Source organism: Brevundimonas sp. SS2672 (assembly GCF_059579685.1).
This window is the reverse complement of sequence record NZ_CM184201.1, coordinates 113,611-167,775: the sequence shown is the minus strand read 5'-3', so window position 1 is coordinate 167,775 and position 54,165 is coordinate 113,611. Positions and strand designations below refer to the sequence as shown.

At 69.4% G+C, this 54,165-nt stretch carries 58 protein-coding genes and 2 tRNA genes (2 of these 60 cut by a window edge); 35 read left to right on the top strand and 25 right to left on the bottom strand.

Annotated elements, in window-relative coordinates; all coding sequences use genetic code 11:
- The 4 genes from AC52GN_RS00815 to AC52GN_RS00800 form a co-directional block, all read left to right on the top strand.
- On the top strand, positions 1-172 hold the final stretch of the coding sequence (locus tag AC52GN_RS00815) for an NYN domain-containing protein (protein WP_343831707.1). Its footprint begins 569 nt before the window's first position; 172 of the gene's 741 nt are visible here — the last part of the coding sequence; the start codon falls outside the window, past its left edge; it ends in the stop codon at positions 170-172.
- Between the two features lie 90 nt (positions 173-262).
- A complete protein-coding gene (locus AC52GN_RS00810; protein WP_343831706.1) occupies positions 263-598 on the top strand; it encodes a hypothetical protein in 336 nt (111 codons plus the stop codon).
- Positions 599-743: 145 nt separating this feature from the next.
- Positions 744-2,642 carry a cobaltochelatase subunit CobT gene (cobT, locus tag AC52GN_RS00805; protein WP_346486231.1) on the top strand — a complete coding sequence of 633 codons (1,899 nt, stop codon included), beginning with the start codon at positions 744-746 and terminating at the stop codon, positions 2,640-2,642.
- On the top strand, positions 2,639-3,607 hold the full coding sequence (locus AC52GN_RS00800; RefSeq protein WP_496527872.1) for an esterase-like activity of phytase family protein: 969 nt from the start codon (positions 2,639-2,641) through the stop codon (positions 3,605-3,607). Before cobT ends, AC52GN_RS00800 begins: the two co-directional genes overlap by 4 nt.
- Positions 3,608-3,774: 167 nt before the next feature.
- Here AC52GN_RS00800 and AC52GN_RS00795 read toward each other — a convergent pair whose 3' ends face one another.
- From AC52GN_RS00795 to AC52GN_RS00785, 3 genes are read right to left on the bottom strand one after another with little or no spacing between them, the layout of a single operon-like run.
- Entirely contained in the window at positions 3,775-4,365 is a 591-nt protein-coding gene (locus AC52GN_RS00795) for a demethoxyubiquinone hydroxylase family protein (RefSeq protein WP_496527871.1), read from the bottom strand.
- A gap of 12 nt (positions 4,366-4,377) precedes the next feature.
- On the bottom strand, positions 4,378-4,917 hold the full coding sequence (locus AC52GN_RS00790; protein WP_338577819.1) for a disulfide bond formation protein B: 540 nt from the start codon (positions 4,915-4,917) through the stop codon (positions 4,378-4,380).
- Positions 4,918-4,972: 55 nt separating this feature from the next.
- Positions 4,973-5,554, bottom strand: coding sequence for a YqaA family protein (locus AC52GN_RS00785; protein WP_346486234.1), 582 nt, complete (start codon positions 5,552-5,554; stop codon positions 4,973-4,975).
- Between the two features lie 223 nt (positions 5,555-5,777).
- Here AC52GN_RS00785 and hppD point away from each other — a divergent pair, with 223 nt between their 5' ends.
- The 14 genes from hppD (at position 5,778) to AC52GN_RS00715 (ending at position 20,098) form a co-directional block, all read left to right on the top strand.
- A complete protein-coding gene (gene hppD, locus AC52GN_RS00780) occupies positions 5,778-6,863 on the top strand; it encodes a 4-hydroxyphenylpyruvate dioxygenase (protein WP_346486235.1) in 1,086 nt (361 codons plus the stop codon).
- Entirely contained in the window at positions 6,864-7,049 is a 186-nt protein-coding gene (locus tag AC52GN_RS00775) for a hypothetical protein (RefSeq protein WP_496527870.1), read from the top strand.
- Positions 7,050-7,153: 104 nt separating this feature from the next.
- A complete protein-coding gene (locus AC52GN_RS00770) occupies positions 7,154-8,254 on the top strand; it encodes an isoaspartyl peptidase/L-asparaginase family protein (protein WP_496527869.1) in 1,101 nt (366 codons plus the stop codon).
- Positions 8,251-8,724 (top strand): methyltransferase family protein, encoded by a 474-nt coding sequence (locus AC52GN_RS00765; protein ID WP_496527868.1) that lies wholly within the window; start codon positions 8,251-8,253, stop codon positions 8,722-8,724. The genes AC52GN_RS00770 and AC52GN_RS00765 overlap by 4 nt, the downstream gene beginning before the upstream one ends.
- A complete protein-coding gene (locus tag AC52GN_RS00760) occupies positions 8,715-9,002 on the top strand; it encodes a hypothetical protein (protein WP_291778756.1) in 288 nt (95 codons plus the stop codon). The genes AC52GN_RS00765 and AC52GN_RS00760 overlap by 10 nt, the downstream gene beginning before the upstream one ends.
- Before the next feature lie 75 nt (positions 9,003-9,077).
- Positions 9,078-10,085, top strand: a complete 1,008-nt coding sequence (locus AC52GN_RS00755) for a fumarylacetoacetate hydrolase family protein (RefSeq protein ID WP_496527867.1) — start codon at positions 9,078-9,080, stop codon at positions 10,083-10,085.
- 89 nt (positions 10,086-10,174) lie between these two features.
- A tRNA-Leu gene (locus AC52GN_RS00750) sits at positions 10,175-10,259 on the top strand.
- Positions 10,260-10,400: 141 nt separating this feature from the next.
- The gene (locus tag AC52GN_RS00745; RefSeq protein WP_291778747.1) at positions 10,401-10,961 is read left to right on the top strand and encodes a TetR/AcrR family transcriptional regulator; all 561 of its coding nucleotides are present in this window, start codon (positions 10,401-10,403) and stop codon (positions 10,959-10,961) included.
- Complete coding sequence (locus AC52GN_RS00740) at positions 10,958-12,658, top strand: efflux MFS transporter permease (protein ID WP_496527866.1); 1,701 nt, start codon at positions 10,958-10,960, stop codon at positions 12,656-12,658. Before AC52GN_RS00745 ends, AC52GN_RS00740 begins: the two co-directional genes overlap by 4 nt.
- Before the next feature lie 13 nt (positions 12,659-12,671).
- Complete coding sequence (locus AC52GN_RS00735; RefSeq protein ID WP_346486245.1) at positions 12,672-13,766, top strand: HlyD family secretion protein; 1,095 nt, start codon at positions 12,672-12,674, stop codon at positions 13,764-13,766.
- A 156-nt stretch (positions 13,767-13,922) separates the two neighbouring features.
- A complete protein-coding gene (locus AC52GN_RS00730) occupies positions 13,923-15,182 on the top strand; it encodes a multidrug effflux MFS transporter (protein ID WP_346486246.1) in 1,260 nt (419 codons plus the stop codon).
- Between the two features lie 51 nt (positions 15,183-15,233).
- Positions 15,234-17,198, top strand: a complete 1,965-nt coding sequence (locus AC52GN_RS00725) for a M1 family metallopeptidase (RefSeq protein ID WP_496527865.1) — start codon at positions 15,234-15,236, stop codon at positions 17,196-17,198.
- Between the two features lie 130 nt (positions 17,199-17,328).
- Positions 17,329-18,996: an amidohydrolase gene (locus AC52GN_RS00720; protein WP_496527864.1), complete on the top strand. Its 1,668-nt coding sequence runs from the start codon at positions 17,329-17,331 to the stop codon at positions 18,994-18,996.
- A gap of 130 nt (positions 18,997-19,126) precedes the next feature.
- A complete protein-coding gene (locus tag AC52GN_RS00715) occupies positions 19,127-20,098 on the top strand; it encodes a complex I NDUFA9 subunit family protein (protein WP_496527863.1) in 972 nt (323 codons plus the stop codon).
- Between the two features lie 207 nt (positions 20,099-20,305).
- On the opposite strand, the gene AC52GN_RS00710 is transcribed toward AC52GN_RS00715, so the two are convergent.
- On the bottom strand, positions 20,306-21,112 hold the full coding sequence (locus AC52GN_RS00710; RefSeq protein ID WP_496527862.1) for an undecaprenyl-diphosphate phosphatase: 807 nt from the start codon (positions 21,110-21,112) through the stop codon (positions 20,306-20,308).
- A gap of 127 nt (positions 21,113-21,239) precedes the next feature.
- Between AC52GN_RS00710 and AC52GN_RS00705 the strand changes: the two genes are divergently transcribed.
- The 3 genes from AC52GN_RS00705 to queG all read left to right on the top strand — a co-directional run bounded on the left by AC52GN_RS00705 (position 21,240) and on the right by queG (position 24,110).
- A complete protein-coding gene (locus AC52GN_RS00705; protein WP_496527861.1) occupies positions 21,240-22,220 on the top strand; it encodes a cation diffusion facilitator family transporter in 981 nt (326 codons plus the stop codon).
- Positions 22,221-22,282: 62 nt separating this feature from the next.
- Entirely contained in the window at positions 22,283-22,969 is a 687-nt protein-coding gene (gene fzlA / locus AC52GN_RS00700) for an FtsZ-binding protein FzlA (protein ID WP_312219418.1), read from the top strand.
- Positions 22,970-22,994: 25 nt separating this feature from the next.
- Positions 22,995-24,110 (top strand): tRNA epoxyqueuosine(34) reductase QueG, encoded by a 1,116-nt coding sequence (gene queG / locus AC52GN_RS00695; RefSeq protein WP_496527860.1) that lies wholly within the window; start codon positions 22,995-22,997, stop codon positions 24,108-24,110.
- A gap of 156 nt (positions 24,111-24,266) precedes the next feature.
- On the opposite strand, the gene AC52GN_RS00690 is transcribed toward queG, so the two are convergent.
- Positions 24,267-24,809, bottom strand: a complete 543-nt coding sequence (locus tag AC52GN_RS00690) for an FKBP-type peptidyl-prolyl cis-trans isomerase (RefSeq protein ID WP_496527859.1) — start codon at positions 24,807-24,809, stop codon at positions 24,267-24,269.
- Positions 24,790-25,992, bottom strand: coding sequence for a threonine ammonia-lyase (locus tag AC52GN_RS00685; RefSeq protein ID WP_291778712.1), 1,203 nt, complete (start codon positions 25,990-25,992; stop codon positions 24,790-24,792). Before AC52GN_RS00685 ends, AC52GN_RS00690 begins: the two co-directional genes overlap by 20 nt.
- A gap of 149 nt (positions 25,993-26,141) precedes the next feature.
- Here AC52GN_RS00685 and AC52GN_RS00680 point away from each other — a divergent pair, with 149 nt between their 5' ends.
- Both AC52GN_RS00680 and AC52GN_RS00675 read left to right on the top strand, forming a co-directional pair.
- Positions 26,142-26,672: a hypothetical protein gene (locus AC52GN_RS00680; protein WP_496527858.1), complete on the top strand. Its 531-nt coding sequence runs from the start codon at positions 26,142-26,144 to the stop codon at positions 26,670-26,672.
- 173 nt (positions 26,673-26,845) lie between these two features.
- The gene (locus AC52GN_RS00675) at positions 26,846-27,118 is read left to right on the top strand and encodes a hypothetical protein (RefSeq protein WP_312219428.1); all 273 of its coding nucleotides are present in this window, start codon (positions 26,846-26,848) and stop codon (positions 27,116-27,118) included.
- A 10-nt stretch (positions 27,119-27,128) separates the two neighbouring features.
- Here the strand turns inward: AC52GN_RS00675 and AC52GN_RS00670 are convergent, their stop codons facing one another.
- Together AC52GN_RS00670 and AC52GN_RS00665 are read right to left on the bottom strand one after the other, a co-directional pair.
- Positions 27,129-27,725: a helix-turn-helix transcriptional regulator gene (locus tag AC52GN_RS00670; RefSeq protein ID WP_496527857.1), complete on the bottom strand. Its 597-nt coding sequence runs from the start codon at positions 27,723-27,725 to the stop codon at positions 27,129-27,131.
- Between the two features lie 364 nt (positions 27,726-28,089).
- Positions 28,090-29,358 (bottom strand): dicarboxylate/amino acid:cation symporter, encoded by a 1,269-nt coding sequence (locus AC52GN_RS00665; RefSeq protein ID WP_291778700.1) that lies wholly within the window; start codon positions 29,356-29,358, stop codon positions 28,090-28,092.
- 399 nt (positions 29,359-29,757) lie between these two features.
- Between AC52GN_RS00665 and AC52GN_RS00660 the strand changes: the two genes are divergently transcribed.
- The 3 genes from AC52GN_RS00660 to AC52GN_RS00650 are packed head-to-tail and all read left to right on the top strand — an operon-like array spanning position 29,758 to position 33,433.
- Positions 29,758-32,541 (top strand): M14 family metallopeptidase, encoded by a 2,784-nt coding sequence (locus AC52GN_RS00660; protein ID WP_496527856.1) that lies wholly within the window; start codon positions 29,758-29,760, stop codon positions 32,539-32,541.
- A complete protein-coding gene (locus AC52GN_RS00655) occupies positions 32,541-32,834 on the top strand; it encodes a putative hemolysin (RefSeq protein WP_496527855.1) in 294 nt (97 codons plus the stop codon). The genes AC52GN_RS00660 and AC52GN_RS00655 overlap by 1 nt, the downstream gene beginning before the upstream one ends.
- Positions 32,831-33,433: a glutathione S-transferase N-terminal domain-containing protein gene (locus tag AC52GN_RS00650; protein ID WP_496527854.1), complete on the top strand. Its 603-nt coding sequence runs from the start codon at positions 32,831-32,833 to the stop codon at positions 33,431-33,433. The genes AC52GN_RS00655 and AC52GN_RS00650 overlap by 4 nt, the downstream gene beginning before the upstream one ends.
- Before the next feature lie 7 nt (positions 33,434-33,440).
- On the opposite strand, the gene AC52GN_RS00645 is transcribed toward AC52GN_RS00650, so the two are convergent.
- Positions 33,441-34,220 carry a sulfite exporter TauE/SafE family protein gene (locus AC52GN_RS00645; RefSeq protein ID WP_312219436.1) on the bottom strand — a complete coding sequence of 260 codons (780 nt, stop codon included), beginning with the start codon at positions 34,218-34,220 and terminating at the stop codon, positions 33,441-33,443.
- Between the two features lie 78 nt (positions 34,221-34,298).
- The gene (locus AC52GN_RS00640; RefSeq protein WP_312219437.1) at positions 34,299-34,916 is read right to left on the bottom strand and encodes a response regulator; all 618 of its coding nucleotides are present in this window, start codon (positions 34,914-34,916) and stop codon (positions 34,299-34,301) included.
- Between the two features lie 198 nt (positions 34,917-35,114).
- Between AC52GN_RS00640 and prfA the strand changes: the two genes are divergently transcribed.
- The 6 genes from prfA to AC52GN_RS00610 all read left to right on the top strand — a co-directional run bounded on the left by prfA (position 35,115) and on the right by AC52GN_RS00610 (position 39,363).
- On the top strand, positions 35,115-36,182 hold the full coding sequence (gene prfA, locus AC52GN_RS00635) for a peptide chain release factor 1 (protein ID WP_291778685.1): 1,068 nt from the start codon (positions 35,115-35,117) through the stop codon (positions 36,180-36,182).
- A 72-nt stretch (positions 36,183-36,254) separates the two neighbouring features.
- Complete coding sequence (locus AC52GN_RS00630) at positions 36,255-37,469, top strand: DNA recombination protein RmuC (RefSeq protein WP_496527853.1); 1,215 nt, start codon at positions 36,255-36,257, stop codon at positions 37,467-37,469.
- Positions 37,470-37,553: 84 nt separating this feature from the next.
- Complete coding sequence (locus AC52GN_RS00625; RefSeq protein WP_496527852.1) at positions 37,554-37,991, top strand: hypothetical protein; 438 nt, start codon at positions 37,554-37,556, stop codon at positions 37,989-37,991.
- A gap of 10 nt (positions 37,992-38,001) precedes the next feature.
- Complete coding sequence (locus AC52GN_RS00620) at positions 38,002-38,199, top strand: helix-turn-helix transcriptional regulator (protein ID WP_291778678.1); 198 nt, start codon at positions 38,002-38,004, stop codon at positions 38,197-38,199.
- 37 nt (positions 38,200-38,236) lie between these two features.
- Entirely contained in the window at positions 38,237-39,190 is a 954-nt protein-coding gene (locus tag AC52GN_RS00615) for a TraB/GumN family protein (RefSeq protein WP_346486271.1), read from the top strand.
- 98 nt (positions 39,191-39,288) lie between these two features.
- Positions 39,289-39,363 (top strand) — tRNA-Gly (locus AC52GN_RS00610).
- A gap of 30 nt (positions 39,364-39,393) precedes the next feature.
- On the opposite strand, the gene ispG is transcribed toward AC52GN_RS00610, so the two are convergent.
- From ispG to AC52GN_RS00590, 4 genes are all read right to left on the bottom strand, one after another.
- On the bottom strand, positions 39,394-40,527 hold the full coding sequence (ispG, locus tag AC52GN_RS00605) for a flavodoxin-dependent (E)-4-hydroxy-3-methylbut-2-enyl-diphosphate synthase (protein WP_496527851.1): 1,134 nt from the start codon (positions 40,525-40,527) through the stop codon (positions 39,394-39,396).
- A gap of 79 nt (positions 40,528-40,606) precedes the next feature.
- Complete coding sequence (locus tag AC52GN_RS00600; protein ID WP_496527850.1) at positions 40,607-41,740, bottom strand: helix-turn-helix domain-containing protein; 1,134 nt, start codon at positions 41,738-41,740, stop codon at positions 40,607-40,609.
- Between the two features lie 98 nt (positions 41,741-41,838).
- The gene (gene ptsP / locus AC52GN_RS00595; RefSeq protein ID WP_291778665.1) at positions 41,839-44,118 is read right to left on the bottom strand and encodes a phosphoenolpyruvate--protein phosphotransferase; all 2,280 of its coding nucleotides are present in this window, start codon (positions 44,116-44,118) and stop codon (positions 41,839-41,841) included.
- Positions 44,119-44,181: 63 nt separating this feature from the next.
- Positions 44,182-45,471, bottom strand: a complete 1,290-nt coding sequence (locus tag AC52GN_RS00590; protein ID WP_291778662.1) for an aspartate kinase — start codon at positions 45,469-45,471, stop codon at positions 44,182-44,184.
- A gap of 56 nt (positions 45,472-45,527) precedes the next feature.
- Between AC52GN_RS00590 and ubiG the strand changes: the two genes are divergently transcribed.
- The gene (gene ubiG, locus AC52GN_RS00585; RefSeq protein WP_496527849.1) at positions 45,528-46,346 is read left to right on the top strand and encodes a bifunctional 2-polyprenyl-6-hydroxyphenol methylase/3-demethylubiquinol 3-O-methyltransferase UbiG; all 819 of its coding nucleotides are present in this window, start codon (positions 45,528-45,530) and stop codon (positions 46,344-46,346) included.
- On the top strand, positions 46,343-46,888 hold the full coding sequence (locus AC52GN_RS00580) for an AAA family ATPase (RefSeq protein WP_496527848.1): 546 nt from the start codon (positions 46,343-46,345) through the stop codon (positions 46,886-46,888). Before ubiG ends, AC52GN_RS00580 begins: the two co-directional genes overlap by 4 nt.
- On the opposite strand, the gene AC52GN_RS00575 is transcribed toward AC52GN_RS00580, so the two are convergent.
- The 7 genes from AC52GN_RS00575 to AC52GN_RS00545 are packed head-to-tail and all read right to left on the bottom strand — an operon-like array spanning position 46,875 to position 51,063.
- The gene (locus AC52GN_RS00575; protein ID WP_338577745.1) at positions 46,875-47,408 is read right to left on the bottom strand and encodes a GNAT family N-acetyltransferase; all 534 of its coding nucleotides are present in this window, start codon (positions 47,406-47,408) and stop codon (positions 46,875-46,877) included. The two genes, AC52GN_RS00580 and AC52GN_RS00575, sit on opposite strands and share 14 nt — an antisense overlap.
- On the bottom strand, positions 47,363-47,830 hold the full coding sequence (locus AC52GN_RS00570; RefSeq protein ID WP_496527847.1) for a DUF6265 family protein: 468 nt from the start codon (positions 47,828-47,830) through the stop codon (positions 47,363-47,365). Before AC52GN_RS00570 ends, AC52GN_RS00575 begins: the two co-directional genes overlap by 46 nt.
- A gap of 44 nt (positions 47,831-47,874) precedes the next feature.
- Positions 47,875-48,741, bottom strand: coding sequence for an AraC family transcriptional regulator (locus AC52GN_RS00565; RefSeq protein ID WP_496527846.1), 867 nt, complete (start codon positions 48,739-48,741; stop codon positions 47,875-47,877).
- Positions 48,693-49,127, bottom strand: a complete 435-nt coding sequence (locus tag AC52GN_RS00560; RefSeq protein WP_496527845.1) for a DUF1178 family protein — start codon at positions 49,125-49,127, stop codon at positions 48,693-48,695. The genes AC52GN_RS00565 and AC52GN_RS00560 overlap by 49 nt, the downstream gene beginning before the upstream one ends.
- A complete protein-coding gene (locus tag AC52GN_RS00555) occupies positions 49,124-49,963 on the bottom strand; it encodes a carbon-nitrogen hydrolase family protein (RefSeq protein WP_496527844.1) in 840 nt (279 codons plus the stop codon). The genes AC52GN_RS00560 and AC52GN_RS00555 overlap by 4 nt, the downstream gene beginning before the upstream one ends.
- The gene (gene grxC, locus AC52GN_RS00550; protein WP_338577742.1) at positions 49,964-50,221 is read right to left on the bottom strand and encodes a glutaredoxin 3; all 258 of its coding nucleotides are present in this window, start codon (positions 50,219-50,221) and stop codon (positions 49,964-49,966) included. It lies immediately after the preceding gene.
- Between the two features lie 35 nt (positions 50,222-50,256).
- Positions 50,257-51,063, bottom strand: a complete 807-nt coding sequence (locus AC52GN_RS00545) for a ComFC family protein (RefSeq protein ID WP_496527843.1) — start codon at positions 51,061-51,063, stop codon at positions 50,257-50,259.
- Here AC52GN_RS00545 and AC52GN_RS00540 point away from each other — a divergent pair.
- Complete coding sequence (locus AC52GN_RS00540; protein WP_496527842.1) at positions 51,062-51,958, top strand: methyltransferase domain-containing protein; 897 nt, start codon at positions 51,062-51,064, stop codon at positions 51,956-51,958. The two genes, AC52GN_RS00545 and AC52GN_RS00540, sit on opposite strands and share 2 nt — an antisense overlap.
- Before the next feature lie 3 nt (positions 51,959-51,961).
- Here the strand turns inward: AC52GN_RS00540 and AC52GN_RS00535 are convergent, their stop codons facing one another.
- The 4 genes in view from AC52GN_RS00535 to AC52GN_RS00520 are tightly spaced (at most 27 nt apart) and all read right to left on the bottom strand, a layout consistent with a single transcriptional unit that may run on beyond the window.
- Entirely contained in the window at positions 51,962-52,144 is a 183-nt protein-coding gene (locus AC52GN_RS00535) for a Flp family type IVb pilin (protein ID WP_291778631.1), read from the bottom strand.
- Positions 52,145-52,171: 27 nt separating this feature from the next.
- Complete coding sequence (locus AC52GN_RS00530) at positions 52,172-52,588, bottom strand: (deoxy)nucleoside triphosphate pyrophosphohydrolase (RefSeq protein WP_087139129.1); 417 nt, start codon at positions 52,586-52,588, stop codon at positions 52,172-52,174.
- Positions 52,585-53,964 carry a bifunctional glutamate N-acetyltransferase/amino-acid acetyltransferase ArgJ gene (argJ, locus tag AC52GN_RS00525; RefSeq protein WP_496527841.1) on the bottom strand — a complete coding sequence of 460 codons (1,380 nt, stop codon included), beginning with the start codon at positions 53,962-53,964 and terminating at the stop codon, positions 52,585-52,587. Before argJ ends, AC52GN_RS00530 begins: the two co-directional genes overlap by 4 nt.
- Positions 53,961-54,165: the final stretch of a peptidylprolyl isomerase gene (locus AC52GN_RS00520; protein ID WP_496527840.1), read on the bottom strand. 722 nt of this gene lie beyond the right edge of the window; the window shows 205 of its 927 coding nt (coding positions 723-927); its start codon lies off the right edge, out of view; its stop codon occupies positions 53,961-53,963. Before AC52GN_RS00520 ends, argJ begins: the two co-directional genes overlap by 4 nt.

Genomic DNA, 54,165 nt, shown 5'->3' with positions numbered 1-54,165 from the left:
CGGCTGGGTCAACATCGGCGGCGTGGCCAACCGCCTGCGCAACACCTACCCCGACTTCGACCAGCGCACCTACGGCCACGCCAAGCTGTCCGAACTGGTCCGCGCCACAGGCCGCTTCGACGTCGAGGTCGGCCCCGGCGGCGTCATGCGGGTACGGCTCAAGCCCCGTTGATCACAAGCGGAGCCTTTGAAAGAACAACGTTGTAACTTCATTCGATTGCCCGCATGGTGACAGTCTGATGTTCCCCATGGAGTTTTCGCCATGCTGATCTCGACCCTCGCCCTACTGGTTCTCAGCGGCGCGCCGATGCAGAACGACGATGCAGAGGCCGCCGAACGTCGCGCCCCCATCACCGCCAGTTCGCCCACACGCGCCATTTCGGCGCGGCCGCCGTCGGTCACGAACGGTCCGACGCGAACGGTCTGCGACTGGGAGCGCGCCATGGGCAGCGTCATCCAGCAACGCGTCTGCCGCAAGGTGCCCGTCAACAGCAGCCAACGCGAACGCATGTCGACGGATATGTTGCGCGAAATGCAGGGGTCGCGCTGGGGCGAACGGCCCGCAGACCGCTCTCCCGGCGGACGGCCGGTGGGCTGACACGCCAACCGAAAGGCGCCCGTGTTCAGGGAGCTTCTGGCGCGGATGGAGCGCTCGGCCAGGCGATAAGGTTTCCACCCCGGAATCGCCGTGCTGGGACGCCTCGTCCTCTTCCCCCCGGCGCAGCATGGTCTATGTGTGACCCATGGCCGCTGCAGAGACCCCCGTCGAGACGTTCAAACGCGCCCTGTCGCACGCGGCGAGGGCGCTGGCCGAACAGGCTGAGCTGGAAGTGCATTTCGGCAGCGACGGTCCGCGACTGTCGAACGGCGTGCTGACCCTGCCCCACCCGCCGCGCGACCCGGCCGCGCCGGAGAGCGCCGCCCTTCGCGGCCAGGCGGACCGGCTGGCGCTGCGTCTGGCCAACCATGACCCGGCGCTGGACGCCAAGTTGCGCCCGGTCGACATGAATGCGGCCGAGGTCTTCGACGCCGTTGAACAGGCCCGCGTCGAGGCCGTCGGCGCGCGCGAGCTGAAAGGCGTGCGGCGCAACCTCGACTCCGCCCTGGTCACCCGGCTGGAGAAGTCCGGCGCCCTGCGCGCCGAGGCGGCTCAGGTGCCGGTGGCCGAGGCGGCCGCCCTGTTGCTGCGCGAGAGGATGACGGGCGAGCCGGCCCCCGACGGCGCCAAGACTATGCTGGACCGGGTCCGCGCCGAACTGGAGGCCAAGGCCGGCGCCGAGCTGGACGCCCTGGCCGCCCTGGGCGACGACCAGGCGGCCTTCGGCGCGCGCATGAAGGATCTGCTGCGCGCGCTGGACCTGGACCCCGGCGACGCCGACGGCGGCGACTCGCCCGAGGAGGACGGCGAGGATGACGCCGACAAGCCCGATCAGGACGAGGCCGATCCGGACGAGCAGGAAGAACAGGACGGCGGCGACGGCGGCGAGTCCCTGGACGGCACGGCCGACGACCAGTCCGCCGAGGACGAACGTCAGGCCCGCCCCGACGGCACGCCCGGCGAACCGGACGGAGAGGGCCAGGAAGACGCCCCGGAATTGAGCGAGGGGGATCGCCCCAACCATCAGCAGACCCAGGACGATGGCCGGGCGGTCGAAGTCTATCACGCCTTCACCACCGCCTATGACGAGATCATCGACGCGGCCGAACTGTGCGATCCGATGGAGCTGGACCGGCTGCGCGCCCTGCTGGACGCCCAGTTGTCGACCCTGGGCAGCGTCGTCTCACGCCTGGCCAACAAGCTGCAGCGGCGCCTGCTGGCGCAACAGAACCGCAGCTGGATGTTCGACCTCGAGGAAGGGATGCTGGACACGGCGCGCCTGACCCGCGTCATCACCGACCCGACCAGCCCCCTGTCGTTCAAGATGGAGAGCGAAAGCCCCTTCCGCGACACGGTCGTGACCCTGTTGCTGGACAACTCGGGCTCGATGCGCGGGCGGCCGATCATGGTGGCGGCGGTCTGCGCCGACATCCTGGCGCGGACGCTGGAGCGGTGCGGGGTCAAGGTCGAGATCCTGGGCTTCACTACCCGCGCCTGGAAGGGCGGGCAGAGCCGCGAGGCGTGGATCAGCGCGGGCAAGCCCGCCAATCCCGGCCGCCTGAACGACCTGCGCCACATCATCTACAAGAGCGCCGATGCGCCCTGGCGCCGGGCCAAGAAGAACCTGGGCCTGATGATGCGCGAGGGCCTGCTGAAGGAGAACATTGACGGCGAGGCGCTGGAGTGGGCGCATGACCGTCTGCTGGCCCGGCCCGAGGCGCGGCAGATCATGATGGTCATCTCGGACGGATCTCCGGTCGACGACTCGACCCAGTCGGCCAACGCCGCCCTCTATCTGGACAAGCACCTGCGCCAGGTGATCGAGAAGATCGAGACGCGCAGCCCGGTCGAGCTGCTGGCCATCGGCATCGGCCACGACGTAACCCGCTGGTATCGCCGCGCCCTGACCATCGTCGACGTGGAACAACTGGCGGGCGCCATGACCGAGAAGCTGGCCGAACTGTTCGAGGCCGAGCCCAAGACCGTCAGCGGCCAAAGACTCGGCGGCCAGGGCGGGCGCGTTCCGCACAAGCGCGCGGCGTGAATCGTCGCCTCTATGTCGCCGCCCTGATCTCCCTCGCCCTGGCCGCCTGCGCCGGGGCGGCGGTCTCATCTCATCCCTGGACGCCCGAAGCGACAGCCGTCGGCTGGGCGCCGGCGGGCGGGTCGACGCGGCAGGTCGGCCTGGGTTGGCCGGGCGGCGCCAAACTGGCGGAGGGCGTGCGCTATGCGGGCGGAGTGCAGTTGATCGCGGCGCCCGCCTCCAGCCTGCATGGTCTGTCGGATCTCAAGCTGACGGGCGACGGCGGGTTCGTGGCCGTGTCGGATTCCGGCGATCTGGTGCGCGGACGGCTGGAGCTGGATGCGGACGGCAAGCTGACGGGGCTGCACGATCTGCGGGTGCGGCGGCTGACCACGGCCGACGGCGAGCCGATCGTCGACAAGGTCGCGGGCGACGCCGAGGGGCTGGCCCTGACCGAAGAGGGCGAGGTGCTGATCAGCTTCGAGCGCGAGCACCGCATCTGGAGCTACGGCCCGCTGGACGGCCTGCACGCCCGCCCCGAAGCGCAGGCGCATCCGGCGGCGAACTTTCCCCCGAATGAAGGCATGGAGGGCCTGGCGACGGCGCCCGGCGGCTGGCGTGTCGGCGGCGAGGACGGCGGCGTGTGGGACTGTTCGCCGGGAGGCTGCCGCACCGTGGTCGAGCCGACGCCGCCCGCCGACAGCTGGCGGCTGACCGGGCTGGAGCGCGATCCCGGCGGCGACGGCTGGTTCGCGGTGCAGCGGTCATGGCGTCCGCCGTTCGACGTGCGCGCGCGGGTGCGCCGCATGGACGCGGACGGCGCGCTGGGACCGGTGCTGGTCGAGCTGAAGCTGCCGGGCCTGACGGATAATTTCGAAGGGATCGCCGCCGAGACTAAGGGCGAAGGCGTGCGCCTCTACATCCTGTCCGACGACAACGCCAATCCGGCGCAGAAGACGCTGATGCTGGCGTTTGACGTCAAGTGACCCTTCTCCCTCCCCTTTATGGGGAGGGTGGCTGAGCCTGAAAGGCGAAGCCGGGTGGGGACGGCCGAGCCATTCAAGCGCCGCGTCCTGATAACCAAGCCCTCCCCACCCGGTCGCTGCGCGACCACCCTCCCCATAAAGGGGGGAGAGGCGTTGAGCTCTTGGACTTAGATCCGTTCGCTGATCTTGATGGCGGCCTTGCAGCCGACCTTGATGACGCTGGACAGCAGGCGGTAGGCGGGGGCCTCGCGGCTGCCGTGCTCGATGGCGTGGTCGTGGTGGGCCAGTTCCTCTTCGCGGAACTTCGTCAGTTCGGCGGCCAGGTCGGGATCGCGATCGCGGATCTCCTCGATCTGGTCGGCGTAGTGTTTCTCGATGACGCTCTCGACCGCCTCGGTGCAGGCGTGTGCCGCCTTTTCCGAAATCAGGGCCGTCCCGGCGCCGAGCGCCGTGGCCGCCAGCTTCCACAGCGGGATCATGGCCGTGGGGCGCACCCGGTTCTCGTTCAGCAGAGCCTCGAACCGCGCCAGGTGGACGGCTTCATGCCCTTCCATCTCGGTCAGGTCGGCGGCGATGACGTCCTTGCCCTTGCGGCCTTCCAGCACCGCGCGCTGGGCGCGGTAGATGTGGACGGCGGCGAACTCGCCCGCGTGGTCGACGCGCAGCATCTCGGCCAGGCGGGCCTTGTCCTGCCCCACGCCGGGGCGAGCCAGGGGAATGCGGCGGGCGGCGGAAACGGTTGCGGCGGCTTCGGTCATGACGCTTCGATCCTAGCTCCTCGGCGCGCGGGCGTCCTTGGGACGTTTCGCCGCCAGCAGGCTGAAGATAGCCAGCGCCAGGGAGATCACAAAGTTCCAGCCCGCCATCGACAGGCCGGCGAAGCTCCACGGAATGTCGCCGCAGGAGACGAAGCCCGCGCTTCCCCCCGTGCCGTCGACCAGGGCCGTCAGCGCCGACAGGTCGATGGTGGTGCTCGGCGCGGCCATGCAGGTGGCCGGCAGGGCCCACCACTTCAGCTCGCCCCCGGCGTGATAGCCCGCCGTGATCGCCCCTGTCAGGAAGACCGCCGCCAGCAGGAAGGAGGCGATGCGCGGCGTGCCCCGGCTGGCCCGGCTGAACAGGGCCCAGAAGGTGGCCGCTCCGGCGATGGCGACGGCGGCCCAGTAGACCTCGCGCTGCTTCAGGCACAGGTTGCAGGGCGCCATGCCGCCGAACCGCTCGAACGCATGGGCCGCACCCAGCATGGCCAAGGCGGCGGCCAAGGCGAAGGCCGTCCACCAGCGGGTCAGCAATTTGTAGATCGCGCTCATATGCGCCTCACAGGAACCAGGCGCCTCTCATAAACCGGGCCGAGACCGGCGTCGATCAGTGTCCGATCAGCTTGACCATAAAGAAGGCGCCGACCAGCAGGACCAGGAACAGGACGGTGAACAGGGCCAGCCGCTTCTCGACGATCGCCAGCATGGGCGGCCCCCAGCGCTTGAGCACGAAGGCCACCAGGAAGAAACGGGCGCCGCGCGTCACGACGCACAGGGCGATGAACAGCGCCAGATTGAACTGGAAGATGCCCGAGGCGATGGTGATCAGCTTGAAGGGGATGGGGGTCAGTCCCTTGATCAGGATGACCCAGGCGCCGTGCTGCTGGAACAGGGCCTTGGACGCCTCGAACGCATCAGCCTTGCCCAGCCAGGCCAGCATCTGCAGGCCGACCGGCTCCAGGAAATAGCCGATGGCGTAGCCCGCTATCCCGCCCAGCACCGAGGCGACGGTGCAGACCATGGCGTAGAAATAGGCGCGCTCCGGCTTGGCCAGCACCATGGGCGCCAGCATGACATCGGGCGGAATCGGAAAGAAGGAGCTTTCGGCGAAGGACACCACGGCCAGCGATCGGGTCGCGTGACGATGGCGGGCCAGGGAAAAGACCCAGTCATAGAGCTTGCGAAGCATTCAGGCGTCCCGGTCGAGGCCCCCGCCTCTCGTCTCCCGCCCGATAGCAGGCCGCATCGGCGGGGGCGAGAGGCGAAGGGCGGCTGCGACACTGGAACGTGCGCCGTTTCACTCCAGAGCCGCCTTGCGCGCCATGCCGCCCCGCCAGTAGGTTCCGCCCCAATCAGCGGCCGCGCCATGACGGCCCCGGCCGCGCCAAACCATAAGAGAGAGGAGACGCGTCATGCAGGACGCCGCCAAACTCGACCAGGAAAACCCCCTCGGCGTCGACGGCTTCGAGTTCGTCGAATTCACCGGCCCCGAGCCCGAAGCGATGATTTCACGTCTGGAGCTGATGGGCTTCACCCCGACCCATGTGAATCCCGCCAACGACGTGGTCCGCCTGAAGCAGGGCGACATCACCATGCTGGTTCACCGCAAACCGGCCGGACAGGCGGCGGACTTCGCCGGGGATCACGGCCCCTCGGCCAACGGCATGGCCTTCCGCGTCGCTGACGCCAAGGCGGCTTACGAAGGCGCGCTGGCGCGCGGCGCCCGCGCCGCCGAGGGCGTGCACGGCGGGGCGCTGGCGAACGACTACCCCTATGTGCTGCAGGGCATCGGCGGCAGCCTGCTCTATGTCATCGACCAGTACGGCGAGACCGGCTCCCTCTATGACGCCTGGGACGAGATCGAGGGCTGGGAAGAGGCCGAACGCAAGAACAGCGTCGGTCTGGAGATTCTGGATCACCTGACCCACAACGTCCGGCGCGGCGAGATGCGCACATGGTCGGGCTTCTACAACTCGGTGTTCAACTTCGAGGAACAGAAGTATTTCGACATCAAGGGCAAGGCGACGGGCCTGTTCTCTCAGGCGATGATCGCGCCCGACCGCGCCATCCGCATCCCGCTGAACGAGAGCCAGGACGAGAACTCCCAGATCGAGGAATTCATCCGTCGCTACAACGGCGAAGGCATCCAGCACATCGCCCTGACCACCGAGAACATCTTCGAGACGGTCGAGGCGATGCGCGAGCGCGGCGTCGACTTCCAAGACACCATCGAGACCTATTTCGAACTGATCGACAAACGCCTGCCGGGCCATGGCGAGGACGTGGAGCGGATGCGCAAGAACCGCATCCTGATCGACGGTTCGGACGAGGAAGGCCTGCTGCTGCAGATCTTCACCCAGGACACCTTCGGTCCGATCTTCTTCGAGATCATCCAGCGCAAGGGCAATGAAGGCTTCGGCAACGGCAACTTCCAGGCCCTGTTCGATTCGATCGAGCTGGACCAGATCCGTCGCGGCGTCATCAAGGTCGACGCCTGAATGCGGTTCCGACCGCCGCACTGGCTGCCCTGGCTCGGCCCGCTTCTGGCGGGCGGGGCCGGGGCGCTCGCGGGCGAATACTGGCTGGGGGGCGGGTTCTGGATGGTGCTGGCCGCCGCCCTCGTCTGCGGCTTCGCCCCCATCCTGGCCCACCGCCTGTGGCGACGCCTGCATCATAGACGCTAGACTTCAGCGGCGAGGCGGGCGCCGTCAGGCGCCGCCCTCCGTCCGCTATCGCCGCCGATCCGCCTCCCGGCAGAGGGAGGACAAAGAATAATGGGGAGCTTGAAATGAAATCCATCGCCTTCGCCGCCGCTGCGGCCGCCGCCCTGCTGGCCGCGCCAGCCCTTGCTCAGATTCCGGGAACTCAAGACGCGCCGCAGTGGTCGCTGGCCATCCACGGCGGCGCCGGCGTGATCGAACGCGCCCAGCTGAGCCCCGAGCGCGACGCCGCCTATCGCGCCGGACTGCAGGCCGCGCTGGACGCCGGTTCGGCCGTGCTGGCGCGCGGCGGGTCATCGCTCGACGCCGTCCAGGCCGCCGTCGAGGTGATGGAGGAGAACCCCCTGTTCAACGCCGGGCGCGGCGCCGTCTTCACCTCGGCGGGCAAGAACGAGCTGGACGCCGCCGTGATGAACGGCCCGGACCTGACCGCCGGGGCCGTGGCCGGCCTGACCCGCACCCGCCATCCGATCGCCGCCGCCCGCGCCGTGATGGAGAAGTCGCCCCACGTCATGATGATCGGCGAGGGCGCCGAGACCTTCGCCCGTTCCGTCGGCCTGGAGGAGGTGGCGCCCGCCTTCTTCTTCACCGAGAGCCGCTGGCAGGCCCTGGTCAAGGCCCTGACCGATCGGGGCGAGGCCGTGCCGCCGCGCCCCGAAGGCGCCCCGGCCGAACCGGCTCGCCTGGGGCCGGCCGCGCCCCTGGCCTTCAATCTCAATGAGGCCCCGCTGGACGAGCGCAAGTTCGGCACCGTCGGCGCCGTGGCCGTGGACAGCCAGGGGCGTCTGGCGGCGGCCACCTCGACCGGCGGCATGACGGCCAAGCGTTGGGGTCGGGTCGGCGACGTGCCGATCATCGGCGCCGGGACCTACGCCTCCAACGCCGACGGCTGCGCCGTCTCGGCGACTGGCTCGGGCGAGTATTTCATCCGCGCCACCGTGGCGCGCGACATCTGCCGTCGCACGGCCGAGGGCGCGACCGTCCAGACCGCCGCCGACGCCGAGATCGCCGAGGTCGGAAGCATCGGCGGCGACGGCGGCGTCATCGTCATGGGCAAGGACGGCGTCCACGCCTTCTCGATGAACACCTCGGGCATGTATCGCGGCGCCGTCTCCTCGACCTCGCCCGCCCGCGTCGCCATCTACGGCGACGAAGAGGGCGCGCGTTGAGCGCCAGGAGCGACCATGCGGGGGTCCTCGCGCCCCCGCCGCTGATCTTCCTGGCCTTCCTGCTGGTCGGGTTCGGGATCGGCCGCCTGATCGGCGAGCCGTCCCTGGGCCTGGCGGTCGAATGGCGGCGCGGCCTGGCCTTCGTTCTGGTGATCGGCGGCCTGCTGCTGGATGGGATCGCGGCCGGGACCTTCCGTCGCCTCGGCACCCCGCCCGAGCCGTGGAAGCCGACGACGGCGCTGGCGACCGGCGGTCTCTATCGCTTCAGCCGCAACCCGATCTACCTGGGCTTCGGCCTGACCTACATCGGGTTCGCCGTGGCCATGGACAGCCCGATCGCCCTGGCCATGCTGGCGCCCTGCCTGATCGTGATCGACCGCTTCGTCATCGCCCGCGAGGAACGGTATCTGTCGGCGCGTTTCGGCGCCGAATACGAGGCCTATAAAGGGAGGGTGCGCCGATGGCTGTGAACCCCGAGACGCCCGCGCCCCACGCCGACGAACTGTCGGAGATGGCGATCGAGGAGTTGGACGCCGCCTGCGGCCTGCGCTGGAACGAGATGAAGGCCGTCACGCCCTGGGGCGACGCCTATGAAGGCATGGCCCCGTCCGGCCGCACGGTCGAGATCGAGCGCCGCTACCTGTGGGCGCACGAGCCCGCGGGCGCCGTCATTGTCGAGGTCGAGGTGCGCGACCCCGCTCAGCGCACCGGCGCCGAGGCGCGGGCCGTGATCACCCCTCCCGAATAATTCCGAGCTGCAACGGCGCCGGCGCCGTCATCTCCCCGCTTTCCAAGCGCCTCGGCCGAGACTAGCCTCCTCTCCATGAAACTCGCCTCGCTCAAGCACGGCCGTGACGGCCGCCTCGTCATCGTCTCGAACGACCTGAACTGGTTCACGGACGCCTTCCTGATCGCGCCGACGCTGCAGGCGGCGCTGGACGACTGGGAGCGGTGCGAGCCGCTGCTGCGCGCCCTGGCCGAAAGCCTTGAGCACGAAGCCGTGCCGCGCGGCCGCTTCCGCGAGCATGAGGCCGCCGCCCCCCTGCCCCGCGCCTACCAATGGGCGGACGGCTCGGCCTATGTGAATCACGTCGAACTGGTCCGCAAAGCGCGCGGGGCCGAGATGCCTGAGAGCTTCTGGACCGACCCGCTGATGTATCAGGGCGGCTCCGACGGCTTCCTGTCGCCGCGCGACGCCATCCCGCTGAAGGACGAGGCCTGGGGCTGCGACCTTGAGGCCGAGATCGTGGTCGTCACCGGCGACGTCGCCCTCGGCGCCAGCCGCGAAGAGGCCCTGGCCTCGATCCGCCTGGTCGGCCTGGTCAACGACGTCTCGCTTCGCGGCCTGATCCCCGGCGAACTGGCCAAGGGATTCGGCTTCGTCCAGTCCAAGCCGGCCAGCGCCCTTTCGCCGGTCTTTGTCACGCCAGACGCCCTGGGCGAGCAGTGGAAGGACGGCAAGCTGTCCGGCGCCCTGCTGGTTCAGATCAACGGCCAGGATTTCGGCCGCGCCGACGCGGGCGTCGACATGACCTTCGATTTCGGGACCCTGATCGCCCACCTGGCCAAGACTCGCGCTCTGGGCGCCGGGACGGTCATCGGCTCGGGCACGGTGTCGAACAAGGACGCCGACGGCGGCCCCGGCAAGCCGGTGTCCGAAGGCGGCCTGGGCTACAGCTGCATCGCCGAGATCCGCACCGTCGAGACGATCCAGACCGGCGCCGCCAAGACCCCTTTCCTCAAGCACGGCGACACCGTCCGCATTGAAATGCTGGACGACAAGAACCGCACCTTGTTCGGCGCCATCGAGCAGACGGTCGAGGCTGTCTGAGCAACGCGATAAAAACTGGCGGCGGCTGCGCTTCATTGATTGACGCGACCTCAGCCGTCGCTAGATTGCGCCGCCTTGAGCCAGGCCGTGCCGGTGTGGTGGAATTGGTAGACGCGCCGGACTCAAAATCCGGTTCCGCAAGGAGTGTCGGTTCGAGTCCGACCACCGGCACCACCGGCTTCTGAGCTGGTTTCCAGACAATTTACAGACCGATCCGTCGCCAGAGCGTTCTTGCGGCGCAGCTTGCGCGCGACTTGCGCATTCAGGAGGGGAGACCTCTTGAACAACCGGACACAAGTGTCCACTTAGCGCGCCATGACCCGTCCGTTGCGACAAGACGCCGCAGAACGTCGCGAGAAGCTGCTTCTGGCGGCGGAGACCGCCTTTGCGCGCGACGGGCTGGATGCGCCGCTGCATCTGATCGCCGAGCAGGCAGGGGTCGGACGGGCGACCCTGTATCGAAACTTCGCCGACCGCTCCGAGCTCGCCCTGGCGGTCTTCCTGAAGCAGATCGACGGCCTGGCGCGACGCACCCGCGCGCGGCTGGACGATCCGGACGTCTTCATCTGGTTTCTGGAGCAGATGACCCGGCTGATGCTGGACAGCGCGGGTCTGTCCAGCGCGATCCGCGATCTGAAGGACGAGGCCCTGGCGCCCATCCGTCAGGGACTGAAAGCCGCCGGAGCCGAGGCCCTGGCCGTGTCCCAGGCAGCGGGGCGGGTGCGGCCGGACCTGACGGTCGAGGATATCCGCGTCCTGGCCCTGATGCTGGGCGCTCCGTCGCGGACGGCCCCGGCGAAGGCGCGCGAAGCGCTCAGCCTGCGGTCCCTGGCCCTGGTGCTGGACGCGGTGCGGCCGCGCGGCGAGGCCGCATGAGCCGCCGTCACTGGGACCTGCCGTGGGAGGAATTCCTCGCCACCCTGAAGCCGCACGAGCGGCCGGTCCTGCCCGGTTCGCCCGCGACGCCGGATCATACGACGCCCTGGCGGCTGGCCTACGCCTTCGTCGGGGTGCTGGTGGCCCTGACCGGAAGTCTGGGCAACGCCGCCGTGACGGCCGACCTGCCGCAACTGGCCGGGGCGCTGGGCGTGACCACGACGGAGGCGGCATGGCTGCCCGTGGTGTTCGTCATGACCAACGCCTGCATGAACCTGCTGCTGGTCAAGTTCCGGATGCAGTACGGCCTGCGCCTGTTCACCGAGATCATCCTGGTCGTCTTCCTGGCCACGGCGGCGGCGCATCTGTTTCTGGAAGACTACGGCTCCACCCTGATCGTGCGCGGCGTGGCCGGGATGGCGGCGGCGGGGATGTCGACCCTGGGCATCCTCTACATCATCCAGGCCTTTCCGGCGCAGCACCGGCTGAAAGGCATCATCATCGGCGTCGGCCTGTCCAGCCTGGCCATTCCCCTGGCGCGGCTGGGCGTCATGCGCCTGCTGGACCTGGATCAGTGGCGGGCCTTCTACATGTTCGAGCTGGGGCTGGTGCTGGTCGCCCTGCCCGCCGTCTTCGCCCTGAGGATGCCGCCGTCGCAGCGGGTGCGGGTGTTCGAGAAACTGGACTTCGTCACCTTCGCCCTGTTCGCGCCGGGCGTGGCCCTGCTGACGGCCGTGCTGGGTCTGGGCCGCATCGTCTGGTGGACCGAGGCGGCGTGGATCGGCTGGGCTCTGGCGGGGGCGATCGTGCTGCTGACCGCCGCCGTCCTGATCGAATACAACCGGACCAACCCGCTGATCGACCTCAAGTGGCTGGCGGGCCGCGACCTGGTGCGGCTGCTTCTGGCGATCCTGCTGGTGCGGATCGTGTTGTCCGAGCAGACGACCGGCGCGGTCGGCTTCCTGCAGCAGATGGGGCTGGTCCCGCAGCAGATGCAGGGCCTGTTCGTGGTCATGCTGATCGCCACGGCGGCGGGGACCCTGGTCAGCGCCTTCACCCTCAATCCGATGAAGCTGTGGAAGCCGATCTCGATCGCCCTGGTCATGATCGCCGTCGGCGCCTTCATCGACAGCCACGCCACCGTGCTGACGCGCCCGACCCAGCTCTATTTCAGCCAGGCCCTGCTGGCCTTCGCCGCCGCCTTTTTCATCGGCCCGACCATGATCCTGGGCTTCGGCAAGGTGCTGCAGGGCGGGGGCAAGAACATGGTCAGCTTCATCGTCCTGTTCTCCATCGGCCAGAACGTCGGCGGACTGATGGGCTCGGCCCTGGTCGGCACCATCCAGACCCTGCGCGAGAAGTTCCATTCCAGCCAGCTGTCCGAGAGCATCAGCCTGGGCGATCCCGAGACCGTGCTGCGCCTGCAGCAGTTGGGCGGCGCCTACGCCCATGTGATCGGCGACGCGGCCCAGCGCCAGGGCGCGGCCCTGCGCCTGCTGCAGCAGCAGGTCAGCCAGCAGGCCCAGGTGCTGGCCTACAACGACGTCTTCCTGCTGATCTCGGGGGCCGCCGCGATCGGCGCCGCCTGGGTCGCCCTGAACCACTATCGGCCCAAGCTGGAGGCGCGCCGCGCCACCCGCCAGGCCCAGACGCAAGCCTCCGACGCCGCCGCCTCCGTCGCGACGGCTGTCGATTGAACCGGACAAGACCATGACCGACGCCGCCCCTCCGCCGTCCGCTCCCGCCGCGCCCCCTGCGCCGCCGCCGCCGTCCAGCGGCCGCCGCGTGATGTGGAGCGTGGCCCTGATCGCCATGGCCGTGGTGGGGATCAGCCTGATCCTGCACGCCTGGCGCCTGCCGCCCTTCTCGGGCGGGCCGCAGACCACGGACAACGCCTATGTGCGCGGCCAGGTGACCATCATCAGCCCCCAAGTCAGCGGCTATGTGACCTCGGTCGAGGTGCAGGACTTCCAGACGGTGAAGCAGGGCCAACTTCTGGCGACCATCGACGACCGGATCTATCGCCAGCGGCTGGAGCAGGCGCAGGCCTCGCTGCATTCGGCCGAGGCGGCGCTGGCCAACTCGGCCCAGAGCCAGGCCTCGGCCCGCGGATCGGTGGCCCAGACGCGCGCCGCCATCGCCGCCGCCCAGTCGGCTGCAGCCAAGGCTCGCGCCGATGCGACACGGGTGCGCACTCTGTTCGAGGGCGGCTGGGTCGCCCAGGCCCAGGTCGACACAGCCCAGAACGCCCTGCGCGCCGCCGAGGCCCAACTGGCCGAAGCCCGCGCCGCCGAGGACGTGGCCCAGACCGGCGTCACCTCGGCCGTGGTCAATCGAGGCTCGCTGGAGGCCGCCGTCGAGAACGCCCGCGCCCAGGTGCGCCTGGCGCAGATCGATCTGGACAATACCCGCATCGAGGCTCCGCGCGACGGCCGCCTGGGCGAGGTGACGGTGCGTCAGGGCCAGCAGGCGGCGGTCGGCACGCAGTTCATGGCGCTGGTCCCCGACGTGGTCTGGGTCACGGCCAATATGAAGGAGACGCAGATGCGCGACGTGCGCGTCGGCCAGCCGGTCGAGATCACCGTCGACGCCCTGGGCGGACGCGTCCTGACCGGCAAGGTCGAGCGCATCTCGCCCGCCACCGGCTCCGAGTTCAGCGTCATCCGCCCCGACAACGCCACCGGCAACTTCACCAAGGTGGCCCAGCGCATCCCCGTCCGCATCGCCGTCGATCCGGGCCAGGAGGGCGCCGAGCGGCTGGCGCCGGGCATGTCGGTGACGGCGCGGATCAAGGTGAAGGGCTGAAGGCGCCCCCGCTCTTCCCGACTTCGGCCCGGATGAGCGGGTGACAGGAACGAACAGCCTCGAATCTGCAGCCCGCCGCCTGACTTATTGTTGCGGTGCGCAAATCTTCACCTTTGCAGGGTTGCGTCAGCCTGTCGCAGGCCGCATCTGGAGCCGATGACCAGCGCCCCCTCCTCCGCGATCAAGGCTCCGCCCAAGGGGCCGGGCTTCGCCGAATTCGTCTGCCTGATCGCCGTGATGATGGCGCTGAACGCCCTGGCGATCGACGCCATGCTGCCGGCCCTGCCCTACATCGGCGAGGATCTGGGCGTAGCCAATGAGAACAGCCGTCAGTGGGTCATCACCGCCTATCTGCTGGGCTTCGGCGTGGCGCAGCTGTTCTACGGCCCGCTGTCGGACCGTTATGGACGCCGGCCTGTGCTGTTCACGGGCATCGCCGTCTATGTCGTCTTCAGCGTTCTGGCCGCCTTCGCCCACACCTTCGACATGCTGATCCTGTCGCGGATCGGCATGGGGATCGGGGCGGCGGCGACGCGGGTGCTGGCCGTCTCGATCGTGCGCGACCGCTATGCCGGGCGGACGATGGCGCGGGTCATGTCGCTGAGCTTCCTGGTCTTCCTGGGCGTGCCCATCCTGGCGCCCGCCGTGGGCCAGACGATCATGCTGGTCGCGCCCTGGCCGTGGATCTTCGGCGTCTTCGCCCTGTCGGGCGGCGCCTTCCTGATCTGGGCGGGTCTGCGCCTGCCCGAGACCCTGCACCCCGAAGACCGGATGCCGATCAACCTCGGCCGCATCGCCGGGGCCTTCCGCTTCGCCCTGAGCAACAGGATCGGCATGGGCTACACCCTGGCCATGACCGTGATCAGCGGGGCGCTGTTCGGCTTCATCAACTCCTCGCAGCAGATCTTCTTCGACGTGTTCAAGGCGCCGGGTCTGTTCCCGGTCGTCTTCGCCCTGGTGGCGGCGGGCATCGCCGTGGCTTCCGTCCTCAACGCGCGCCTGGTCGAGAAGCTGGGCTCGCGCCTGATCGCACACACGGCCCTGTTCGGCTTCATCGGTTTCGGCGCCCTGCACGCCCTGATCGCCTGGACCGGCCACGACAGCCTGTGGGTGTTCGCGGCCCTGCAAGCCTGCAAGATGTTCTGCTTCGGCTTCATCGCCGGCAATTTCGGCTCCATGGCCATGGAGCCGATGGGCCATATCGCGGGCACGGCCTCCTCGGCCCAGGGCTTCATCTCCTCGATCGGCGGGGCCCTGCTGGGCTTCGCCATCGGTCAGCAGTTCGACGGCACCACCGTGCCGATGACCGTGGGCTTCGTCCTGCTGGGCGTCGCGGCGTTGGCGCTGGTTCTGGCGGCCGAGAAGGGGCGGCTGTTCAAGGCCCATCACCTGCCGCCGACCGCAGCAAAGGCTTGATCTTTCGGGCGCAAGGGAGCCTTTTCGGGCGCATCTGATACGGAGCGTTCGATGACCCTGAAGCTGGTCGGGCGGGTTTCCGCCCTCGCTATAGCCGCCGCCCTCGCCACGTCCCTGGGCGCCTGCGCCACGACCGGAGACACGACGCCGATGTCGCCCCTGGTCCCGGCCGCGTCGGCCCAGGCGACGGCTTACGTCAACGACCCGCACTCCTGGGCCCGGCCCGCCGAGGCGAGAGTGACGCACGTCGATCTGGACCTGGCCGCCGACTTCGCGGCCAAGACCCTGACGGGCACGGCGACGCTGGACGTGACCGGCCGCCCCGGCGCGACCGAGGTGGTGCTGGACGCCAAGATGCTGGACATCAAGAGCGTGACCGACGCTGAAGGCCGTCCGCTGGACTGGAGCCTGGGCGCCGCCGACCCGATCAAGGGCCAGCCCTTGAGCGTGCGCGTCCCGGCCTTCCAGGGCGACGAGACGCAGAAGATCGTCGTCGCCTACGCCACCCGCCCCGACGCCTCGGCCCTGCAGTGGCTCAGCCCGCAGCAGACGGCGGGCGGCCAGAAGCCCTATCTGTTCAGCCAGGGCCAGGCTATCCTGACCCGCACCTGGATCCCGACCCAGGACAGCCCCGGCATCCGTCAGACCTACAGCGCCCGTATCACCGCCCCCGCCGACCTGACCGTGGTCATGTCGGCCGAGCAGTTGACCCCGAACGGCGAAGCGGCAGGCTCAGGCATGAAGGCCTGGCGCTTCAAGCTGGACCAGCCCATCCCGCCCTATCTGATCGCCATCGGCGCGGGCGACCTCGCCTTCGCCCCCTTCGACGAACGCACCGGGGTCTGGACCGAGCCGAGCCGGTTGAAGGCCGCCCAATGGGAGCTGGAGCCGACCGCCCAGATGGTCGATGCGGCCGAGGCGCTGTACGGCCCCTATCGCTGGGGCCGCTATGATCTGCTGGTGCTGCCGCCCAGCTTCCCCTTCGGCGGGATGGAGAACCCGCGCCTGACCTTCGCCACGCCCACCATCATCGCCGGCGACCGGTCGCTGGTGTCGCTGGTGGCGCACGAACTGGCCCACTCCTGGTCCGGCAATCTGGTGACCAACGCCACCTGGGCCGACATCTGGCTGAACGAGGGCACGACCACCTATTTCGAGAACCGCATCATGGAGGCGCTCTACGGCCGCGAGCGCGCCCTGCAGGAACAGGCCCTGGCCTGGAATGATCTGGTCGCCGAGATCGCCGTCACCGATCCGGGCGACACCCGCCTGCATCTGGACCTGACCGGACGCGACCCCGACGACGGCCTGTCGGGCATTCCCTATGACAAGGGCGCCGCCTTCCTGCGCACCATCGAGCGCATCGTCGGGCGCGAGACGTTCGACGCCTGGCTGCGCGGCTATTTCGACCGCCACGCCTTCCAGCCGATGACCGACGTCGGCTTCCTGAAGGACATCCGCGAGAATCTGGTCAAGGGCGACGCCGCGCTGGAGGCGGAGCTGCAGTTGGAGAACTGGATCTATCAGCCGGGCCTGCCGTCCAACGCCCAGGCGCCGGTGTCGCACGCCTTCGAAGCCGTGGACGCGGCCGCCGAGGCCTTCTACGTCGCCAAGGGTCCGGCCTCGGCCGCGCCGTGGAAGGATTGGAACACCCAGCAGCGCCTGCGCTTCCTGTCGTGGCGGCCCCAAGGCCTGGCGGCGGGCGCCGACTGGCTGACCCCGGCGCAGCTGGCCGATCTGGAAAGCACGTTGAAGCTGGACAGCGAAGGCAACGCCGAACTGACCTTCGCCTGGCTGCAGGCGGCCCTGGCCAACCGCTACGAGCCCGCGGTGGCCACGGCCGAGCGCTTCCTGACCAGCCAGGGCCGACGCAAATTCGTCCTGCCGCTGTTCCAGACCCTGTGGGCCGAAGGCGACTGGGGCCGCCCCATCGCCACGCGCATCTATGCCGAGGCGCGACCGCTGTATCACCCGGTCACCAGCAACTCGGTCGATCAGGTGGTGGGGCGGCCGTAAAAGGCCTCCCGCTTTCGTCATCCTCCGATCAGCGCCGCTTCGCGGCTTGTCGGAGGATGACGGAGACAACACTGGATCGCTTGACGCCAGGCGCGGCTGGGGCTCCCCTGCGCCGCGACTGGAGGCGCTGATGATCCGAACCGTGAAGACGACCCTGCCGCTGGCGGCCGCGCTGATGCTGGCGGCCGCGCCTGCGGCCTACGCCCAGAACCTGTTGATCCGGGGCGGGACCATCCATACCGGCGACGAGGCCCGGCCGACCGTCGAGGTCGTGGTCGTGCGCGACGGACGCATCGCCTATGTCGGGGCGGCGGACGCGGCGCCGTCGGCCGAGGGGCTGGAGGTCGTGGACCTGAAGGGGGCGACCCTCTTCCCCGGCTTCACCGACGGCCACGCCCATCTGGACGGCATCGGCTGGCGCGAGATGACTCTGAACCTGGAAGGCTCGGCCTCGGTCGCCGAAGCCATGCAGAGACTCAGCGCCTGGGCCGAGGCCCACCCCGAGGGCGTCATCGTCGGGCGCGGCTGGATCGAGACCCACTGGCCCGAGAAGCGCTTCCTGACCGCCGCCGATCTGGACGCCGCCGCGCCGGGGCGGGTGGTGGTGCTGAGCCGGGCCGACGGCCATGCGCGGGCGGCGTCCAGCGCCGCCCTGACGGCGGCCGGGATCGATGCGACGACGCCGACCCCCTCGGGCGGCGAGATTCTCAAGGACGCGGAGGGCCAGCCGACCGGCCTGCTGGTCGACGGGGCCATGGCCCTGCTCGAAGGCCTGGCCCCCGAGGCGGATGCGGCGGCGACGCGCGAGGCCTATCGCGCCGGGTTCGGCGTCTACGCCCGCTATGGCTGGACCGGCGTCCATTTCATGAGCGCGCCGTGGAAGGACGTGCCCCTGCTGGAGGCGATGGCCGAGGCGGGCGAGGCGCCCTTGCGGGTCTACAACAGCATCGACATGGGCGATGCGCGCGCCCTGATGGCGGGCGGGCCGCGCGACGCGGGCGACGGGCGCATCATCACCCGGGCCATCAAATTCTACGCCGACGGCGCCCTCGGCTCGCGCGGGGCCAAGCTGTTCGAGCCCTATTCCGACCGGCCCGAGACGTCCGGCCTGATGCTGGCCTCGCGCGAAGAGGTCATGCCCCTGTATCAGGAGGCGCTGCGCGCCGGAATCCAGATCGCCACCCACGCGATCGGCGACCAGGGCAACCACGACGTCGCCGCCTGGTATGAAGAGGCGCTGCGTTCCGTGCCCAGGTCCGAGTGGAGGCTGGCCGATCCGCGCTGGCGCATCGAGCACGCCCAGATCATCCGGCCGCGCGACTATCACTATTTCGACGAACTGCCGATCATCGCCTCGATGCAGCCCAGCCACGCCATCGGCGACCTGCATTTCGCCGCAGACCGTCTGGGCGACGCCCGGCTGGACGGCGCCTACGCTTGGCATACGCTGGTGGATCGCGGGGTGATCGTGGTCGGCGGCTCGGACGCGCCGGTCGAGCGGGGCGATCCGCTGATCGAGTTCTACGCCGCCGTGGCGCGCCGCGACCTGAACGGCTTTCAGGGGCCGGACTGGCGGCCGGACGAGGCGGTGGACCGGGCGACGGCGCTGAAGATGTTCACCCTGTGGCCCGCCTACGCCAGCTTCCGCGAGAATGAGCTGGGCACGATCGAGGTGGGCAAGCGCGGCGACTTCACCGCCTTCGACATCGACCTGATGACCGTCCCCGCCGCCGACATTCCCAAGGGCCGGGCCGTGCTGACGGTAGTCGACGGGCGGATCGTGCATCAGGCCGACTGAGAGGCGGACGGATCAGACGGAATCCCGCCCCTTCTCGTTGCGGGCAGGGGCCGCTTCGGTTAAGCCCCGCGCATAGGATTTCGTCTCCGGCCGTCGTTTGCGGCCGGGGCTTGGCGTTGGAGCGTCTGAGATGGCTGATTTCGCCCCCGGTCTGGTCACCGTGTTCGGAGGCTCGGGCTTTATCGGAACCCAGGTGGTGCGCGCCCTGGCCCGTCGCGGCTGGCGCGTGCGCGTCGCCGCGCGCAACGCCAAGAGCGCACCCATGCTGCACATGGCCGGCGACGTCGGCCAGGTTCAGGTCGTGCGCTGCGACATCACCGACAAGGCTGCGGTGGCGCAGGCCGTGCGCGGCGCCGACGCCGTGATCAACCTGGTCGGCATCCTGTTCGAGACCGGCGGGCGCAAGTTCCAGACCCTGCACGTCGAGGGCGCGGTCAATGTCGCCGAGGCGGCCAGGGCGGCGGGCGCCAAGCGTCTGACCCACATCTCGGCCCTGGGCGCCGACGCCGACGGCAAGGCCGACTACGCCCGCACCAAGGGCGAGGCCGAGGCCGCCGTGCGCGCCGCCTTCCCCGGCGCCGTGGTCGTGCGCCCGTCGATCGTCTTCGGCTCGGGCGACCAGTTCCTGAACCGCTTCGCCGCCATGGCGACCTGGTCGCCGGTCCTGCCGCTGATCGGCGGGGGACAGACCAGGTTCCAGCCGGTCTATGTCGCCGACGCCGCCGAGGCGATCGCCCGCGCGACCGTCGCCTCCGAGGCCCAAGGCGAGACCTATGAGCTGGGCGGCCCGTCGGTCTGGACCTTCGAGGACATCCTGAAGTTCATCCTGCGCGAGACCAACCGCCGCAACATCCTGCTGCCCCTGCCCTTCCCGGTCGCGCGTCTGATCGGCTCCCTGGCCCAGATCCCGGCCATGATCGGCCTGCGTCCGGCCCTGACCAGGGATCAGGTCGTGCTGCTGGAGACGGACAATGTCGTGACTTCGGGCGCCAAGGGCTTGGCCGATCTGGGAGTCGAGCCCTCAGGCCTGGAAGCCATCGCGCCGGCCTATCTGTGGCGCTACCGCAACGGCGGCCAGTACGCCGAGAGCCCCGCCGCCTGATCTGCCTGACTTCGGCGCGTCTTCCTGACGTACAGCCCGTGTCTAAATGAACCCCACGCCGTCATCCTCGGGCTTGACCCGAGGATCCAGCAGACACGACGGAGGACGCATCGACACTCACGACGATTCAGGCCGCTGCGAGGCTGGATCCTCGGGTCAAGCCCGAGGATGACGGCACAGGGGGTCGGGGCGGCGCCTTGAGAAAGCCTACAGCGCGCCCGTCACGCCCAGGCCGATGATGCCGACGACGCCGACCACGATCCGCCACCAGGCGAAGGGGCCGAAGCCGCGCTTGGACACGAAGTCGAGCAGGAAGCGCACCACGGCCAGGGCCGAGATGAAGGCGGCGATGAAGCCGATGGCGATCAGGCCGACGTCGCTGAAGTCCAGCACGTTGCGGTTCTTGAACAGGTCGTAGGCCACCGCCGCCCCCATGGTCGGCAGGGCCAGGAAGAAGCTGAACTCGGCGGCCGACCGCTTGTCCGTGCCCAGCAGCAGGCCGCCGGCGATGGTGGCGCCCGAACGCGACACGCCGGGAATCATGGCCAGGCACTGGAACAGGCCGATCAGGAAATAGACTCGGAACGGATAGCGGTCCGCGTCCAGATAGGTCGGAATCTTGTTCATCCGGTCCAGCCACAGCAGCAGCACCCCGCCAACGATCAGGGCGATGCAGATCACCAGCGGCGTCTCGAACAGCACCGTCTTGATGAATTCGTAGGCGAAATAACCGATCGCCGCCGCCGGCGCGAAGGCGACCAGCAGGCCGATCAGGAAGCGCCGCGCCTCCGGATCGAAGGGCCAGCGCGTCGCCAGCGTCCACAGCCGCTTGAAATAGACGCTGATGATGGCCAGCAGAGCGCCCAGCTGGATGACGATCTCGAACGTCTTGCCGGTGCTTTCAAAACCGAGGAAATGCCCCAGCAGCAGCAGGTGACCGGTGGAGGACACCGGAATGAACTCGGTCAATCCCTCAACCAGACCCAGAAGGATCGCCGTCAGCCAGTCCGCCATGAATGCTCCGCTCGGTCTCTTTGTCGGGCGCGCCGCAGCCTGCGGCCTCCCGTCCGCCTCTCCTTAGCGCCCCGCCTCCGCCGCCGCCATTGGCGCGGGCGCTGTTTTGGGCGACAAGGGCGAGGAAATGTCCGCCTCTCCTCTCGACGCCGCCCATGAGACCACCCGCCGGATCACCACCTTGTCGGTGGCGACGGCGGTCCTGCTGATCATTATGAAGGCCTTCGCCCTGGGGGCGTCCGGCTCGGTCTCCATCCTGGCCAGCCTGGCGGATTCGGCCCTGGACCTGGTGGCGTCGCTGGCGACCTTCTTCGCCGTGCGCTGGGCCGCCGCCCCGCCCGACGACGAGCATCGCTACGGCCACGGCAAGGCCGAAGGCCTGGCCTCGCTGGTGCAGTCGGGCATGGTGCTGGCGTCCGGCGTCTTCATCGGCTGGGAAGCGACCCAGCGCATCTTCGATCCGCGCCCGGTGACCGCCGGAGGCTGGGCCGTCGGGGTGGTCGTCCTGTCCATCGCCGTCACGGCGGGCCTGGTGTGGATGCAGACCCAGGCGATGAAGAAGACCGGCTCCCTGGCCGTGGCGGGCGACCGCGCCCACTACGCCGCCGACCTGGCCGCCAATGTGGTGGTGCTGATCGGGGTGATCTCGGGCGCCTTCCTCAAGGCGCCGGGACTGGACGCGGCGGCCGGTCTGGTGGTCGCCGTCTGGCTGGCCTGGGGCGCGGTCAGCCTGCTGAAGGACGCGGCCGGCCATCTGCTGGATCAGGCCGCCTCGGACGAGGATCGCGCCGCCATCGTCGCCGCCGTGACCGAGGACGCCCGCATCGCCAACGTCCACCAGCTGCGCACCCGCATGGCCGGCCAGGCCCTGATGGTGCAGATGCACGTCGACCTGGACCCCGAACTCAGCCTCAAGGCCGCGCACGACATCCTCTTGGACGCCGAGAAGCGGGTGCTGAAGGCCTTTCCCCACGCCGACATCCTGATCCACGCCGATCCGCGCGGGGCCGCCGAACCGCACGGCGGCGCCTTCGCCCCCGCCCGCCCGACGACGTCGGAACCGGTCGCGCCGGACGCGCCCTCGTCGCGTATGGGTCCCTGGTCCTGAGCCTGCGACAATCGCGCGCGGTAAACGGACCCTTAACGCGCGCGGGCGCATGAAGGCGGACGATGTCCACGCCCGCCGTCCTCTATCATTTCGCCTATCATCCCGCGTCGCGCACGGCGCGGCTGGCGCTGGGCGAGGCCAAGACGGCCTATAGCGAAGAAGCCGTCCGCCCATGGGAGGACGACTGCCCCCTGTTCGAGATGAATCCGTCGGGAATGCCGCCGGTGCTGACCGTGACGGAGAAGAACCGTCCGCTGGTCCTGTGCGAACTGGACGCCATCCTGGGCTGGCTGGAAGACCGCACCAAGGGCGACTTCCTGCTGCCGTCCGACCCGGCCGAGCGCGCCGAGGCGCGCCGTCTGGCGACCTGGTTCAGCCGCCGTTTCACCGATGAGGTCGACGCCGTCCTGCTGCATGAGCGGATGGAGAAGCCCCTGCTGCGGCTGGGGTCGCCCGACGCCCGGATGCTGCGGGAAGGCCGCGAGGCGCTCAAAAGCCATCTGTCGACGCTGGAGCCTCTGGCGGCCGGGCGTGAATGGCTGGCCGGACGCCGTCTCAGCCAGGCCGACCTGATCGCGGCGGGCCATCTGTCCGTGCTCGACTATTTCGGCGAGGTCGCCTGGGCCTCCTGGCCGTCGCTGAAGCTGTGGTATTCCAAGCTGAAGTCGCGCCCCTGTTTCCGCCCCCTTCTCGGCGATCGCTTCCCCGGCGTGCAGCCCGCGCCCTGGTACGCCGACCTCGACTTCTGAGGTCAACGGGGGCTAAAGCGCCCTCATGGCGGCCGATCCCCGCATCTTCATCCGACAGCGCGCCGCCGACCTGGGCTTCGGCGTGTGCCGCTTCGCCTCGGCCAGCGATCCGTGGAGCGCGGGCGAGAAGCTAGCCCATTTCGTCGACGCGGGCCGTCACGGCGACATGGGCTGGATGGAGACGACGCTGGAGCGCCGCGCTCACCCCACCGCCATGTGGGACGGCGCCCGGACCGCCATCGTCCTGGGCATGAACTATGGACCGGACGAAGACCCCCGGCCCGAGCTGGAGGAGGCGTCGGCGGGCTATATCTCCGTCTATGCGCGCGGCGACGACTATCATGAGGTCATCAAGGGGCGGCTGAAGGTCCTGGCCGGTCAGATCGCCGCGCGGCTGGGCCAGGAAGTCAAGGTCTTCGTCGACACCGCCCCCCTGATGGAGAAGCCGCTGGCCCAGCGGGCGGGCCTGGGCTGGCAGGGCAAGCACACCAACCTCTTGAGCCGCACCCACGGCAACTGGCTGTTCCTGGGCGTGATCCTGACCGCCGCCGAGATCGAGGCCGACGAGGCCGAGGTCGAGCACTGCGGCCGCTGCACCGCCTGTCTCGACGCCTGTCCGACGCAGGCCTTTCCGGCGCCGTTTCAGATCGACGCCCGGCGGTGCCTGTCCTATCTGACCATCGAATACGCGGGCGCCTGGCCGCGCGAGTTCCGCGCCGCGACGGGCAACCGCATCTACGGCTGCGACGACTGTCTGGCCGCCTGCCCCTGGAACAAGTTCGCGCAAGGCGCGTCGGAGGCGCGGCTGCACGCGCGCGACGCGCTGAAGTCGCCGCCGCTGGCGGACCTGCTGGCGCTGGACGACCCCGCCTTCCGCGCCCTGTTCACCAAGAGCCCGGTCAAGCGGATCGGGCGAGATCGCTTCATTCGCAACGTGCTGTATGCGGCGGGGAACTCGAGCGAGCCGGCGTTGATCGAAGCGGTCGAGCGGCTGCTGGACGACCCGGCGCCCGTGGTGCGAGGCGCTGCGGTCTGGGCGCTGTCGCGCCTGGCGCCGGAGCGTTTCGAGGCCGAACGCACGGCGCGGCTGGCGGATGAGGCGGACGAAGAGGTCAAACAGGAGTGGTCCTTCTCCCCTTGAGGGAGAAGGTGGGCGCCGGAGGCGCTCGGATGAGGGGTGTAGGCGCGACATTCAGAAATGAGGGGCGGCGACCTGATCACACCTTCAAGCCGCCGCGACGCCACCCCTCATCCGTCTCGCTTCGCGAGCCACCTTCTCCCACAAGGGGAGAAGGGATTAGACGCTCGCCTGGCCCACGCCGCGGCCGCCGCCGGGCACCGGAGCCACGTCCAGCAGCTTCAGGCGGAACACCAGCACGGCGTTGCCGGGGATCATCGGAGGGCCGCCCTGCTCGCCGTAGCCCAGTTCCGGCGGCAGGAAGAGAATCCACTCGTCGCCGGGCTTCATCATCTGCAGGGCCTCGGTCCAGCCGGGCACCACGCCCTCGGGCGAGAAGACGGCGGGCGCGCCCCGCTTGAACGAACTGTCGAACACCGTGCCGTCGGTCAGCGTGCCTTCATAGTCGACCTTGACCAGATCGTTGCGGTCGGGGCTGACGCCGCCCGCCGGGCCGGAGGCCACGACCTTGTACTGCAGGCCGGAAGGCAGGGTCTGGACCCCCTCCTCCGTCGCGTTCTGCTTCATGAAGGCGGCGGATTCGGCGGCGTTCTTGGCCAGGTCTTCAGGCGCGGCGGCCGGGCGGCCGCAGGCGGCCAGGGCCAGAAGGGCGGATGCAGCCAGGACGGCGCCGAGGGGGCGCTTAGCCCATGCGAAGTTCATAACCCTGGTCCTTCAAGGCGGCGCCGATTTCCTCGGCATGACGGGAGTCGCGGGTCTCGACCATGATGTCGAACTCGGCCCCCTTGGCGGGCACGTCCAGCGCCAGCCGGTTATGCACCACGTCGATGATGTTGCCGCCCAGCCCGCCGATCACGGCGGCCATGGCCGACAGCATGCCGGGGCGGTCGTCGCCCAGGATGCGATAGACGATCAACCGCTTTTCGCGCACCATTTCGCGGTTCAGCACCACCGCCAGCATCCGGGCGTCGATGTTGCCGCCGGTCAGCTCGACGCCGATCTTCATGCCCTTGAAACGCTCGGGATTGGCCAGGATGGCGGCCAGACCGCCGGCCCCTGCGCCCTCGGCCACCGTCTTCTCCAGCGTCGCCAGCAGGGCCACCCCCTTTTCGAAGTCGGCTTCCTCGCAGACGAAGACCTCGTCGATCAGCGCATCAGCAAGAGCGAAGGGGATTTCCCCCACGGCCTTGATGGCGATGCCCTCGGCGATGGTCTGGCCGCTGCATTGAGCCGGTTCGCCACGACGGCGCGCGGTGAAGGAGGGATAGCGCGCCGCCTCGACGCCGAAGACCTTGATGTCCGGCTTGACCGCCTTGGCGGCGACGGCGCTGCCGGCGATCAGTCCGCCGCCGCCGATGGGGATGATCAGGGCGTCGAGGTCCGGCGCGTCCTCCAGAAACTCCAGGCCGCAGACCCCCTGCCCCGCGACGATGCCTTCATCGTCGAAGGCCGAAACGAAGACATAGCCGTGCTCGGCCTGAAGCCGCCTAGCCTCCTCGGTCGAGCCCGAGAAGTCGAGGCCGTGGATGACGACATTGGCGCCGTGGGCCCGGGTGCCGTCCACCTTCACGAAGGGGGTGCCCTCGGGCATGACGATGGTCACGGGCACGCCCAGACGGCCGCCGTGATAGGCCAGGGCCTGGGCGTGGTTGCCCGCCGAGGCGGCGACGACGCCGCGCTTCTTCTCGTCCGGCGTCAGCTGCAGCAGCCGGTTCAGGGCGCCGCGCTCCTTGAAGCTGCCGGTGAAGTGCAGATTGTCGAACTTGATCCAGATCTCGGCGCCGGTCAGTTGCGACAGGCGGCGGGAATAGCGGACGGGCGTGCGGTCGACCTGGCCGGCGATGCGTTTTTGCGCCGCGCGGATGTCGTCGATGGTGACGGTCATGAAGTCCCTGATTTTGTTTGCGGCCGGCCTCTTTCGTCCGGTCTACGGTCCTCTTGTGGAGCAGCACGAGACGGCGAGCAACCTTGACTCGCCCCGTCCCCCAAGGTCATGCCGGGTCGACGCCTGAACTGAAACCGGGAGCCGCCCTCATGACCACCTCCTCGCGCTCGCCCGTCCCCTTCAAGAGCCTTGTCGCCGTCGCCCTCGGCGGGCTGGCCCTGTCCGCCTGCGCCACCACGCCGATGGGCGGCGCGGCTGTCGGACCGGCCGTCTTCAACGCCGACGACTTCGCCTGGTCCGCCCGTGCGGGTCAGGCCTCGATCGAGGGCCGCGTGGCCTTCGTCCAGGACGGCCGCGCCTTCCAGTGCGCCGGCAACGTCGGCCTGATCCCGGACACCCGCTACACCCGCGCCCGGATCGATCGCCTGTACGGCGCCTCGGACCGCGCCGCCGTCCCGGCCGCCGTGGTGCGCGCGCGTTCGGCGGGCGAACAGGGCGCGGACTACCGGTCCTTCGAGCGGGCCGAGCCGTGCGCCGAGGGCGGCTTCCGCTTCTCGAACCTGCCGGACGGAAGCTGGTTCCTGATCGCCCCGGTCAAGGCTGGCGACGACGTCATGGTGTTGATGCGCCGGGTCCAGACGCGCGGCGGCCGGGCCGTCAATGTGACGCTCGGCGGCTGAAACCCGCCCCGGCTGAGCCGTTAGCCTAGCCATAAACTGAGCCGTTAGCTGAGCCTTTTTCGACGGCCGCGCTCCTCGTGCGGCCGTCGTCGTTTGACCGGCGTTCGCCATCCTTTGGCCCCAAGAAGCCGCTCTGTGAGCCGCTCCGTTCAAGGAAAGTCGGGAGCGTCTTCTTGTCCCAGCACAACATCATCGGCTCCGAAGCCTTCACGAACCGCCCCTATGTGCTGGTGCGCAACGTGCGGCCGGGCGGCTTTCGCCGCCGTCGGTCGCGTTCGCTGATCGCCTATGGGGTCGTGGCCGTGCTGGCGCTGTCGGCGGGCGCCGCCGTCGCGGCCTTCGCCATGGGGCCGTTGCTGTTCGACAAGACGGTCGAAGCTCCGGCCGCAACCTCCGCGCCGGTCGAAGGCGGAGCGGCTCCGCTGACGGCGCCGACCGCGCCCTAAGCCCCTTCGTTCAGGGCACGACGAAGGCCAGGGCCTGGGCGAACAGTTCGCCCTGGCTGCGCACGCCCATCTTCTGATAGGCCCGCTTGAGATGAGAGCGCACGGTCTCAAGCGAGACGTCCATGATCTGGGCGATGCGGCCGGTCTCATGTCCCGCCAGCAGCATCTCCACGATCCGCCCTTCGGAGGGCGACAGCAGGTGGGTCTCGATCAGGGCCTGGAAGCGGACAGCCCCGCCGACGCACTGCACGGTCAGGCCGATCAGGCAGTTCGGCGCCGAGGCCACCTCGCGCGCCCACAGCACCCAGGTCCGGCCGTCCGAACCCGGCGCGGTCAGGCATCGCGCCTCATCCGCGCGCGCTTGCGACATCAGACGAGGCAGGGCGCGGGAACGTGTCGCCAACCGACCGCCCTCGACCTTGAACAGGTCGTCGTCCGCCTGAAGCATGCGGGCCGCCTCATTCATCCACGCCACCTCCAGCGCCCGCGTGACCAGCAGACGCGCCCGCGTCTCATGATCGATCCAGGCGGCCAGAGCGCGATTCCGCTGACCTTCGGCGTCATCGGCCGGCGCCGACCAGGGCCGTCGGCGACGGTCAGGATTCAATCTTCGATCCGGGGCGAACAGCGGCCCCTCCAAAGCCCGGCGTCCCGCCCGGCTCTCCCACACAGCTTGTTCCAACGCCAACGCTCCAGGACTGGCGCACGGCCTCGCAGGGAAGCCGGCCGCGTTTTGAAGACAACGCCTGAGCACTCATGAATTCTTAACACATATCCACAGGCGACGCACTCCTATTGCGCCAAATGGGTCGGATTTCGCATCCTACGGCCAAGCTTTCGCGGCGATTGGCGCAATTTTCGACACATATAAGCGCAACCTGTGAACGCGGGCGCTGACCGCAAGGCTGGATCGCAATTGAAAACGGCGGCCTTCGCTGGCCGCCGCTTCCATCTGAATGTCGAAGAGGTCCTCAGGCGACGGCCGGTTGCTCCGCGCCGTCGGCCCCATCCACGGGCATATCGTCCAGTTCGCCCTCCCACTTGGCGACCACGGCCGCCGCGACCGAGTTGCCGACGACGTTGGTGGCCGAGCGCCCCATGTCGAGCAGGTGATCGACGCCCAGGACGATGGCGATCCACGCCTCGGGCAGGCCGAAGTAGGTCAGGGTCGCCATGATCACCACCAGGGAGGCGCGCGGCACTCCGGCGATGCCCTTGGACGTCACCATCAGCAGCAGCAGCATGAAGATCTGCTGCGACACGCTGAGATGCACGCCGTGGGCCTGCATGATGAACATGGTCCCGAAGGTGCAGTAGAGCATCGACCCGTCGAGATTGAACGAATAGCCCAGCGGCAGGACGAAGCTGACGATGCGACGACGCACCCCCACCTTGGGCAGGGCCTCCAGGATGCGGGGATAGGCGGCCTCCGAACTGGCCGTCGAGAAGGCCAGCAGGGTCGGGGTGCGGATGGCCCGGAACAGCGGGACGACCCGCTTGCCCAGAACCACGGCGCCGGCCAGGAACAGCAGGAACCACAGCACGCCCATGGAGCCGTAGAAGCCGAAGACGAACTTGGCGTAGGTGCCCAGCATCTCGAGGCCCTGGGTGGCGATGGTCGAGGCCAGGGCGGCGAAGATGGCGAAGGGCGCCAGCCTCATCACGAACTCGGTCACCTTCAGCATGATGGAGGCGGCCTGTTCGACCAGATGCAGCACCGCCGGCGCCTTGTCGTCGAGGGCCGCGACCGCCGTGCCGACGAAGACGGAGAAGACGACGATCTGCAGGATCTCGTTCCTGGCCATGGCGTCGAAGATCGACGTCGGCACCAGGTGAGCGATGAAGCCATGCAGGGAGAAGGCGTCGGTCGAGGCCGCCGGGGCCGTCGCCGCCACCGCTTCCGGCAGATGCATGCCCGAGCCCGGATGCAGCAGTTGCACCATCACCAGGCCCAGCACCAGCGACACGACCGAAGCGCCGATGAACCAAGTCATGGTCTTCACGCCGATCCGCCCCACCGAGGCGGCGTCCTCCATATGGGCGATGCCCGCCACCAGGGTCGTGAACACCAGCGGCGCGATGATCATCTTGATCAGCCGCAGGAAGACATCCGTCACCACGTTGAGATTAGAGGCCGCGGCCGAGGCCTGGTCAGCCGTGAGAAAATGATTGAGGCCCCAGCCCGTCAGGACCCCCAATATCATCGCCCCGACGATGAAGTAGGCGAACAAACGTTTCATACAAAAGTCGTCCAGCTTTGCAGGCCCGGCGCCGCCGGACCCCAGTTACAAACCGATGGAGGATCCCCACCCGCCCAAAAGGAGGAGGCAGCGAATAAACGAAAATCCCCCGACCTCCAACGAACTCCTCGAGGTCTAGGCGCGCCGGTCAGGGATTGGCCGTCGAATTTCGATCGAAAAGCGAAGGGTTTTCCGATCGAAATCGGAAAACTCGCCAACTCCAGAAGAAGATCTCGGAAAAGGGGCGATCTCGCCCTCATCGCCCGAAACCGCGAAGAAAATTGCGCTCGTGCGGCGCTCGAAAACGGTTGAAGGCAAATTGCGTCTGCGGCTCGAAAACGCCAAGCTGCAAATCAGGCCTCGCAGAAGGCTCGCCGAGTGAACGCATCAGGAGTCTTCATGTCCCGACCCGCCCTTGCTCCCGCACGCCGACTGGCCGCCGGGCTGGCCGTCCTGGCCCTCTCTTCGACCAGCGTCCTGGCGCTTGAAGCGGCCGTCGCGCCGGCCCCGGTCGCGGCCACGGCCGCCCCCGCCCGCACCCTCACCACCCCGCTTGAGGCGTTCGGCCATGAGGTCGGGGCGGACTATCATCTGATCACCTACACCCAGTTCGAGCGCTATCTGCACACCCTGGCCGGCCAGTCGGACCGGATGAAGCTGCTGGAGATCGGCAAATCCTCCGAAGGGCGGACGCAGTATCTCTCGGTCGTCTCCTCGCCGCGGAACCTGGCGAACATCGACCGCTATCAGGAGATCGCGCGGCGCCTGGCCAAGGCCGAGGGCGTCAGCGAGGACGAGGCCCGCGCCCTGGCCGCCGAGGGCAAGGCCGTGGTGTGGATCGACGGCGGCCTGCACTCCACCGAGACGGTGCCGCCTCAGGCCCTGATCGCCGCCCTGTATGAATGGCTGACCGCCGAGGACGCCGAGGCCAAGCGCATCCTAGACGACGTGGTCATCCTGTTCGCGCCGATGAACCCCGACGGATGGGAGCTGGTCTCGACCTGGTACATGCGCAACGCGGACCCGCTGAAGCGCGAGTACGACAGCATCCCGGTGCTGTATCAGAAGTACGTCGGCCACGATAACAACCGCGACTACTACCTGTCGGCCATGACCGAGACGACCAACGTCAACCGGCAGTTCTTCCGCGAGTGGTTCCCGCAGATCATCTACAACCACCACCAGACGGCGCCGGCGGGGACCGTGGTCTTCATGCCGCCGTTCCGCGACCCCTTCAACTACAACTACGACCCCCTGGTCATGAGCACCCTGTCCGAGGTCGGGGCCGCCATGCACAGCCGCCTGATCGAGGAGGGCAAGCCCGGCTCGACCATGCGCAGCGGGGCCAACTATTCGACGTGGAACAACGGGATGGAGCGCTCCGTCACCTACTTCCACAACGCGGTCGGCCTGCTGACCGAGATCACCGGCCATCCGACTCCCAGCCAGATCCGCCTGATCCCGGACAACCAGCTGCCGCGCAACGACCTGCCCATGCCGATCGCGCCCCAGACCTGGCGTTTCGCCCAGTCGATCGAATATTCGCAATCGATCAACCGGGCGGTGCTGAACTACGCCTCGCGCAACAAGGATCGGGTGCTGTTCAACATCTGGCGCATGGGCCAGAACGCCATCGACAAGGGCAATGCCGACACCTGGCGCGTCACGCCTGCGAGCGTCGAGGCCCTGCAGGCCGTCGCCGGGCCGTCGGACGCCCGCCAGGGGGCTGATCCGGCGCTCTATGACAGCGTGCTGCGCGACCCGGCCCGGCGCGACCCGCGCGGCTATGTCATCCCGGCGGACCAGGCCGACCTGCCCACCGCCGTCGCCTTCCTCAACAGCCTGATCAAGACCGGCGTGGATGTGGATCGCGCCACCCAGGCCTTCACCGTGGGCGGCAAGACCTATCCGGCGGGTTCCTATGTGGTGAAGACGGCCCAGGCCTATCGCCCGCACGTCCTGGACATGTTCGAGCCGCAGGACCACCCGCACGACCTGCAGTATCCGGGCGGCCCGCCCAAACTGCCCTATGACGCCACGGGCTACACCCTGGCCATGCAGATGGGCGTGCAGTTCGACCGCATCCTGGACGGCTTCGAGGCGCCGACCGAACGCGTCGCCGACGTCATGGCCCCGCCGCCGGGCCGGATCGAGGGATCGGGCCGGGCGGGCTGGCTGATCGATCATGCGCCCGTCAACGGCTACATCCTGACCAACCGCCTGCTGGCTGCGGGTCTGCCCGTCTACTGGCAGGAGGGCGATACCCGCGCGGGTCGCACGACCCTGCCGCCCGGAGCCCTGTGGATTCCGGCCGACGACAAGGCCCGCCCGATCGTCGAGGCGGCCGTGCGCGACCTGGGCCTGAACGCCCACGCAGTCGCCCGCGCGCCGGGCGGCGAGCAGATCGCCCTGAAGCCAGTGCGCATCGGCCTGGTCGATCGCTACGGCGGCTCCATGGCCTCGGGCTGGACCAAGTGGATGCTGGAGCAGTTCGAGTATCCTTTCGAGGTGGTCTATCCGCAGCGCCTCGACGCGGGCGACCTGAACAAGGATTTCGACGTCCTGGTCTTCGCCTCGGACATGATCCCGGCCGACCTGTCCGCCGCCGCCCAGCGCCCGCAGCCGACGCCCGAGAGCATACCCGCCGAATACCGCGGCTGGCTGGGCCACATCACCGCCGAGACGACCGTGCCCCAGCTGGACGCCTTCGCGCGGGCGGGCGGCAGCGTCGTCACCATCGGCTCGGCCCACCGCCTGGCCGCCGCCATGGGCGCGCCGGTGCAGGACGTGCTGACGGGCGCCGACGGCAAGCCCCTGGCCTCGACCGACTTCTTCATCCCCGGCGCGGTGCTGAAGACAGAGGTCGACAACAGCCGCCCCCTCACCTTCGGCGCCCCGCGCCAGATGAACGTCTTCTTCAACCGCAACACGGGCTTCCGCCATGCGGGCGAAGGGGCCAGCCTGGTGCGCTATCCGCAGCAGGTCGCCGTCTCCAGCGGCTGGGCCATCGGTCCGGAACGGCTGTCGGGCGCCGACGCCGTGCTGGACCTGGAGCACGGCCAGGGCCGGGTCATCGTTCTGGGTCCCGATGTGGTGAACCGCGCCCAGGCGCGGGCGTCGTCGCGACTGCTGTTCAACGCCCTGTTCTACGGCCCCGCCGTGACGAAGGAGGCAAGACGCTGATGAGTATGAGAACAGGACTGATGCGCCTGATCCTGGCGGGAGCGCTGCTGACGACGGCCGCCTGCGCTCCGCCGAAGGAGGCCGAGCCTTCGTCGCCCCAGGCCGTCGGCATGGCCAATCCCGCCTCGGTCCATTGCGGACAGGAGGGCGGCCGGTCGGAAATCCGTCGCGACGCCCAGGGCGGCGAATACGGCGTCTGCATCTTCGAGGACGGCCGCCAGTGCGAGGAATGGGCCCTGTTCCGCGACAAGCGCTGCGTGGCGCCCCCGGCGGCCGACGAGACGGCGGAATGACGATGAAGCTCTACATCACCACCCCCTCGCCCTTTGCGCGCAAGGTCCGCATCGTCGCTCGGGAGAAGGGGCTGGCGGACCGCATCGAGGAGATCGTCGTCGATCCCTACGCCAATGCGCCCGAGCTTCTGTCGACCAATCCCGTGGTGCAGGTCCCGACCCTGATCGCCGAGGACGGCCGGCCGCTGACCGACAGCCCGGTCATCGCCGAATATCTGGACGCGCTCGGGTCCGGACCGCGCCTCCTGCCGACCGAGGGAGCGGAGCGCCTGAGGGTCAAACGGCTGGAGACCCTGGCCAACGCCGCGCTGGAGATGGGGGTCAAGCTGGTGCTGGAGAAGCGTCGGCCCGAGCAGGAGCGCTCGTCGTCCTGGATCGAGCGCTGGACGGTCAACATGGGCCGCGCCCTGGATGCGCTGGAGGCCGCCTCGCCGGACGCCGAGGCGTTGGACATGGGCGTCCTGACGGCCGGGATCGCCGTCACCTGGATCGGCTTCCGCCATCCGGACTATGACTGGAAGACGGGCCGCCCGAACCTGGTCGCCATGCAGTCGGCGCTGGAGCGACGTCCCAGCTTCGTCGACACCTTCCCGCGCTAGGCGGGGTTCAGCCGATCAGCTTCAGCAGTTGGACGGCCTGGAAGGCGGCCAGGATCAGCAGCAGGACGCCGACCGCATAGGCCAGGGCCTTGCGCGGCACCTTCTTGACGATCAGGCCGGCGAAGGGAGCGGCGATCAGGCCGCCGACCACCAGGCCGCCGACGGCCGCCGCGTGGTTCTGAAGCGCGCCGGCCTCTTCCCAGTGGCCGGTGACCAGGGCCCAGACGAATGTGGCCGAGATGGCGACGGTCAGGAAGAATTCGGCCGTGTTCACCGTGCCGATCGCCTTGCGCGGCTCATGCCCGGCGCCGACCATGGTCGACGAGACGGTCGGCCCCCAGCCGCCCCCGCCCACGGCGTCCAGAAAGCCGCCGACCAGGCCCAGCGGCGCCGTAACCCAGGCGGGCAGATGGCGCGGGCGGACGTCATGTCCGGCGCGCCACAGAATCCATACGCCGACCAGCGCCAGATAGCCGACGACGAAGGGCTTGATCACCGCCGCCTCCAACCCGGTCAGAACATAGGCGCCCAGAACCCCGCCGATCACGCCGGCCACGGCCAGGGGCGCCAGCAGCCGCCACTCGACATTCCGGTGCCAGGCGTGGCTTCCAGCCGAGGCGGCGGTGGTGAAGACCTCGGCGGCGTGGACGCTGGCCGAGGCCGTGGCCGGGGGCACGCCCAGCGCCAGCAGCACCGAGGAGGAGATGACGCCGTAGGCCATGCCCAGGGCGCCGTCGACCGCCTGAGCCAGGACGCCGACCAGCAGGAACAGGAAGAAGGTGTCCATTCAGCGCCTCGACGACGGATGTTCGGCGACCATCAGGCGCAGGTCGCGACGCGCCTGGCAATGGCTCGCGCCAGGACCTCAGGCGACCTCAAGCCGGGCGATGGCGTCCAGCACGTCGCGGCCGCTGTAAGGCTTGATGACCATGGCGGCGGCCAGCTCGGCGTTGTGCGCCGCCGCCGTCACGTCGCCGGACAGGAAGATGACCGGCACGCCCCAGCGCGATTTCAGACTGCGGGCCAGGTCGACGCCCGTCGCCTCGCCCGACAGATTGATGTCCAGCAGAGCCAGGTCGACAGGGTGAAGGGCCGTCGCCGCCTCGGCCGCCTCGGCGCTGTGGAACGGGCCGACCACGCGGTGCCCGGCGGCGTCCAGAGCCTCGGTCAGGTCGGCCGCGGCGTCGGCGTCGTCCTCGACCAGCAGCACGGTCCGAGGCTCGACCTCGGCCGGCGTCGAAGCGGTCTCCGGCGGCGCCTGGCGCACCAGAACGGCGCGGACATAGGGCCAGAGTTCGACAGCGGGCCGCTCGGCGTCCAGGTCGAAGATCTTGGCCAGGGCCTTCAGTTCCTGTTCGGCGGCCGGGCTCAGCGCCGCGCCGCCCGGCGTCAGAAGCCCGTCGTAAAGGGCGCAAAGGCGCGCGACGTCGGCGCCCGGCGCAATGCCCGCCGAGACCCCCTCCGGGGGCTTTTCATGGGTCATGCCCTGTCTCCGTTTCGTTTCAGCCCGGTTAATCTGGAGTGGGAGCTAGGGCGTTTGAGGCGGTGACGAAACCGAGCTGACAAGCTTGTGACGGCTGTTCACAATCGCTCCATGCGTGCGTGTAGAGGCGTTTTTATCGACACGGCGGCGCGTCGCAGGTAAGGCTCCGCCCTCGATTTTCTCTGCAAGGACACGCCGTTGCGACTGCCACAGGCCCGGCTCGATCAGGTGCTCGACCGCTTCCATCAGGTGGAGGCCCGGATGGGCGCCGCCACGGACGGCGCCGAGATCGTGCGCCTGTCCAAGGAGCACGCCGAGCTCAAGCCGGTGGCCGACGCCGTTCAGGCCCTGGCCCGCGCCCGCGCCGAGGCGGACGACCTCAAGGCCATGGCCGCCGACCCGGAAATGGCCGCCCTGGCCGCCGACGAACTGGACGAACTGACCGAGCGCCTGCCGGAGCTTGAGCGCGAGGTCGCCCTGCTGCTGGCCCCGCGCGACGCCGATGAAAACGCCTCGGCCGTGCTGGAAGTGCGCGCGGGCACGGGCGGGGACGAAGCCGCCCTGTTCGCCGGCGACCTGTTCCGCATGTATTCGCGCTACGCCTCCACGCGCGGCTGGCGGGTCGAGATCGACAGCGCCGCCGAAGGCGACGCGGGCGGCTTCAAGGAAATCATCGCCACCGTCAGCGGCGAGGGCGTCTTCGGCCGCCTGAAGTTCGAGAGCGGCGTCCACCGCGTCCAGCGCGTGCCCACGACCGAGGCGGGCGGGCGCATCCACACCTCGGCGGCCACGGTCGCCGTCCTGCCCGAGGTCGAGGACGTCGAGATCGAGATTCTCGACAAGGACATCCGCATCGACACCTACCGCTCGTCCGGCGCAGGCGGTCAGCACGTCAACAAGACCGACTCGGCGGTGCGCATCACCCACCTGCCCACCGGCATCGTCGCCACCTCGTCGGAAAAGTCGCAGCACGTGAACCGCGACAAGGCGATGAAGAACCTGCGCATCCGCCTGTACGACATGCAGCGTCAGGCCAAGGACGCCGCTCGTTCCGACGCGCGCAAGTCCCAGGTCGGCTCGGGCGATCGCTCGGAGCGCATCCGCACCTACAACTTCCCGCAGGGGCGGGTGACGGACCACCGCATCGGCCTGACCCTGCACAGCCTGCCGCAAATCCTCGAGGGCGACCTCGACCCCATGCTCAACGCCCTGATCGCCGAGGATCAGGCCGCCCGCCTGGCCGATCTGGAAGCCGAACTGGGCTGAAGGCGCGCAGGCGCGTCCGCGTCTGACGCGGCCCGCCTTTAATCATGCTCCGACTCCCGCTAGGAACGGAGCATGAACATGCTGGAACTCATCCTGTTGGCCTTTGCGGCGGTCGCTGCGGGGGGCTTCCTGTGGGCCTATATGGGCTGGCAGAAGACGCGCGGCGCGCTGGACGCCGCCGACGCGCGGCTGGCCCTGATGGAGGAGAGCCGGGACTCTATGGCCGAGTTCCTCAAGGCTCAGGCCTCCCAGTCGGCCGAGGCGGTGGCGTCCAAGCTGGTCGCCCGTGCCACCGAAACCTTCCAGGCCCAGGACCGCGTCGCGCGCGAGCGGATGGAGGCTCAGCTCAAGCCGGTGTCCGAGACCCTGGCCAAGTTTCAGGAACACGTGACGGCCTTGGAGAAGGCGCGCGCCGACGAGACGGGCGGGCTGAAGGAGCAGCTCGGCCTGTTGATGGCCGCCTCCACCGCTACCCGCGACGAGGCGCGCCGCCTGACCGAGGCGCTGAAGGGCAACACCGGCCGTCGCGGCCGCTGGGGCGAGCAGACCTGCCGCAACGTGCTGGAGGCGGCGGGCATGGCCGGCCGTTTCGACTTCGAGGAACAGAACTCCTCGGCCACGGACGAGGGCCGTCAGCAGCGCCCGGACTTCATCGTCAAACTGCCGGGCGGCGGCATGTTCGTCATCGACGCCAAGGTGTCCCTGGCCTTCGCCGACGAGGCGGACGGGGACGAAGAGGCTCAGGCCCGCGCCATGTCGCTGCGCACCGCCGCCAGCATGAAGACCCATGTGCGCCAGCTGTCGTCCAAAGCCTATCAGGACCAGTTCAAGCCCAGCCCCGACTTCGTCGCCATGTTCGTGCCGGGCGACGCCTTCCTGGCCGCCGCCCTGGATCACGAGCCGGACCTGATGACCACGGCCATGGCCTCGCGCGTGGTCATCGTCACCCCGACCACCCTGTTCGCCCTGTGCAAGGCCGTCGCCTACGGCTGGCGCGCCGAGGAGCAGGCCAAGAACGCCGAGGATGTCGCCAGGCTGGGCAAGGAGCTCTACAAGCGCCTGTCGGTCATGGGCGGCCACGCCGCCTCGGTCGGCAAGGCGCTGGATGCAGCGGTCAGCCGCTACAACCAGTTCGTCGGCTCGCTGGAGAGTCAGGTCATGGTCTCGGCCCGCCGCTTCGAGGATCTGAAGGTCGACCACGAGGGCAAGGAACTGCCCGAACTGAATGCGGTCGAGCAGTCGCCCCGCGCCTTCAGCCGCCCGGAGCTGCTGAACGCGCCGGAGTGATGGCGGCATGTGACAAACACGCTTGACCCTCGACGGGCAGGCTGTAAAACTCGCTTGTCAAATCAGCTCACGGCGGCGAGGCCCATGAAATCGACGAAACCACTTGGCCCGAAGGGCGTGGCGATCCTGTTCGGGGCGGTCGTGCTGATCGGCTTCGTCGGCGGCCTGACCAGCGGCTTCCTGGCCGATCGCCCTGGTTCGGCGGCGTTCTGGACGACCGTGGCCTTCACAGTCGTGATGATGGCGGCTGTCCTGGGGGTGTCCTTCTGGTGGTGGCGTCGCCTTGATGAGGCCGCGCGCGAGGCGCACAAATGGGCTTGGTACTGGGGCGGCAGCACCGGAATGCTGGTCGGCCTCGTCCTCATGCTGGTGCTGACGACGCGCCCGGCCGACATCGTCCTTCCTGCCAGCCTGGGACAGACCCCGGCCGATCTGGTGGGCGCCGGCATGATCATCACCCTGGGTTTCCAACTCGTCGGCTACGGCCTGGCCTGGGCCTGGTGGTGGCTGGGACGCCGTTGAGGGGAACGCCATGAAGAATCGCCTCAAGGTCTTGCGCGCCGAGCGCGACTGGAGCCAGGCGCACCTGGCCGAGGAACTGGGCGTGTCGCGCCAGACGGTGAATGCGCTGGAGACCGGCCGCTACGACCCCTCCCTGCCGCTGGCGTTCAAGATCGCCCGGCTGTTCCAGATGCCCATCGAATCCATCTTCATCGACGAGGAAGGCTGAGCGTCTTCCTTTCCTCTTGCGCCCCTAGGAGCCTGACATGATCCATCGACTCTGGAGCCGCGCCGCCGCCTCCGTCTCCGCCGCCGCCCTGGCCGCCGTCCTGCTGGCCCCCACGACGCCCGCCCTGGCCCAGACGGCGCCCGCCGCCGCTGATCCGGCCGCCGTGGTCGCCGCTCCGGCCGGGTCCGGCCCGCGCCTGTGGGTGGTCAAGGACGAGGACTCCACCCTCTACCTGTTCGGCACCGTCCATGTGCTGAAGCCCGAGACGCCCTGGGGCAGCGCCACGCTGGACCGCGCCTTCGCCAGCGCCGACGAATACTGGTTCGAGATCGCCGATCTGAACGACGCGGCCGGCGCCGTGCCGATCATCCAGGCCAAGGGGGTCTCGCCCGATCGCCCCCTGTCCAGCCTGCTGACCGCCGAGGAACAGGCCGACCTCGACGCCGCCGCCCGCTCCATCGGCGCGACGGCCGCGCAACTGGACCCGCTGCGCCCGTGGTTCGCGGCCCTGCAACTGGCCATGGCCAGCATCACCAAGGCCGGTTACCTGCCGCAGAACGGCGGGGACCAGGTGCTGCACGCCCGCGCCGCCGCCACCGGCAAGCCGATCAAGGGCTTCGAGACCATGCCTCAGCAGATCGGCTTCATCGCCGACATGTCGGAAGAGGCGCAACTGGCCATGCTGCGTTCGGGGCTGAAGGAGTTCGATCAGGCGCCGGAGTTCCTGGGCCGCATGGTCGGCGCCTGGTCGACCGGCGACGTCGACGGCCTGGACGCCCTGATCGGCCAGGAGATGAAGGCGGAATCGCCCGAGATGTACGAGGTCATGCTGACGCGCCGCAACACCGACTGGACCAATCAGATCGTGGCCCTGCTGGAAGGCTCGGGCACGGCCTTCATCTCGGTGGGCGCCGGCCACCTGGCGGGCTCCGACAGCGTCCAGGCCATGCTGGCCAGGCGCGGCGTCGCCGTCGAGGAAGTTCGCGACTGACCCGAGGCCGTCGCCGTGCAAAAAAACGGAAGGCCCGGTTCGCCGGGCCTTTTCTTTTGCCCCGCGCCCTATATCTTCGCCGTCCGCCCTGGCGCGGCGCGGGTATAGTTCAGAGGTAGAACGTCAGCTTCCCAAGCTGAATGTCGCGAGTTCGATTCTCGCTACCCGCTCCAACACTCAGCCGGCGTTTTCCGCTTTCACGACTATTCGGCGGCCTTGCGGGCGGCGTCCAGTTCTGCAGCCTTGGCTTCCACCTGGGCGACGATCTCGTCGATCATGCCGTCATTGGCCTGCTTGTGGGCGATCTTGCCGTTCAGATAGACCATGCCCGCGCCCTTGCCGCCGCCGGTGAAGCCGACGTCGGTGTAGAGGGCCTCGCCCGGTCCGTTGACCACGCAGCCGATGATCGACAGCGACATGGCCGTCGAGATGTGCGCCAGCCGCTCCTCCAGAATCCCCACCGTCTCGATGACGTTGAAGCCCTGACGGGCGCAGGACGGGCAGGCGATGATGTTCACCCCCCGGTGACGCAGGCCCAGGGACTTCAGGATATCGAAGCCGACCTTGATCTCCTCGACCGGCTCAGCCGCCAGGGACACGCGGATGGTGTCGCCGATGCCCGCCCACAGCATGTTCCCCATGCCGATGGCCGACTTGATGGTGCCGGTGCGCAAGGGACCGGCCTCGGTCACGCCCAGGTGCAGCGGACAGTCGATCGCCTCGGCCAGCTGTTGATAGGCGGCGACCGTCAGGAAGGGATCGGAGGCCTTCACCGAAATCTTGAATTCGTGGAAGTCGAGGTCCTGCAGGATGCGGGCGTGGTTCAGCGCGCTCTCGACCATGGCGTCAGGACAGGGCTCGCCGTACCTCTCCAGCAACTCCTTCTCGAGGCTGCCGGCGTTGACGCCGATCCGCATGGAGCAGCCGTGGTCGCGAGCGGCCTGAACGACTTCCTTCACCCGCTCGATCGAGCCGATGTTGCCGGGGTTGATGCGCAGGCAGGCCGCGCCCGCCTGGGCCGCCTCGATGCCGCGTTTGTAGTGAAAGTGGATGTCGGCCACGAGCGGGACGCGGGCTTCGCGCGCGATGGTGCGGAAGGCCGCCGTCGACTCCTCATCCGGGCAGGAGACGCGGACGATGTCGGCCCCGGCCTCCTCCAGCTGACGGATCTGCTCCAGCGTCGCCGCCGCATCGGCGGTCGGCGTATTGGTCATCGACTGGACGCTGATCGGCGCGCCCCCGCCCACGGGAACGGAGCCGACCATGATCTGGCGGCTCTTGCGGCGCTCGATGTGACGCCAGGGACGGATGTGGCCGAGTTCGGAATGGTCGCTCATGACGCCGGGAACATAGGACAGGAAGAACGGCAAAACCACGACAGGCGGCGAAAGATCGCGCCTTGGCCGGCAGAGAGGGTCAGGCGGCCGGCGGGGGAGCGGCGGTCGCCGGCGCAGGTTGATACGGCTGCGGCCCCGTCGCGCTCGCAGCCGCAGCGGCGGCCGCGGCGGCCTGAGCCGCGCGGGCGCGGGCCTCGACGGCGGCGGCGGCGCGGGCCTCGGACTCGCGCGCGGCGGCCTGGGCGCGGTTGTTGAGCGTGCCGAGCGGCGACTGGGGGGCGGGCAGCACGCCGCCGTGCTCGCCGTTCAGATAGACGTCGAAGGCCTCTGGATCAGGCGTGTCGATGGTGGCCGACAAGCTCGGCGGCGCACGCCAGGCCTCACCCGCCGCCAGCTGACGCGCGAACAGGATGCGGCCGTCGCCCTGGCGGATGACCAGGATGGCGGGCTTGCGGGCCTGAAGGGTCACCTGCGACACCGTGGCCGAGGCGCCGTAGATGGCGCCGCGCGGGTTGAAGGCCGCCTGGACCGGCGGGGCGGGCGGCGAGACGGCGTTGGGGTCGTCCGGATCGACGCCCGTCAGCTGCGCCTCAAGACCCGGCGTGACGTACATGGCCGGCGTGGTCTGGTCCGGCGGAGCGGCCCTGGGCGCGCCGAGATAGAGGGCGCGGTCTCGTTGGCGGTCGGCCTGCTCAGCCCAGTCCTCGGGCACGGCGACCAGATCAGAAGGGTGCGGCGCCTCGATGCGGTTGAGGCGCTGGAAGACGTTCCAGCCGATCACCACCGCCAGGAAGACGCCGATCACGCCCAGGATCTTGGGCGAGTTCTGACGCATCTGCTGCAGGGCGGCGCCCGTCGGCGGCTGCAGCGGCACGGCCGCGTCGGGGTACTCTTGCTTGAACCGTTCGACGGCGTTCAGCTCGTCCAGACCCAGGGCGCCCGCATAGGCGCGCACATAGCCCATGGAGAAGATGCGCGACGGCAGGACCGCATACTCGCCCTGCTCCAGCGCCGTCAGGAAGCGCGTGTGCACCCGCGTCATGGTCGACAGCTGGGCCAGCGACAGTCCCGAGGCCAGGCGCGCGGCGCGCAGGGAGGCGCCCAGGGAATCATCCGAGGGATCCTCCGACGCCGCCTGGGGCGTCGGCTCAGGGGTCTGATCCAGCGTCGCGTCGGCGTCGAAGTCGAACGCGGCTTGCCGATCCTGGTCCATAGGGTCGGGGTTCCGTCACGCCGGGCGCCCGTGCGCCCGTCATCCCCGCTTAGACGAGGCGAAGAGCGCGGGCAACGCGCGAAAGCGGCCGCGCTTGTTCAGACTTCGACGTTCAGCTTGCGCGCCAGCGACTCGATCTCGCCGCGCACCGATCCGGCCGAGGAGCCCAGCAGGACGTTCATCCCCCGCCGCGCCGCGTTCAGATCGGCCGACAGGATCATGCGCTTGACCGGCCCCACCCCTCCCGCCGGGGCGGACAGGCGATTGTAGCCCAGGGTGATCAGGGCGAAGGCCTCCAGCGGGCGGCCCGCCAGTTCCCCGCACACGGAGACGGGCGTGGCGCTGTCGGCGCACTTCTGCTGGATCTCGGCCAAGGCCCGCAAGGCGGGCGGCGACAGGGGATCATAGCGGTCCGACACGCGGGGGTTCGTCCGGTCGGCGGCGAACATATACTGCAGCAGGTCGTTGGTGCCGATGGAGACGAAGTCGGTCAGCGGCAGCAGGGCGTCCAGGTGCCACAGCAGGCTGGGGCATTCGATCATGGCCCCGACACGCAGCAGGGACGGCAGGGGCCGACCCCGGCGCCGCGCCCAGTCGCACTCGACATCGACCAGTTCGCGGGCGGCCCGGAACTCGTCCACCGTGGCGATCATCGGGAACATGACCCGCAGCTCGCGCCCGGCGGCGGCGCTGAGCAAGGCGCGCAGCTGCATCCGCAGCAGGGCCGGACGATCCAGACCCAGACGGATGGCGCGGCGGCCGAGCGCCGGGTTCTCCTCCCGCTCGTTGTCGAGATAGGGCAGCACCTTGTCGCCGCCGATGTCGAGCGTGCGGAAGGTGACGGGCCGGTCGCCCGCCGCGTCGAGCACCAGTTTGTAGAGCGCCGTCTGGGCGTCCAGGCGCGGCAGCTCGTCCGAGACCATGAACTGGAACTCGGTGCGGAACAGGCCGATGCCCTCGGCCCCCGTAGCGTCCAGATTCTCCAGATCCACCGCCAGGCCGGCGTTGGTCAGCAGCATGATGCGCTTGCCGTCCTTCGTGACCGCCGGCGTGTCGCGCAGCTGGTCGAACTCGGCGCGTCGCTGCTCGCGCACGGCCATGCGGCTCTCGACCGCCGCCAGCATGTCGGGGCGGGGGCGCAGGTAGGCCTCGCCCGTCTCGCCGTCGACGATGACCTGATCGCCCTCGGTCAGGCGGTCGCGCAGCCCCTGCAGGCGGCCGACGCAAGGAATCTGAAGGGCGCGGGCGACGATGGCGGCGTGGCTGGCGGCCGAACCTTCCTCGAGCAGCAGGCCGCGCAGCCGGTCGCGCGGATATTCCAGCAGATCCGCCGGGCCCAGGTTCTTGGCCACCAGGATGGCGTCGTCGGGCAGGTCGCGCTGGCCCGGATGGTCGCCCGCCATCAGCCGCAGCAGACGGTTGGCCAGGTCCTCGAAGTCGTGCAGCCGCTCGCGGATATAGGGGTCGCGGGCGTTGGCGAAGCGGGCGCGATGCTCGTTGCGGACGCGGTCCACTGCGGCCTCGGCCGTCAGGCCTGAGCGCACAGCCTCCTCCAACGACCGGTTCCAGCCCCGGTCGTCGGCGAACATGCGATAGGTCTCGAGCACCTCGTAAGGGGTGCCGCCCAGCTTGCCCTGGCTGCCTTCCAGCAGGGCGTCGATGCTGGTGCGCAGACGCTCCAGCGCATCCTTCAGCCGCGCCTCCTCGGCGGCGGGGTCGTCGGCCAGAAGCTGTTCGGGCGCGATCGGCGCCTCATGCAGCACGGCCTGGCCGAACGACAACCCTTCCGCGAACTTCTGCCCTTTCAGCCGTTCGGGGCGGTGGGGCGCCACCTCGACGTCGCGAAGCTCCTCCAGCGCCAGAAGCTCGCCCGAGGCCACCGTCTCGGCCAGAACCATGGCGATGGTCTGGATGTCCTCGACCTCTTCCTCGTCATAGCGACGGGCGGCGCGGTTCTGGACGACCAGGACGCCGATGGCCCGGCCGCCGCGCAGCAGGGGCGCGCCGAGGAAGGCGTGATAGGGGTCTTCGCCGGTTTCGGGCCGGTAGGAGAAGCTGGGATGCGACTGGGCGTCCGACAGGCTGAGCGGCGCGGCGGTGCGGGCCACCTCGCCGACCAGACCCTCGCCGGGGCGCAGGCGGGTGTTGTGGACGGCGTCGGGGTTCAACCCCTCGGTGGCGAACAGTTCGAGCTCGCCCGAGGCGCGCCGCAGATAGATGGAGCAGACCTCGGCCACCATGGAGCGGGCGATGATCCGCACCACCATGTTCAGTCGATCCTGGGCCGGCGCGCCGCCGCCGGCGCCGGCCAGAGCCTCGCGGATCTGACGCAGCAGGAGGCGAGGCCCCCTCGCCGTCACTGACCCGCCCTTGACCATGGTCTCTCCCGCCTTGCCGCCCTCTGGCCTTCAGTTCCCAGATAGGGGGGCGATTCCGTTATCCTAGTCTTCCGCGTCCAGTCCGTAGGCCGCGTGCAGCGCCCGAACCGCCAGCTCGGCGTAATCGGAGTCGATCAGGACGCTGATCTTGATCTCCGAGGTCGAGATGGCCTGAAACTTCACGCCCTTGTCGGCCAGGGCGCGGAACATGGTCTGGGCCACGCCCGCGTGGCTTCTCATGCCCACGCCGATCACCGAGACCTTGGCCACGTCGTCATCGACGCGGATTTCCTCAAAGCCGATATCGGCCTTGGCCGCGCTCATCAGATCGGCGGCGCGACGGGCGTCGCGGCGGCCGGTCGTGAAGGTCAGGTTGACCGCGCCTTCGGTGCGGGCCTGGCTCTGCACGATCATGTCGACGTTGACCTCGGCCTCGGCCAGGCGGGTGAAGACGTCGGCCGGAGCGTCCGTCCGGTCCGACAGGCCCAGCAGCGTGATCCGGGCTTCGTCCCGGCTCATGGTCACGCCGGAAACGATGCGCTTTTCCACGATCTCATCCTCGTCGCAAATCAGGGTGCCGGCGTGTTGCGGCAGAATCCCGTTTTCGTCCGGCTCGATGAAGCTGGACAGGACGCGCACCGGCACGCGCTTGTGCATGGCCAGCTCGACCGAGCGGGTCTGCAGCACCTTGGCGCCGAGCGACGCCATCTCCAGCATTTCTTCGTAGGACACCTTCTCCAGACGCCGGGCGCGGCTCTGGATGCGCGGGTCGGTCGTATAGACGCCGTCCACGTCGGTATAGATATCGCACGGCGCGCCCAGGGCCGCCGCCACGGCCACGGCCGAGGTGTCCGACCCGCCCCGGCCCAGGGTGGTGATGCGTCCGTCGCGGGTCACGCCCTGGAAGCCCGGCACGATGGCGATCTCGCCCGCGTCGACGGCGGCCCCCAGCGCATCACCCGGCACCTCCTCGATACGGGCGCGGCCATGGGCGTCGTCGGTCAGGATCGGAATCTGCCAGCCCATCCAGCTGCGCGCCTTCAGGCCCATGTTGCGCAGGGTCAGGGCCAGCAGGCCCGAGGTCACCTGCTCGCCCGAGGCGACCACCACGTCGTATTCATCGTCCGACAGGGCGCCGTCGCCGTACAGACCCGGCGCCGCGGCGCCCACGCCGTCGGTCCAGGCGACCAGCTCATTGGTCTTGCCCGCCATGGCCGAGACGACCACGGCCACCTTCTTGCCTCTGGCGGCTTCGGCGGCGACGATGCGCGCCGCGCGACGGATGCGTTCAAGGTCGGCCATGGACGTGCCGCCGAACTTCATCACCAACCGGTTCGTGTCGGCCCGCGTCATCCTGGCGTCTGATCCCCTGCTTGCATGGCGGGCGAAGGCGGTCCATGCCTCTGCCCATGCCCGCTTCTAACGACAGCCTCGATCCGCGCAAACCCCAAAGCGAAGAGGGTTTTTCACCCTTTGCAACCGATCGTGCCGAAGGGCCCAGCATCGACCCGGCCGACGTGGCGCGCTTTTCGGCCCAGGCGGCCGCGTGGTGGGATCCCAAGGGCCCTTTCGCCCCCCTGCACCGCTTCAATCCGGCGCGGCTGAAATTCGTGCGCGATCGGGCGGCGGAGCACTTTGATCGCGACGTGAAGGCGCGCGCGCCCTTCGACGGACTCAGCCTGATCGACATCGGCTGCGGCGGCGGCCTGATCGCCGAGCCGATGCGGCGCATGGGCTTTGAGGTCACGGCCATCGACGCCTCGTCCGAGAACATCGGCACCGCCCGCGCCCATGCCGAACAGGTCGGTCTGGACATCGCCTATCGCGCCGCCACGGTGGAGCAGATGGTGGAAGCGGGCGCCGGCCCGTTCGACGTCGTGCTGACGATGGAGGTCATCGAACACGTCGCCGATCCGACAAGCTTCATCCGCGCCTGCTCGAAACTGATCAAACCGGGCGGCCTGATGATCGTCGCCACCCTGAATCGTACGCTGAAGGGGCTGCTGCTGGGCAAGGTCGCGGCGGAGTATGTGCTGCGCTGGGTGCCGGCGGGCACCCACGACTGGCGCCAGTTCCTCAAGCCCGATGAACTGCGCGCCATGCTGGACGGCGAGCCCCTGACCGTCACCGGCCCCTATGGCCTGGCGTATGACCCGCTGAACGACCGCTGGAGCGAGGGCGACGACGTGGGCATCAACTACATGATGATGGCGACCCGCGACGCATGAGCGGCCCGCGCCGCATCGTCCTGACCGGCGGTCCCGGCTCGGGCAAGACCTCCCTGCTGGAAGCGCTGTCGGCGGCGGGCCATGCGACTTCGCCCGAGGCCGGGCGGGCGATCATCCGCCGCCAGCAGGCCATCGACGGCGAGGCCCTGCCGTGGAAGGACCGCGCCCTGTTCGCTGAACTGATGCTGGATCGCGAGCTTGAGGCTCACACCGGCGCCGAGGGCGCCGCCGGGCCCGTCTTCTTCGACCGCGGCGTTCCGGACGTGGTCGGTTATCTGACCCTGTGCGGCCTGCCGGTCCCGGCCCATGTGGAGCGGGCGGCGCAGGACATCCGCTATGACCGGCGCGTCTTCATCGCCCCGGTCTGGCCCGAGATCTTCGGCCAGGACGCCGAGCGCAAACAGGATCTGGACGAGGCCCGCCGCACCTTCGACGCCATGGCCGAGACCTATCCGCGCTTCGGCTATGAACTGATCGAGCTGCCCCAGGCGCCCGTCGCCGAGCGCCTCGCCTTCGTGCTGAAGACGCTTACAGCGGCCTGACCATATAGCGGGCGTCGTCGCCGTAGCTGGCCAGCTTCTCGGCCATGCCCGGCGGGTTCTGGATCTCGAAGCCGTTGCGCGCCCAGAAGCTGGATGCGTCATTGACCGCCACCAGGGCGACCGCCGGCCAGCCCGCCGTCTTGGCCTGCTCCGCCAGACGCTCGACCACCGGCCGGGTGTGGCCGCCGCCGCGCGTGTCGGGGTGCAGGGCCAGGTCGTGCAGATAGACGACCTCGGCCTCGGCCGGGATGGCGTCGATCAGCACGTTCAGCGCCGGGGCGGCGTTCCGCACCCACGGATAGGCGACCAGATAGCCCATCACCGGCCCGTCCTCGGCGGCCAGGACGAAGCAGCCCTCAGGGTGGAGTTCCAGACGGTTGGCGAAGCAGGCGCGCTCTTCCGGATGATCGGGGAAGGACAGCTGAGCCACCGCGACCACGCCGTCGAGATCGTCCGCCGTCATCGGCCGCCAGGTCAGAGGGGACAGCGGGCGTTCAGCTCCGCCCTGTTGAATCGCCATTGCACGCTCCGGTTCTCGTCGTCGTCCGCCCCTTCGATCCGGGCGGTCAGCACATCCCCCGCGCGTTCATAGATGATGCGGTGCGGAAAGTCGTTGTCCGGATTGGCGAAAACCGCCCGCTGCAGGCCGCTGTCGATCAGGCGGAAGGGGGTCGCGGGCGCGCCGCCCGGCTGGGCGAAATAGGCCAGGCCGCCGTCCTTCAGGGGACCGATACGGGCGTTCTCGAAGCCGCTGCGGCCATTGCGCACAGTCACCGAGTGGCCGACGATCAGCCCCGCGCGCGGGTCGCTCCAGGTCTCGGACGCCTCGCGCCCGCCGGAACAGTCCAGCCAGTAGCCCGCCAGCCAAGACAGATCGGGCGCAGGCGTCGCGGGCGCGGCGGTCTGCAACAGGGCGGCGGCCAGCAGGCTGGAAACGGACATGGGGCTCTCCCCTCCTCAAGGACGGAAGGAAGGTTACGCCGCCCTCACGGCGCGGGCTTGTAGGAATGCGACGCCAGCCGTCGCGCCAGTTCCACCTGTTCGCGCGCCCAGGCGGTGGCGGTGCAGCCCAGGAAGCGGCGGAAGTCGCGCGCCATCTGCGGCTGGTCGAAATAGCCGGCGGCCAGACCGGCCTCCAGCCAGGAGGCGGCGTCGGCGTCCTGGCCCATCGCATGATCGAAGATGCGGCGGAAACGAAAGACCGAGCGCAGGGTGCGCGGCGCCACGCCGACGCGGTCGCGGAACCGGCGCTGCAGGGCGCGGCGCTCGGCGGGACTCAAAGGCGGCCCCTCAAGATCGCTCTCGGCGGCGGCGACCTGAGCGCGGACAGCCGGATCGATACGCCAGTCGCCCGCCCGGCGCTGTTCCTCCAGCCAGGCGCCCAGGGCGGCGGCCTGCCCCGCCGGATCGCCGGACGGCGCCGTGAAGCCGTCCAGCCGCGCCACGAGGTCCAGCCGCCGGTCGGTCGCCTCGATCAGCGGGCGGTCGAGAAACGCGCGCGCCCCGTCCGGCTCGAACTTGGCGGCGACGATCTCGACCGGACCGACCGGACGGATGGCCATGGGCCGGGTCATCTGGCCGGCGAAGATCACCGGCGGTTGAAGGCGGAAGACGCCGTCGGCGTCCTGTTCCTCATAGGGGGCGGCCAGATCGACGATCAGTTCGGGACAGCCGTCCGGGGCGATGCGCTGAACCCCGCCGCTGGGGCTTGGCGCGGCGTAGGTCCACAGCAGGCGCACGAAGGGGCGCAAAGGGTCAGGCGGGGCGAATTCCTCGTACCGCTGCTCCCCTCCCCCATCTGCAGTCAGTTCGCCTTCTTGGGGTCGGGCGGCAGGCTGGGCAGGGGCGCGCAAGGCACGCCGTCGTCTTTCAACTTCTTCACCTCGGCGGGGGTGGCCTCGCCGTAGATCTCGCGCTTCTCGCTGCGGCCTTCGTGGATGTCGCGGGCCTCGCGGGCGAAGGCGTCGCCGACGTAGTCGAAATTCTGCTCGACATGGTCGCGCACCTGCTGCGCCGCCTGCATCATCATCGACTGCATCTGCTTCATGGCGTCGGGCGAGGGCGCGGTCTTCTTCGTGCCGGAGACGGCCGGGGCCATCACCTGCTTCCTCACCGTCGCCGAACCGCAGAAGGGGCATTCGACCAGGCCGCGCGCCGCCTGATCGTCATAGTCGGACGAGGAGCCGAACCAGGCCTCGAAGCCGTGGTCGTGGTCGCAGGACAGGGCGTAACGGATCATAGGGGCAGGTCGAAGTCGCGGTCGTGGCGCAGGGCGGGCACGCTGGCGCGCACCTTCTCCACGGCCTGAAGGTCCAGCCGGGCGTGCAGAACGGCCGGTTCATCGTGGTCGAGGCGGGCGATGACCTCGCCCCACGGGCCGACGACCAGGGAGCGGCCCCAGGTCTGGCGGCCGTCCTCATGCGTGCCGCCCTGGGCCGGTGCCAGGACGAAGGCGCCCGTCTCGATGGCGCGGGCGCGCAGCAAGATCTCCCAATGCGCCTCGCCGGTCGGGCGGGTGAAGGCTGCGGGAACGGCGATCAGGCTCGCGCCCGCCTTGGCCAGGGCGCGGTGCAGATGCGGGAAACGCAGGTCGTAGCAGATGGTCAGGCCCAGACCGCCCCAGGGGCTGTCGGCGACCACCGCCGTCTCGCCTGGCCTGATCGAGGCGCTTTCGCGATAGGTCTCGCCGTTCGGCAGGTCGACATCGAAGACGTGCAGCTTGTCATAGCGGGCCGTGATCGCCCCGCTGGGGTCGATCAGCAGGGACCGGTTGGCGGCGCGCGGATCGCCCTCGGCGCCCGAGCGCACGATGACCGAGCCGACCAGCAGCCAGACGCCCAGTTCGGCGGCCAGGGCCTTGAGCCCGGCGACAGCGGGATCGGCGTCCTCGTCCGACAGGGCGGCGTCGCGCAAGGCCCGGCGCTGTTCGAGAAAATTGGTCCCCTCGGGCGTCAGGATCAGTTGCGCGCCCTCAGCCGCCGCCTGGCGGATCAGAGGCTCGACATGCGCCAGCCCCGCGGCCGCCGTCGCCGGCGTCCGCGTCTGGATCAGCGCAATGTCGAGCGTGTCGATCACCTAGGCCGCCAGCAGGGCGTCCAGCTCGCCCTTGCGGTCCAGGGCGTGGATGTCGTCCGAGCCGCCGACGTGCTTCCCGTTGATGAAGATCTGCGGGAAGGTGGCCGCGCCGCCCGAGCGCTCGACCATCTCGGCCTTCTTCTCGGGATCGTTGGAGGCGACGATGTTCGTATAGGCCGCGCCCTTGCGGTCCAGCAGGGCCATGGCGCGGATGCAGTAGGGGCAGCCGGGTTTGGTGTAGAGAACGACGTCGGCCAAGGGGAGCTCCTGAAGGCGAATGGGAAGGTTCTCCCTCACTTAAGCGGTTCGCGCGCGTTTTTCACCCTCGCGATGACAGCCAGGTCCACGGCGCGGGCTCCGGCCTCCATCAGCACCCGCGCACAGGCCTCGGCCGTGGCCCCCGTGGTCAGCACGTCGTCGATCAGCAGCAGACGACGTCCCTTGATGCGTCGGCGCCCAGCCTCGGTCACGGCGAAGGCCGCCTTGACGTTCAGTCGCCGTCCGCGCGCGGACTTGCCGCCCTGGCTGGCGGTCGGCAGAGGACGGATCAGGGCGTCGGGCAGATAGTCCAGCCGCGCCGCGCGGGCCAGCGGCCGGGCGATCTCGGCCGCCTGATTGAAGCGCCGCGACAGCAGGCGGGCGCGATGCAGCGGCACGGGAACCACGGCGTCGGCCGCCTCGATCAGGGGCGCCGCCGAACGGCTAATCCAGCGGGCGAACAGGGGGGCGAACTGCTGCTGATCGCCGTGCTTGAACTTCAGGATAATCCCCCGCGACGCCTCGTCATAGACGCAGGCCGCTCGCGCCCGGCCGAAGGCGTACGGACTGGCGACGCAGGCCGCGCACCGCTCCGCCGCGAAGTCGCCGCCGTCATATTCGAACGCCGCGCCGCAACCGTCGCAGACCGGCGCCTCCAGAAAGGCCACCCGGCTCCAGGCGTCGGGCGACAGGCCCGCGGACGCCGCCGCCTCGCGGCTGTCGTGAGCCACAGGCGGCAACAGAATATCCAGCAGGCCCCGGCCCGCATCGCGCGCGCCGGATGCTAAAGGCGAGCTCACGCCTTTCAATCGACCTCGCCAGCCCCCATCCTGAACCGACATGAGCGCCCCCTCTCCCTCCTCCGGTCCCCCGATCATCTTCGACGCCGCCCGACGCGCCGCGCGCCTGAACCGCGCCGCCCGACGTTTCCCCGACGCCGACTTCCTGCACCTGCGCGCCGCCGACAATGCGGTGAACAGTCTGGAGGTGATCCTGCGCGAGTTTCAGACGCCCGTCGACCTGTCGCCGCACCCCGGCGTCTTCGCCCGCGCCCTGGCCGACAGCCCGGCGCGCGAAAGGGTGGCGCAGGTGCGCGCCGTCGGCTCGACGGCCGAGCGCGCCGCGCCCGGCGCGGGACCGCTGGGGCTTGAGGACGGATCGGCCGATCTGATCATCAATCTTCTGGGCCTGCACTGGGCCAACGACCTGCCCGGCGCGCTGAGCCAAATCCGCCGCGCGCTGAAGCCCGACGGCCTATTCGTCGCCAGCCTGTTCGGCGCCGCGACGCTGAAGGAGTTGCGCGGCGTGCTGACCGAGGCGGAGCTGGAGGTCAACGGCGGCGCCCAGGCGCGCGTCTCGCCCTTCGCTGACGGCTTCGACGGGGCGGCCCTGCTGCAACGAGCCGGGTTCGCCCTGCCGGTGACGGACGTGGACCGGGTGACGGTGCGCTATGGCGATCCCTTCGCCCTGATGCGCGACCTGCGGGCGATGGGCGAGACGAACGTGCTGGCCGGGCCGATCCGCCCCCTCAGCCGCGCCGTGCTGGCCCGCGCGGCCCAGCTCTACGCCGAGCGTCACGCCGAGGCGGACGGGCGCATCCCCGCTACTTTCGAAATGGTGCATCTGGCCGGATGGGCGCCGCACGAGAGCCAGCAGAAGCCCGCCAGGCGCGGCTCGGCCAAGACGCGTCTCGCCGACGCCCTGGGCGTCAGGGAGCAGACCGGCGAGGAGGACTGAGGCTCAGCTTCCGCTGATCGCAGCGCTGATGGTCGTCGAGATGTAGTCGTACATGGCGTTCGATCGCACCGCGAAGGCGGTGACGGCGGCGATGATGACCAGAAAGATCAGGGCGCAGATCAGGCCGTATTCAATGGCCGTGGCGCCGCCTTCGTCGCGATGGAACCGGCAGATGAAACCCTTCACGCCCGGCCCTCCCCTATCGTCGGCCCGTCAGAGCAGATCGCGCAACCAGGCGATCAGCGGTTCGTCGGCCGGAGGCATGGGATAGGCCGACAGCTTGTCCGGCTTCACCCAGGCCAGACCCGCGTGCTCGCGCGCCTCGACCACGCCGGACCAGCGCCGGCACAGATAGAGTGGCATCAACAGGTGAAAGGATTCGTAAGCGTGACTGGTAAACACGAAGGGGGCCAGGCAGGCCTCCTTCACGTCGATGCCCAGTTCTTCCTTCAGCTCGCGGATCAGGGCGGCTTCGGGCCGCTCGCCCGGCTCGACCTTGCCGCCGGGGAATTCCCACAGACCCGCCAGTTGCTTGCCTTCGGGCCGTTTGGCGATCAGCACGCGGCCGTCCGGGTCGATCAGGGCGACGGCGACGACCAGAACGGTGGGAACGGCGGGCGTCTCGCTCACGAGCGGTAGTCCCCGTTGATCTCGATGTAGCGTTTGGTCAGATCGCAGGTCCACACCGTAGCCGAGGCCCGGCCCGAGGCGACATGAACGGTGATGTCGATCTCTGGGTTCTTCATATAGGCGCTCATGACCGCCTCGTCGTAGGTCGGCGAGGGCGCGCCGTCGACGGCGGCGACGTGCGGGCCGAAGCGGATGGCCAGACGGTCGCGGTCGACCGCCTCCTCCGTCTTGCCCACGGCCATGACGATGCGGCCCCAGTTGGCGTCCTCGCCCGCGATGGCGGTCTTGACCAGGGGGCTGTCGGCGATCGACTTGGCCAGTTTGCGCGCCGAGGCGGGCGAAGCGGCGCCCTCGACCGTCACCTTGACGAACTTGGTCGCGCCCTCGCCGTCCTTCACCAGCTGGTGGGCCAGATCGAGCATGACGTCGTCCAGCGCGGCCGAGAATTCCTTCAGGCGGCGGTCGCCGACGCGGCCGATCCGCGGCGCGCCGGACGCGCCCGTGGCGAACAGCAGCGCCGTGTCATTGGTCGAGGTGTCGCCGTCCACCGTCACCGAATTGAAGGTGGTGCGGACGTGCAGGTTCAGCAGGGCCTTCAGCACCGGCGGGGCGATGTCGGCGTCGGTGACGATGAAGGCCAGCATGGTCGCCATATCCGGCGCGATCATGCCCGAGCCCTTGGCGATGCCGGCGATGCGGACCTTGACGCCTTCGATCTCGCACTCCGCGTAGGCGCCCTTGGGGAAGGTGTCCGTGGTCATGATGCCCAGACCGGCCTGGGCCCAGTTGTCGGCCTTCAGACCGGCTTCGACCGCAGACAGGCGGGCGGTGATCTTCTTGTCGTCCAGCACCACGCCGATGACGCCGGTCGAGGCCAGCATGACGTCGCGCTGGCGGCAGTCGAAGCGCTTGGCGACCTCGGAGGCCGTGCGGCGCGCCGCATCGGCGCCCGCCTTGCCGGTGAAGGCGTTGGCGCAGCCGGCGTTGACGACCAGGGCCTTGACCCCCTCGCCGCCCTTGTCGGCGTCCAGATGACGCTTGCACCAGTCGACCGGCGCCGAGCCGACCTTGTGCCGGGTGAAGACGCCCGCGCAGGACGCGCCCTGCGGGAAGCGGAAGACCACCAGATCGTCGCGCTCATGCTTGTAGAAGCCCGCCTGCGCCGTCGCGATCTCGACTCCGCCGATCGGCGGAATGGCCGGGAACGGCACGGCCAGCGGCGAGATCATCAGGCCGGGCTTGCCGGGCGCGGCGGCGACCGCCTGGGCGGCCGACTGCGTCGCGCGCTTCAGCGCCGAGGCCAGCGGGTCGAGCGCCTTCTCGATGGCGGTTTCGATCTTCTTGCCGGTCGAGGCGGACTTGGACGGCTGGCTCATGTGGCGGTTCCGGCGGCGGGAGGAGCGGAGGTTTTCCGGGCGGGAGGCGTGGCGGCAGGCGACGGCGTCTTCGCCTCGTCCAGGGTGATCTCGACCTCGGCCTTGCCGCGCAACTGCTCCAGCAGCTGGCGCACGCCTTCATAGGTCAGGTAGCGCACGATCTGGGGGCGCGCCTGCTCCAGGGTCGGGGGCGTCTCGGCG

What these genes read in the sequence shown, in the direction of transcription:
- AC52GN_RS00770 (WP_496527869.1), top strand. Translation starts at nt 7,154, where the DNA reads ATGAAATCCATCGCCTTCGCCGCCGCTGCGGCCGCCGCCCTGCTGGCC.
- AC52GN_RS00650 (WP_496527854.1), top strand. Translation starts at nt 32,831, where the DNA reads ATGACGATGAAGCTCTACATCACCACCCCCTCGCCCTTTGCGCGCAAG.
- AC52GN_RS00775 (WP_496527870.1), top strand. Translation starts at nt 6,864, where the DNA reads ATGCGGTTCCGACCGCCGCACTGGCTGCCCTGGCTCGGCCCGCTTCTG.
- AC52GN_RS00545 (WP_496527843.1), bottom strand. Translation starts at nt 51,063, where the DNA reads ATGTCGGTTCAGGATGGGGGCTGGCGAGGTCGATTGAAAGGCGTGAGC.
- AC52GN_RS00590 (WP_291778662.1), bottom strand. Translation starts at nt 45,471, where the DNA reads ATGACGCGGGCCGACACGAACCGGTTGGTGATGAAGTTCGGCGGCACG.
- AC52GN_RS00645 (WP_312219436.1), bottom strand. Translation starts at nt 34,220, where the DNA reads ATGGACACCTTCTTCCTGTTCCTGCTGGTCGGCGTCCTGGCTCAGGCG.
- AC52GN_RS00755 (WP_496527867.1), top strand. Translation starts at nt 9,078, where the DNA reads ATGAAACTCGCCTCGCTCAAGCACGGCCGTGACGGCCGCCTCGTCATC.
- AC52GN_RS00735 (WP_346486245.1), top strand. Translation starts at nt 12,672, where the DNA reads ATGACCGACGCCGCCCCTCCGCCGTCCGCTCCCGCCGCGCCCCCTGCG.
- AC52GN_RS00600 (WP_496527850.1), bottom strand. Translation starts at nt 41,740, where the DNA reads ATGGACCAGGATCGGCAAGCCGCGTTCGACTTCGACGCCGACGCGACG.
- AC52GN_RS00810 (WP_343831706.1), top strand. Translation starts at nt 263, where the DNA reads ATGCTGATCTCGACCCTCGCCCTACTGGTTCTCAGCGGCGCGCCGATG.
- cobT (WP_346486231.1), top strand. Translation starts at nt 744, where the DNA reads ATGGCCGCTGCAGAGACCCCCGTCGAGACGTTCAAACGCGCCCTGTCG.
- AC52GN_RS00730 (WP_346486246.1), top strand. Translation starts at nt 13,923, where the DNA reads ATGACCAGCGCCCCCTCCTCCGCGATCAAGGCTCCGCCCAAGGGGCCG.
- AC52GN_RS00790 (WP_338577819.1), bottom strand. Translation starts at nt 4,917, where the DNA reads ATGAGCGCGATCTACAAATTGCTGACCCGCTGGTGGACGGCCTTCGCC.
- AC52GN_RS00785 (WP_346486234.1), bottom strand. Translation starts at nt 5,554, where the DNA reads ATGCTTCGCAAGCTCTATGACTGGGTCTTTTCCCTGGCCCGCCATCGT.
- AC52GN_RS00580 (WP_496527848.1), top strand. Translation starts at nt 46,343, where the DNA reads ATGAGCGGCCCGCGCCGCATCGTCCTGACCGGCGGTCCCGGCTCGGGC.
- AC52GN_RS00710 (WP_496527862.1), bottom strand. Translation starts at nt 21,112, where the DNA reads ATGGCGGACTGGCTGACGGCGATCCTTCTGGGTCTGGTTGAGGGATTG.
- AC52GN_RS00615 (WP_346486271.1), top strand. Translation starts at nt 38,237, where the DNA reads ATGATCCATCGACTCTGGAGCCGCGCCGCCGCCTCCGTCTCCGCCGCC.
- AC52GN_RS00760 (WP_291778756.1), top strand. Translation starts at nt 8,715, where the DNA reads ATGGCTGTGAACCCCGAGACGCCCGCGCCCCACGCCGACGAACTGTCG.
- AC52GN_RS00640 (WP_312219437.1), bottom strand. Translation starts at nt 34,916, where the DNA reads ATGACCCATGAAAAGCCCCCGGAGGGGGTCTCGGCGGGCATTGCGCCG.
- ispG (WP_496527851.1), bottom strand. Translation starts at nt 40,527, where the DNA reads ATGAGCGACCATTCCGAACTCGGCCACATCCGTCCCTGGCGTCACATC.
- AC52GN_RS00680 (WP_496527858.1), top strand. Translation starts at nt 26,142, where the DNA reads ATGACCACCTCCTCGCGCTCGCCCGTCCCCTTCAAGAGCCTTGTCGCC.
- AC52GN_RS00705 (WP_496527861.1), top strand. Translation starts at nt 21,240, where the DNA reads ATGTCCGCCTCTCCTCTCGACGCCGCCCATGAGACCACCCGCCGGATC.
- AC52GN_RS00560 (WP_496527845.1), bottom strand. Translation starts at nt 49,127, where the DNA reads ATGATCCGTTACGCCCTGTCCTGCGACCACGACCACGGCTTCGAGGCC.
- AC52GN_RS00725 (WP_496527865.1), top strand. Translation starts at nt 15,234, where the DNA reads ATGACCCTGAAGCTGGTCGGGCGGGTTTCCGCCCTCGCTATAGCCGCC.
- AC52GN_RS00795 (WP_496527871.1), bottom strand. Translation starts at nt 4,365, where the DNA reads ATGACCGAAGCCGCCGCAACCGTTTCCGCCGCCCGCCGCATTCCCCTG.
- AC52GN_RS00685 (WP_291778712.1), bottom strand. Translation starts at nt 25,992, where the DNA reads ATGACCGTCACCATCGACGACATCCGCGCGGCGCAAAAACGCATCGCC.
- ubiG (WP_496527849.1), top strand. Translation starts at nt 45,528, where the DNA reads ATGCCCGCTTCTAACGACAGCCTCGATCCGCGCAAACCCCAAAGCGAA.
- AC52GN_RS00540 (WP_496527842.1), top strand. Translation starts at nt 51,062, where the DNA reads ATGAGCGCCCCCTCTCCCTCCTCCGGTCCCCCGATCATCTTCGACGCC.
- AC52GN_RS00740 (WP_496527866.1), top strand. Translation starts at nt 10,958, where the DNA reads ATGAGCCGCCGTCACTGGGACCTGCCGTGGGAGGAATTCCTCGCCACC.
- AC52GN_RS00620 (WP_291778678.1), top strand. Translation starts at nt 38,002, where the DNA reads ATGAAGAATCGCCTCAAGGTCTTGCGCGCCGAGCGCGACTGGAGCCAG.
- ptsP (WP_291778665.1), bottom strand. Translation starts at nt 44,118, where the DNA reads ATGGTCAAGGGCGGGTCAGTGACGGCGAGGGGGCCTCGCCTCCTGCTG.
- AC52GN_RS00655 (WP_496527855.1), top strand. Translation starts at nt 32,541, where the DNA reads ATGAGTATGAGAACAGGACTGATGCGCCTGATCCTGGCGGGAGCGCTG.
- fzlA (WP_312219418.1), top strand. Translation starts at nt 22,283, where the DNA reads ATGTCCACGCCCGCCGTCCTCTATCATTTCGCCTATCATCCCGCGTCG.
- AC52GN_RS00570 (WP_496527847.1), bottom strand. Translation starts at nt 47,830, where the DNA reads ATGTCCGTTTCCAGCCTGCTGGCCGCCGCCCTGTTGCAGACCGCCGCG.
- AC52GN_RS00575 (WP_338577745.1), bottom strand. Translation starts at nt 47,408, where the DNA reads ATGGCGATTCAACAGGGCGGAGCTGAACGCCCGCTGTCCCCTCTGACC.
- queG (WP_496527860.1), top strand. Translation starts at nt 22,995, where the DNA reads ATGGCGGCCGATCCCCGCATCTTCATCCGACAGCGCGCCGCCGACCTG.
- hppD (WP_346486235.1), top strand. Translation starts at nt 5,778, where the DNA reads ATGCAGGACGCCGCCAAACTCGACCAGGAAAACCCCCTCGGCGTCGAC.
- AC52GN_RS00665 (WP_291778700.1), bottom strand. Translation starts at nt 29,358, where the DNA reads ATGAAACGTTTGTTCGCCTACTTCATCGTCGGGGCGATGATATTGGGG.
- AC52GN_RS00660 (WP_496527856.1), top strand. Translation starts at nt 29,758, where the DNA reads ATGTCCCGACCCGCCCTTGCTCCCGCACGCCGACTGGCCGCCGGGCTG.
- argJ (WP_496527841.1), bottom strand. Translation starts at nt 53,964, where the DNA reads ATGAGCCAGCCGTCCAAGTCCGCCTCGACCGGCAAGAAGATCGAAACC.
- AC52GN_RS00625 (WP_496527852.1), top strand. Translation starts at nt 37,554, where the DNA reads ATGAAATCGACGAAACCACTTGGCCCGAAGGGCGTGGCGATCCTGTTC.
- AC52GN_RS00720 (WP_496527864.1), top strand. Translation starts at nt 17,329, where the DNA reads ATGATCCGAACCGTGAAGACGACCCTGCCGCTGGCGGCCGCGCTGATG.
- AC52GN_RS00745 (WP_291778747.1), top strand. Translation starts at nt 10,401, where the DNA reads ATGACCCGTCCGTTGCGACAAGACGCCGCAGAACGTCGCGAGAAGCTG.
- AC52GN_RS00690 (WP_496527859.1), bottom strand. Translation starts at nt 24,809, where the DNA reads ATGAACTTCGCATGGGCTAAGCGCCCCCTCGGCGCCGTCCTGGCTGCA.
- AC52GN_RS00715 (WP_496527863.1), top strand. Translation starts at nt 19,127, where the DNA reads ATGGCTGATTTCGCCCCCGGTCTGGTCACCGTGTTCGGAGGCTCGGGC.
- AC52GN_RS00630 (WP_496527853.1), top strand. Translation starts at nt 36,255, where the DNA reads ATGAACATGCTGGAACTCATCCTGTTGGCCTTTGCGGCGGTCGCTGCG.